The organism is Comamonas testosteroni ATCC 11996 (assembly GCF_000241525.1).
GTDB classification, from domain to species: Bacteria; Pseudomonadota; Gammaproteobacteria; order Burkholderiales; family Burkholderiaceae_C; genus Comamonas; species Comamonas testosteroni.
Window position 1 is genome coordinate 221,164 of sequence record NZ_AHIL01000026.1, and the last position, 57,671, is coordinate 278,834.

Genomic DNA, 57,671 nt, shown 5'->3' on the forward strand with positions numbered 1-57,671 from the left:
TTGCGCACAAAGGGCTGATTCGCGCGAGAGAACACGAAGGGCAGCACGGGCAGGATGCAGGGGCTGACGATGGTCAGCACACCACCCAGATAGGCAAGGACGATCAGCAACATGGCTTGTTTCTCCTCAAGCAGGCTTTGGCGCGAAAGTCAGTGCAAGACCGTTCATGCAGTAGCGCAGACCTGTGGGGGGCGGCCCGTCCTCGAAGACGTGCCCAAGGTGACCGCCGCAGCGCCGGCAGTGTGCTTCGACACGCACCATGCCGTAGCTACGGTCCTTGCGGGTGGCCACGGCGTTGTCCAGAGGCTTCCAGAAACTGGGCCAGCCGGTGCCGCTGTCGAACTTGGTAGTGGAGGCAAACAAGGGCAGGGAGCAGCCGGCGCAGGAAAAGATGCCTGGGCGATGCTCCTTGTTGAGCGGGCTGCTGCCAGGAGGCTCCGTGGCCTCCTGGCGCAGCACTGCATATTGCTGGGGGCTGAGCCGGGCGCGCCACTGGGCGTCGGTGTAGCTGATTTCGATGGACTCGCTTGCTGCGGTGGCGCTGCGGTGGAATATTCCGGTGGAGAGCGCAGCTGCGGAGGCTGCTGCGCTCAGCAGCATGTGGCGTCGGGTGGTCATGGCATCGGCTTTCTGGGTTCGATGACATTGAGCTTATGGAGTGGCGATCCCGAAGTCCTCACGCAAAGTTAAAAAAAACGTGATAACTACAGGCGAGCAGTTTGAGCACAATGTGAAACCACGTTGCGGTGCTCCACAGTGCTGCATCAACCGTCCCTGCCGGAGACCTGACTACTCATGACTATCGCCCGTCGCATTCTGCTGGTCGAGGACGACGCCCATATCGCCGATCTGCTTTCGCTTCACCTTCGGGACGAGGGGTTGGAGGTCATGCATTGCGCCCGCGGCGACGACGGGCTGGCGCAGCTGGAGCGCGGCGGCTGGGATGCGCTGGTACTGGACCTGATGCTGCCTGGGGTGGACGGCCTGGAGATCTGCAGACGTGCGCGCGCCATGACGCGCTACACGCCGATCATCATCATCAGCGCCCGCTCCAGCGAGGTGCATCGCATTCTGGGACTGGAGATCGGCGCTGACGACTATCTGGCCAAGCCGTTTTCCGTTCTGGAACTCGTGGCACGGGTGAAGGCCCTGCTGCGCCGGGTCGACGCGCTGGCCCAGAGCGCGCGCCTGGAGTCGGGCAGCCTGTCGGTCAACGGGCTGGTTATGGATCCGGTCGCCAGGGATGCCAGCCTGAACGGCCGCCGTCTCGATCTCACGCCCCGTGAGTTCGATCTTCTGTATTTCTTTGCTCGCCAGTCCGGCAAGGTGTTTTCGCGCATGGACCTGCTCAATGCGGTCTGGGGCTATCAGCACGAGGGTTACGAGCACACCGTCAACACCCATATCAACCGGCTTCGTGCCAAGGTGGAAGTCAATCCGGCACAGCCGACGCGAATCCTCACGGTTTGGGGGCGCGGCTACAAGTTCGCTGAAACTGGAGAGGGCGAATGAACCTGACTCTGACCCAGCGGCTGGCGATCGTGTTTGCCGTGTTGCTTCTGGTCTGCAGCGGCACCTCGGCCTGGCTGCAGCTTCGCTCCAACCGCATGCATGAACTGGAGGTGGTGCAAGCCTTGTCCCGGGACGTCGCCGAGAGCATTGCTCGCGATGCCCAACTGACCGATGCGAATGGCTTGATGCCTAACGCGGTGCGAAACCTTTTCAACCAGCTGATGATGGTGAACCCGAGTGTGGAGGTCTATCTGCTGGAGCCCGACGGTCGCATTGCCGGCCATGCGGCACCCGAGGGGCGTTTGCGTCGCGACCGGGTCGATCTTGAGCCGGTGCATCGATTTATCGATGGACAGATGCTGCCCATTTTGGGCGATGATCCGCGCAGCCGCGATGGCCGCAAGGTCTTCAGTGCTGCCCCTTTGAGTGTGAACGGGCGGCAGGTCGGCTTCATCTATGTGGTGCTGCTTGGTGAGGCTCATGATCTTCTTGCTGCCAGAGGCTCGGCAGATGCAGTGTTGAAGACGGCACTGCTGTCGATTGGCATGGTCGGACTGCTCTGTCTCGCTGCGGGCCTTGTTGCCTTCACCTTGATCACGCGTCCCCTGCGGCGTCTGACCGAGTCGGTTCGGCAGTTTGACATGCATGGCGTTCCTCCCGAGATGCCGGAACGCTCCCCGGATGTGGCTGATCACAGCCGTGACGAGATTGCAGTGCTGGATGCTGCCTATCGGCAGATGGTGCTGCGCATCAGCGAGCAATGGGAAGCTCTCACGCGGCAGGATCAGGAGCGCCGGGAATTGATCGCGAATATTTCCCATGATCTGCGCACACCGCTGTCATCCTTGCATGGGTATCTGGAGACCTTGTTGCTCAAGGATGCAAGCCTGGAGCCTGCAGAGCGAAGGCGCTACCTTGGCATTGCGCTCGACCAGAGTCGAAGGGTGGGGGCCCTGTCCCAAAGCCTGTTCGAACTGGCCAGGCTGGAATACGGTTTTGTGCAACCGGAGCTCGAATCATTCTTCCTGGCTGATCTGGTGCAGGACGTTTTCCAGAAGTTCGAGCTTGCAGCTGAGTCGCGCCACATTGCCTTGCAGGCGGATCTGGCTCCTCGACTTCCGGCAGTTCGTGCAGATCTGGGAATGATAGAGCGCGTTCTGAGCAATCTGCTGGATAACGCCTTGCGCTATACCCCTGAAGGCGGGGCGATCAGAATAGCCATAAGAGCAGTGGGCCAAGAGCAGGAGGTGACGATCAGTGACTCCGGCCCAGGCATCCCGCCAGAGTTGCGTGAAGGTCTGTTCAGGCGTCCGTTTACCGTAGGTGGTGCCCGCCGCGACGGTGGCCTGGGCTTGAGAATCGTGCACCAGATGCTGGAGCTGCATGGAGTCTCCATTCATCTTGTCGATGGTGACGGGCAGGGCACCGCGTTCCGGTTTTCATTGCCACGGACTCCAGCTTAGTGTCGACAAAGAGCACCGTCACATTCCCTCATTTGGCAGTTTGAGTAAGTAGTGAGGGTCGAGTCTCGGCTCCTCCACCGCCTTGAGTCTTGCATCACTGCCTGGCAGCGTCTTGGGCGCAGCAGGCTGGCACAGAGTCGTAGGCAGTCTTATGTCTTATATCTAAGTGAAAACCCCAGTTGCGCACTCCAATGAAAAACCACGACCTGCTGGCAGGCAAGCTGCTTGCCTGATACAGATAGTTGCCAGCGCAACTATTATCAAATTGTTAAGGCGGCATGGGCCGGCTTGAAAAAGGCTCTGGCTCTGCGTAGGAGTGCCCGCTTTGCGGGCAATTTCTTTGGGCGCTTGCTTCTTCCAGCCTGACCCGAAACCCACCGCTGATTCAAAAAAAACCTGAACACTCGTTCATTGCGCAACTGGCTGCGCATGGCCGAGGTTCACACGATGTAGGAATCGCACAATGTCCAACTTTTCCCCACCAAGCCGCAGATCATTTCTGTTCGCCTCCGGTGCTGGCGTCGCACTGGCTGGAACGGCCGTGGCAATGCATGCCAACTCCAAAGAGCCTGCGCTCAAACTGGATGCATACAAGCCCGAGTACTTCAATGCGGACGAGTGGGCCTTTGTGCTGGCGGCAACAGCCCGCCTGATCCCGTCCGAAGGGGATGGACCTGGAGCGATCGAAGCTCATGTGCCGGTGTTCATCGATCGCCAGCTCAAGGGCTACTACGGCAATGCCGAGATCTGGTACATGGAAGGCCCGCACGACCCGGCCGCCACGCCCGACCGAGGTTGGCAATCGCCTCTGAACCCTGCGCAGCTCTATCGCAAGGCCATTCCCGCCTTCAATGCGGCTTGCACGGAGCGCTTTGGCAAGGAATTCAAAAGCCTAGCCGCAGAGCAGCAGGACGAAGCTCTGACCGCGCTGCAAAAGGGCGAAATCAAGCTGGACCCTGAACTGAGTCTTTTCTTTGCCACCTTGCTGGCCAATACCAAGGAAGGCTATTTTGCCGACCCTGTACATGGCGGCAACCACGGCATGCAGTCCTGGAAATACATCGGCTTCCCGGGCGCTCGAGCGAGCTATATGGAGTGGGTGGACCAACACAACAAGAAGTACCCGCTGGGACCAGTTTCCATCAAGGGCGAAAGGGCTTGAGTCATGGCACGCATTGAAAAGAAAAAAGACGTGGTCATCGTTGGCCTGGGCTGGACGGGCTCCATCGCCGGCATGGAACTGGCCGCTGAGGGCCTGGAAATCGTGGCGCTGGAGCGCGGCGGTGACCAGAACACGGTGCCCGAATTCAAGTACCCCAATCAGATCGACGAGCTGACCTATGGCGTGCGCCTGAAGAATATGCAGCATCCCCGTCAGGCGACCGTGACGGTACGCCGCGACGACAGCGAAATCGCTTTGCCTTACCGTTCGATGGGCTCCTTCCTGCCAGCGAATGGCGTTGGCGGTGCCGGCACGCACTGGAATGGTTTGCTGTGGCGCCCTCAGCCCGAAGAAATCAAGCTGCGCAGCTATGTGAAGGAAAAATGGGGTGAGTCCATCATTCCGGAAGGCATGAACCTGATGGATTACCCCGTCAGTTACGACGAGTTGGAGCCCTTCTTTACCCGGTTTGACGAAGTGGCCGGTGTATCGGGCAAGGCTGGCAATATCAAGGGCCAGATCCAGGCCGGCGGCAATCCATTCGAAGGCTGGCGCTCGAAAGAGTACCCCATGCCCGCTCTGCCATCGACCTACGACGCGAGCAAGTTCGAAGCCTGTGCCAGGAGCATGGGCCTGCATCCCTTCCCTGCACCTGCCGGCATTGCGTCCACGTCCTACGTGAACCCCTACGGCATGCAGATGGCTCCCTGCAACTTCTGCGGCTTCTGCGAGCGTTTTGGTTGCTACCAGTATTCCAAGTCCTCGCCCCAGACGGCGGTGCTGGATGCGCTCAAGCGCAAGAAGAATTTCTCCTATCGCACGCACTGCGAAGTGCTGCGTGTGGAGAGCTCGGAAGACGGCAAGACCGCAACCGGGGTGACCTACTTCGACTCCAACACGAACGAGGAAGTGTTCCAGCCCGCTGACCTGGTGATTCTGTCGTCCTATCAGCTCAACAACGTGCACCTGCTGCTGGTCTCCGGCATCGGCAAACCTTACGACCCCAAGACCAACACCGGGGTTACAGGCAAGAACTACGCCTACCAGATGAATGGTGGCGTGACCCTGTTCTTCAAGGAAGAGAACTTCAATCCCTTCATCGGGCACGGCTCCAACGGCATGTGTATCGACGACTACGGCATCAACCAGAACGACTTCGGCAAGCTGGGCTTCATTGGTGGCGCTTACTGGCGCGTGGGCACCATGAATGGTCAACCCATCCGTTCCATGCCGCTGCCCAAGGGCACGCCGGGCTGGGGCGCAGGCTGGAAGAAGGGCATTGGCGAGTGGTATGGCCATTCCATGTCGATCGGCACGCACGGCTCGCACATGTCCTACCGCAACAACCATCTGGATCTGGACCCCACCTACAAGGACCCACATGGTCGTCCCTTGATGCGCATGACCTTCAACTGGCAGGACAACGACATCCGGATGACGCAGTACCAGAAGATCAAGGCCGAGGAGGTGGGCAACGCCTTGAAACCGGATCTGCTGCAGTCGGGTTTCAAAAATATCGGTGCCAAGTTCGACGTGCGTCCCTACCAGACCACGCACAACACCGGTGGTCACATCATGTCTGACAAGCCCACGGACGGCGTGGTCAATCGCTACTGCCAGGCCTGGGACAAGCACAACGTGTTCGTCTTCGGTGCTGGCAACTTCGTGCAGAACACTCAGTACAACCCTACCGGCATGGTCGGCGGCCTGGCGTACTGGACGCTGCATGCGATTCGCACCATGTATCTGAAAAACCCACGTCCGCTGGTCTGAGGAGAGCAAGACATGAAGAAAATCCTCAGCATTCTGATTGCGCTGATCGTTCTGGGCGCACTGGCGGCGCTGGCGCTGATCTATGTGCCTTTCAAGCCGACACCGGCGAATGAAGCGCTGGCTGCCGACTGGAAGGCCGAAGCCGGTCGTGGCGAATATGTCATGCGCGCCAGTGACTGCATGGCCTGTCACACCGCCAAGGGTGGCGAGCCCATGGCCGGCGGTCGCGGCATTGACAGCCCCATGGGCACCATCTGGTCTTCCAACATCACGCCGGACAAGGAAACCGGTATCGGCAACTGGACTCTGGAGCAATTCCGTGCCGCAATGGTGGACGGCATCGGAGGTCACGGCCAACAGCTGTACCCGGCCATGCCCTACGAGAACTATCGCTTCATGAAGGAAAGCGATATTCGTGCGCTGTTCGACTACCTCCAGACCGAGGTGAAGCCCGTCAGGAACGAGGTACAGGCCACCAGCCTGAGCTTCCCGTTCAATATGCGCTTCGGCATCCGTGCCTGGAACTGGCTTGCGCTGTCGGGTGATTCCGACTTCAAGCCCATGGCTGGTGACGATCAGCAGATTCGCGGTCAGTACCTGGTCGAAGGCGCCGGTCACTGCGCAGCCTGCCACAGCCCTCGCACTGCCTTCATGGCGCAGAACGGCACCCGCCTGTCCGACTCGAGCTTCCTTACCGGCGGCATGGTGGACGACTGGTCTGCTCCTGCGCTGCGCGGCAAGGACTCGCGTGTTCAGAAATGGACGACCGAGCAGGTGGCATCCTATCTGGCAACCGGCCGTAACGCCCATGCGGTTGCCAATGGCGAGATGGCGCTGGTGGTCGAGCACTCCATGCAGTACATGACCGACGCGGACCTGAATGCCATGGCCAGGTTCCTCAAGACCATGGATGGCCCTGCCGCAGATGCAGCCCCAGAAAAAGTGGCCATGCCGGGCCCTCGCAGCACTGCGGTTGCCAAGGCGGATGGAGCCGGCGAGGCCACGGCCAAACTGCTGAAGTCCGCTGCTCCCGACATGCCTTTGGGTGCTCGCCTGTATCTCGACAACTGCGCAGCCTGCCACTTTGTCAGCGGCAAGGGCGCTCCCGAGATCTTCCCCGAGCTGCAAGGCAATGCCATGGTGCTGGGCAAGGATGCCAGCCCGCTGGTGTCGGTGATTCTCAAGGGCGCTTCCTCGCCCGCTACGGATCGCCGTCCCATGCATCTGGTGATGCAGGGCTACGCCGACCGCCTTACCGACGGCGAGGTGGCTGCACTGGCCACCTTCCTGCGCAAGGGCTGGGGCAACCAGGCTTCGGATGTGAGCGAAAGCCAGGTCAGCAAGGTGCGCCAGCATGTGCAGGCCGATGCTGCTCCGCTGCGAGCCCAGTAAATAGCACGAAGTAAATAGCGCGAACGGCCGCCAGGTGTCTTGCGCACCAGGCGGATGCCCGAAAGCCCAGCCCGATGGAAGTCCGGCTGGGTTTTTTCATGCAGCTGCTCATGGTCGAGGCGATGGAGCCGTCCAAAAATCAACAGGCCGCATCACTGTGCTTGAGTGATGCGGCCTGTTGCGTGTGCGTGCTGCGGATCAACCAACCGGATGCTGACGGTAAACGGCGCGGTATGTTGAATGGCTTTGCTGCGTCGGTAAACGTGCTTCCATGGACTCAAGTGTGCATGTTGCACTGCAGAAAATGTTGCTTCAAATTCTGCAAATATGGTGCTGCTACAGAAAAATTTTCTGTTCTTGATTATTTGACGGTAAATTCCAGGATATGGATACCTTGGATAAAAAGATTCTTGCTGCATTGCAGGCTAACGCGCGCGCCAGTCTGCAAGACATCGGCGCAGCCGTGGGTCTGAGTGCATCACCATGCTGGGCACGCATCAAGAAGATGGAAGAGGCCGGCGTGATCGAGGGCTATACCGTGCGTCTGAACCCGCAGGCGCTGGGGTTGGCCGATTCGGTTTTGGTCATGGTCACGCTGGACAGCCACTCGGACAACACGCTGGAAAAGTTCGGCGAGGTGCTGGCCACTATTCCCGAAGTCGTGGAAGCGCATCTGGTTTCAGGCGAGTACGACTATCTGCTGCGTATCGTCGTCAAGGACACGCGCGATTACGAGCGCCTGCTGCGCGAGAAGCTCTACAAGATCAAGGGCATACGCCATAGCCAGTCCAGCTTTGTGCTGCGCACGCTGAAAAAAGCCGATCTGCCTCTGGGCGTGTGAAGCGGCATCGCCCTGCGCGGTGCGATCAGTCGCTGCGCGTAGCCGTCTCAACGCATGGCGCGGCGCAAGGCCGCGCTGCTCCAGTCCACGGCGATGCTCAGCAAGAGCATGGCCATGATCACGGTGCTGGCCTGGGCATAGTGGAACAGCGAAAGCTCGAAGTACAGCAGCTGGCCCAGCCCGCCTGCTCCCACAAAGCCCAGAATCGCCGCCATGCGGATATTCATCTCCCAGCGGTACAGCGTGTAAGCCAGCAGCTGCGGCGCAGCGCCAGGAAGGGTGCCATAGCAAAATGCCAGAAAGCGATTGCTGCCGCTGAGCTTGAGCGCATTCGCGGGAGCTGCCGGAGCATTTTGCAAGGCCTCGGCAAACAGGCGGCCCAGCACGCCGGTGGTATGCAGTGCCAGGGCCAGCGCACCTGCAAACGGGCCAAGGCCTACGGCCAGCGCAGTGATCGTGGCCCAGACCAGCTCGGGCACGGAGCGCAGCACATTGAGCAGCACATTCCATGGCGCACGCCAGCGCGGCAGGGCCAGCAGCAGGCCCGCGATCGCGGCCAGCAAGGTGCCGACGATGGAGATGGCCAGAGTCTCCCAGATGCCTTGCAGCACCTTGAGCAGCCAGGGCTGGCTCAGATCGGGCGGAAAAAAGCCACGCACGAAGTCGCCCATGCTGGCGGCCGCATCTGCCGTGAACAGCGCCGAGAAATCAATATTCAGAAGCCGCAGGCTGGCCCATAGCGCCGCGCAGGCAGTCAGCACAAATGTGCCGGTTCGCCAGCCGAAGGGCAGTGCGCGCGCGGCAGGCGCGGCGTCGAGTGCGCGACGCAACCACCAGGAGAGCAGATCGGCCGCAGCCACCAGCAGCATGAAGGCCAGCAAAATGCTGGCGGCTTCGCCGCCGTTGAGCATCTTCATGGCCTGGTCCATGAGCTGGCCCAGGCCTCCCGCACCGACAAAGCCCATGACCACCGAGGCACGGATCGCGCATTCCCAGCGGTAGACGGTGTAGGACGTCAGCTCTTTGGCCGCCTGCGGCAGCAGGCCGTAGAGCAGGGCCTGGATGCGGCCGGCACCGCAGGCGCGCAAGGCGCGGGCCGGTGCCGGATCGGCGGATTCGAGAATTTCGGCATAGACCTTGGCCAGCATGCCGCCATAGGTCAGGCCCAGGGCCAGCACACCGGCTGCGGGGCCCAGACCGAAGACGCGCACAAACACCAGAGCCCAGACCAGTTCGGGAATGCCGCGCAGGATGGTGAGCACGCTGCGAGCGATGGGGTTGAGCGTGACCTTCTCGCGCGCCGCGCCCGTGGACAGATAGGCCATGGGAACGGCAATCGCAAAGGCAAGCGCCATGCCGGCCGTGGCGATGGCCAGGGTCTCCAGCGTGGCTTGACCCAGATAGGCCAGGAACTCTCCACTGGTATCGGGCGGCAGAAACTGCGCGAGAAAGCCGCCGATGACTTTGAGATTGTCGGCATCGAAAAGCGGCTTGAGCGAAAAGCCCGAGGTCTGCAGCATGGGCCAGAGCACGACCAGGGTCAGGATCAGGCCGCTCAGGCGACCGCGAGCGGAGGGGTCGCGGCGCAATGGCCGCGCGGGCTCGGCCATTTCTACCGGCATGCGTTCACCTGGATGGGAGCTGGCGCGGTGCTGGCGGGATCGCGCTGAGCCAGGCGGTTGTGCAGCGTGGGCAGATCGGCCGCTCTGCCATCGGCATGTGCATAGAGCGCTTGCAACTGGGCTTCGCTGACCTGCGCGGCAGGCAGGTCAAAGGCCAGGCGGCCATTGCGCACGCCGACGATGCGGGAAAAGTTGGCCAGCGCCAGATCGACGGCATGCAGGCTGGCTACCAGCGTGGCCTTGCGCGCGGCAGCTTCCTGCACCAGCAATTGCACCGTGGCCTGCGAGAGCGCAGGATCCAGGGCCGAGACTGGCTCATCGGCCAGAATCAGGCCGGCTTGCTGGTAGAGCACGCGGGCAATGCCCACGCGCTGCAACTGGCCGCCGGAGAGCTGGTCGCAGCGTGCAAAAAGCTTGTCGTCAAGCTGCACGCGAGCCAGGGCTTCGCGCGCGCCCGCAATATCCTGCGGATAGGCCAGCGATGCCAGCGCCTTCCACAGCGGCCACTGGCCCAGCTTGCCGGCCAGCACGGCCGTGACCACACGTTGACGCAGCGGAATGGGCGCGGCCTGGTGCACGGTGCCGATGCGGCTGCGCAAAGCCTTGAGTTCGCGGGCGGAGGATTGCGCAGACGTGGTCCGGCCAAGCACCTGCATGCGACCTGTCGTGGGCAGGTAGGCTGTGCCTATGGTGCTGAGCAGCGAAGTCTTGCCGGCGCCCGAGGGGCCGATGAGCGCAATGCTCTCGCCCTGGATGGCGGACAAGGAGATATGGGACAGGGCGGTAAAGCCGTTGCTGTGGGTCAGGCCCACATCGTCCAGCATGAAGCTCATGAGACGAATACTCTGAAAACAATAGCTGCCAACGCTTGATACATAAGCGCTGGCAGTCAAAAAAGCTGAATTTCTTACTTCAGCAGACCGGCGGACTTGGCGGCAGCTTCGATGCCGTCGTAGTTCTTGGAGTCGGTGGCGATGAACTTGGAGGCGCGCTGCAGGTCCATGATGGCCTTGTGCTCTGGCTTGCTGGGGTCCAGTGCCAGGAAGGCGGCGGTCAGCTTCTTGACGATGGCTGGATCCAGGTCGCCGCGCACCGTCCAGTTGTAGTCAAAGTAGGTGGGCGTCGTGGCGAACACGCGCACCTTGCTCGTGTCCACCTTCTTGGACTCGACCAGCTTGTCCCATACCGAAGTGTTGAGCACGCCGGCCTCGGCCTTGCCTGCGGCCACAAAGGCCACGGTGGCGTCATGCGCGCCCGAGTAGGCCACGGTCTTGAAGTCTTTTTCGGGATTCAGGCCGTCCTGCTGCAGGAAGAAGCGCGGCATCAGGCTGCCCGAAGTGGAGGAGGGGGCGCCGAAGGCAAAGGTCTTGCCCTTGAGATCGGCCAACGTCTTGATGGCGGGGTCGGCCGTGATGAACTTGCTGGTGAAGACCGCATCTTCGGCCCGCTGCACGATGGGGATGGCCGTGCCGTTGGTGCGGATCTTGGCTTGCACATAGGTGAAACCGCCCAGCCAGGCCAGATCCAGCTTGCGGGTGGCCAGGGACTCGACCACGGCCGCGTAGTCGGATACGGGGGTGAACACCACTTTCATGCCGGTGGCCTGGGAGAGGTATTCGCCCAGGGGCTTGAACTTGCGCTGCAGCTCGGTCGGTGCCTCGTCGGGAATGGCCGAGACGCGCAGCACCGCAGGGGTGTCTGCATGCGCGGCGGACAGGAGGGAGGAGGAGGCGAGAGCTGCCACGGCCAAGCCGCGCAGCGCCTGGCGGCGAGCGAAAGAGTGCTTCATTAAGTGCTCCGTTCAAAAAGCCACCGCCGTCCGGATACACGGCGGTTTAGTAGGTCGCAAGCGTCTGGCTTGCGGCGAATGGGAACCCATAGGCGGTACACCGACCGCTGGCGCTTATTGTTACGTAACTGAGAAACCCTCGGCGCAGTCTTTGCTTGATTTGAATAGCAAAAAGCCCCGTGGGGACGGGGCTTGGCATGAAAGCGACTGCTTGTCTGCAGGTTTCAATATTGCAGATTGAGCTGGTAGATGGCCGTGGTTCCGCTGACCTCGTTGCCTACCATCAGCAGGGGCTTGCCGTTGGGCGACTTGGTTGCGGAAATGAAGTGCAGGCCTTCGGGGCCCAGATCGCCCACATCGCTGAGTGCGGTGCCTGCCAGCGCGGACTTGCTGTCAAAGCTGGCCGTCCAGTTCCCGCGAGTGTTCAGATAGTCGATCTGCTTGGGTGCCTTGGGGTCGGTGATGTCGAACACCAGAATGCCGCCCATGCGCTCCAGGCCCACAAAGACAAAGGTCTTGGTGCCGATCTGGCCCACGGTCAGGCCTTCGGGCTCGGGGCCCTTGGCACTGCTGCGCGCATCGAGCCTGGCCGTTTCGTCATGACCGGTGTTGAAGTAGGTGGCGCAGGCAATGTCACGTCTGGCGCCCAGCTTGCATTCGGGGCTGGCGATGAATTTTTCGATGGCCGAGCCAGAGTCCCAGACCTGCTTGCCCTTGGCATCCCAGATGGAGATGGAGCGGCCACCATAGGCGTATAGCCTGTCATAGGTCAGATAACCCTTGCCGTCCTTGACGGGGTTGCCGCTGCTGTCGGTCTGGTAGCCCATGGTCCAGGTGACCTTGAGGCGGCCCAGTTTGTCATCGTCACGGCAGGTCTTTGGGTCTGTGCCGACCGCGCCGCACCAGGCAAAGTTGCTGGCATTCAGATAGGCACCGTTGGCCAGCTGAGCCAGATGGGCGGGCAGATCGTCGCCCGCGCGGCGCAGAAAGCCGTCCTTGTGCACCAGGTGCTTGATGCGCCACTCTTCCACAAAGCCCTTGGTCACATCGCCTGCCGCAGCCGGGGTGCCGGCCGTCTTGTCAGCGGCTGTGCCGAAATAGCTCTTGTTGCCTTCACCCCAGGCACGTGCATCGCCTTCGTTGGCCGTGACCAGATAGGTTGCACCGTCGGCGGCCTTGTAGGCGGCGATGGAGTCCGGCTGGAACATGCCGAAGACGTTGGGGGCCTGGGTGATGTTGATGACCGGGCTCTTGCCGTCGCTGTCGGCGAAGTCAAGCTCGTTGCCGTCTGCGCCATGGTCCTTGTAGCCCAGCGCCACCACATCGGTCACGGTGGCGCTGGCAATGTCCACAATCGCCAGCGCATTGTTTTCCTGCAGTGTCACCCAGGCCGTCTTGCCGTCGGGGGCCACGGCAATGTATTCGGGCTCGAGGTCGTTGGCCACGGCAGCCGTGCCCTGGCCGTCTGCGGTCGGGCCGAAGATGCGCACGCCCTTGGCCAGCAACTGCGCCTTCTGGCTGTTGAAGGCCTTGAAGTCGGCAGTGCGCGCCACGGGCTTGGCGGGCGTGCTCACATCGATCACGCTGATCGAGCCTTCGGGGTCGATCTGGTAGTCATCGCTGGGCTCGCCCTCGTTGGCGACCAGAATGGTCTTGCCGTCGGGGGTGAAGGTCAGCATATCGGGCAGGGCGCCTACGGGCACTTCGGCGATCACGCCGAGCTTGTCGGCGTCATAGATGACGACCATGCCCCGGTCCGTCTTGACCGATGCCTGCACGGCCACGGCCACCAGGCCGCCATGCACGGCCACGCTGTTGATGGAGGCCCCCGCACCCAGTGAGAGCTTGGTGGCATCGAGGCTGGCGAGCATGCGCGGGGCAGCGGGGTTGCTCATGTCCAGCACGTCGAGCGCACCCTTTTGGGCGTTGACCACAAAGCCGCGCTTGGTGACCGGATCGAAAGCCGTAATTTCAGCGGCGCTCTGCAAAAAGATGCCCGACTGATAGCTGCCGATCTTCTCAAGCAGGAGCGAGACAGGCGTCTTCTCGGGCTCGGGTGCTGGCGCCGGGACCTCGGGAACCGGAGCAGGCGCTGGTGGGGTGTTATTCGTGTTGTTGTCACCGCCACCACAGGCGGCCAGGGCAGCGGCTGCGATCAGGGAAATCAGAAGAGGTTGGCGCAAGGTCTGTGCAGATGTCATTGAGAGTTTGGCAGGTGCAGGAAGAAAACTATGATTTGTAACCAGCCTCTGTTTCATCTCTGTGAAACTGTTTCGTGTTCTTTGCGCAACAAGTTTTGGTCAAGCGCTTGGTAGTTAGGCTTGCCAGCAAATACACTCGTCAGCCTTGCTCCACCTGCTCTATTTGCTCTCATTTTCGAGGTGCACCATGTCCCGCCGTATTCGTTTGAGTTAAACGACTTCGTCACACGCTGATCCTTCTCGCGTGTGCGCTGCGGTGTGGAACTCTCGCTCTGTGAAGGGCGGCAATCTTCCTGCTTGGCGTCTCTGGTCTGAATTGCATTCAGGCTCCAAGCTTCTCCCACTCTCTGAACTCCAGGCCGGCCCTTTGCTTGGCGGCTTGGGTTCTGTCTTTTGCCGATGGCAGCGCAGAGCGGCGCTGCCCATGTCCTTGATTTGTCTGCCGCGCCTTGTTTGCGCGTGGCTTATTCCCTTTTAGGAAAGCACAACATGACTTCACCACATCTATTCAATCTGGAGATCCTCAAATATCCGCGCACGCCGCATCTGCGTGGCTCGCGGCTGCAGGTCGGCGATCAGGCCGATGCCGTGCCTTATGAAGCGCTGGCCGGCCGCCATATCGTGGTCGAGGAAAAGCTGGACGGCGCCAATGCGGCGCTGAGCTTTGGTGCTGACGGCAGCTTGCTGCTGCAGTCGCGCGGCCACTATCTGCAAGCTGATCAGATGGGCGGGCGCGAGCGCCAGTTCAACGCCTACAAGCAATGGGCCCGAGCCCATGAAGGCGCGCTGATGGCGCTGCTGGACGAGCGCTATGTCATGTATGGCGAGTGGCTGTATGCCAAGCACTCGCTGTACTACGACGCCTTGCCGCACTGGTTTTGCGAGTTCGACATCTGGGACCGCGTGGCGCAGCAGTTTCTGGACACGCCGCAGCGTCATGCGCTGCTGTCCGGTGTGCCCGTGGTGTCCGTGCCCGTGCTCTACGCCGGTATCTCACCGAGGCGCATGCAGGATTTGCTGGCATTGCTGGCACCTTCCCTGGGGCGCAGCGCTCGCTGGAAGGCGGTGTTCGAGGATCAGGTGCAAAGACAGAAGCTGGATCTGCCGCTGGCCTGGCGCCAGACCGACAGATCCGAACTGGCCGAAGGTCTGTATATCAAGGTCGAGGAGAACGGTCAGACCGTGGAGCGCTACAAGTTCGTGCGCTCCGACTTCGTGCAGGTGATCCTGGAGTCCGGCTCGCACCACAGCGAGCGACCCATTGTCGCCAACGGTCTGCGCACAGGCGTCGATATCTTTGCCAATGCGATTCAAAAAAGCTGGTAAGCCATTACCAGTAATCGCTGATAGCTATCAAAACCGTAGTTTTGTGATGAAGCTGCGGTGAAAGGAGAACTTATGTGGAGCTGGAAACAGATGGCGGCCCTGGTGCCGCATTCCGCTCACGACACGGTGGACTGGGCGGCCTGCCTGGAGGCTTTTCCGCAACTTGAGCTGGCCAAGACTACGCCGCAAGACCCGATCTACCATGCAGAAGGCGATGTCTGGACACATACGCAGATGGTGGTGACCGAACTGCTACAGGACGGTGACTATGCAGGGCTCACCAACGACGAGCGCGAGACGGTCTTTCTGGCCGCGCTGCTGCACGATGTCGCCAAGTGCTCGACCACGCAGATAGCCGACGACGGCCGTATCTCGCAGCCTGGCCATTCGCGCCGTGGGGCGCTGGATGCACGGCTCATGCTCTGGGAGGCGGGCGCGCCCGTGGCCCGGCGCGAGGCGATCTGTCGGCTGATTGCCGTGCATCAAGTACCGTTTTTTGCCTTTGCCGATTCGCGCCGAGGCGTCTCGCCCGAGTTCATGGTCAGGGAGCTGTCCTGGCAGGTCGACCTGCATTTGCTGGTGCTGCTGGCCCGTGCCGATATTCGCGGTCGCATCTGCCCCGATGTGGGCAATGTGCTGGTGAATATCGAGCTGTTCAGGGAGCTGGCGCTGGAAGAGGGCTGTTTGCGCAAGCCGCGCAGCTTTGCTTCGGCCGAAACGGCAGTGCGCTATTTCCGCGGTGCCGAGCTGCACCCGGACTACGCCTTGCACGAAGAGCCGGGCTCGCGCGTCATCGTCATGTGCGGTCTGCCCGCATCGGGCAAGAACCACTGGGTTGCCCAGCATCATGCGGGTCTGCCCGTGGTGTCGTTTGACGATGCGCGCACTGAGCTGGGCCTGCGTCATGGCGAGAACGAGGGCGCTGCTGCCCATCGAGCCGTGGACAAGGCCAAGAGCCTGTTGCGAGCCAAGGCTGCCTTCGTCTGGAATGCCACGCATCTGTCCAGGCAGATGCGCGGCAAGACTCTGGACCTGTGCCTGGCCTATGGTGCACAGGTGGAGCTGGTGCATCTGGAGGCTGCCAGATCCACCTTGCTGGCGCGCAACAGCAAGCGCGACACCACACTCGGCAATGCCGCATTGCTGAGCATGTTGCACAGATGGGAGGTGCCCTTGCCGACCGAGGCGCATGGGCTGCAACTACTGGTCAACGAGTAGTTCAAGCCAAGACAAAAAGGGCCTGGAAATTTCCAGGCCCTTTTTGTCGCGAGATGGCGTGTTCAAGGCTGCTGCATGGCTTGCGGGTAGCCCTTGGGATTGAAGCGTGTCACCAGCAGGCAGACCAGCGCTGCTACACCGGCCTGATAGAGCCAGCCCGTCATCCAGTCGCCGCTGATCTGGTGCAGCTGCGCCATGATCAGAGGGGCTATCGCTGCGAGAATGAAGCCGCCGCCCTGCATCAGCGAGTTGAGGGCACCGGCTTGTGTGGGCGAGGGCAGATGGTCCAGCGCCACCAGCATGAAGAGGGAAAAGCAGCCGCCCAGACCCAGCCCCAGCACGATGGCATTGAGCGTGGGCACGGCATCGGGCCAGAGCCCGAGGCCGGCAAAGCCGATGATCTGCAGCAGCAAGGCCAGCATGAGCCAGGAGCGGCGGTCCAGGCTGCGGCGTGCCAAGGCGGGCATGGCCAGCGCCGATGCGGCCTGCGCAATCGACAAAATGGCCAGCAGCGAGCCGCTTTGCGTGGCCGTCCAGCCATGGGTTTGATAGAACGGAGCGAGCCAGGCGACAGTGGAGCCATAACCGCCGTTCATCAGGCCGAAGCTGATCAGCAGCAGCCAGGTACGGCTGCGGCGCAGCAGCCAGCCGGTGTCGCTATCGGCTTGTACCAGCGGCGTGGAGGGTGCAGGTGCAACGGGCTCGCGCATCAGGGTCAGCGCATGCCAGGCCAGCGGCAATGCCAGCAGCACCGGAATGGCCCAGATGGCCAGCGAAGCCTGCCAGCTCAGACCCAGCTGCATGGCCACGGGCGAGAGCTGGGCGCTGAGTGCACCGCCGCCCATGAGCGCCGCCGAATACAGGCCCATCATGGGCGCCACATTGTGGGGGGACTGGCGCTTGATGAGCCCCGGCAGAATGCTTTGTGCCAGCGCCACGCCCGCGCCGCACAGGCCGGCCGTGACAATCAGCAGACTGCCAGTGGCGGCACCTGCAGGCGTCAGGCGCAGGGCGCAGCCCAGCGTAATCAGCAGCAGCGAGGCGCAGATGGCGGCGCGCGCGCCCCAGCGTCGCAATGCCGTGGGAGCGAGCCAGCCACCAATGCCCATCAGCGCCATGGGCAGCAGCGTGAGCCAGGAAAAGCTGCGCAAATCCATGCCCGTGGCCTGCTGTATGGTCGGTGCCAAGGGGCCCGGGGCCGTCAGAAAGGGACGTAGATTGATGGTGACCAGTATCACCACGGCCAGCCACAGCAATGGCGGCACGCGGTGTGTTCGGGAAGATGTCGATGTCATGAAGCTCGGGGGCTGGCTGCGCTGCAGCGCGCTGGTGCGCGCGCCGCTCGTCCTGGGCAGCCCGGTTTGTTGTTATGGTTTTGGCGGCAACGAGGATCAGGCGGCGGGCCAGGCCTCGTCCCCATAGAGCTGGGCTGCACGGATGCCGGTGTCGATGCGGGTGATGGGCAGCGGCGGCGGCGTCAGCGACAGGCGCAGGCGCTGGTAGGTCCCCTCGCTGGACAAGCCATAAGGCGCGGCGTCTTGGTTGTCGAAGGCGAAAAACACCTGTTCGGCGCCATTCATGACCAGGGCCGCCAGGCACATGGGGCAGGGGTGGCCGCTGGCATAAATGGACAGGCCCGCCAGGCTGGGGTTGGCGCGCCGTTGCGTGCCCGCGCGTATGGCCTGCATTTCGGCATGGGTGCTGGGGTCGTGGCTGGCAATGATCTCGTTGACGCCGGTGGCGACGACTTCATGTCCCTGGGCGAGCACGGCGCCGAACGGGCGGCCGCCGTTGAGGCGGTTGGCATGGGCCAGGTCCACGGCCAGGCGCATCAGTTGTTGTGGGGTGGCGGAAGTTAGGCTCATGACGATGGAAACTATGGCGGCAGGCGCCGGATGCTTGAGGCATCAGCGTCGCAGCTCTTGTGTTGGAAAAGAGGGGCGGCGCGGCGCCCGGCGCCGTGCAGCGTACACCTGCAGGGCCATGCCGCTACCTGTCTGGAAAGCAAAGCTTATTTGCTCTGAGGGCGTTGGCCGCCTATTAGTTCCGCCCAGGCCGAGCAGGCGAGCTCGACCTGCTGGCGTGCCGCAGGGCTGGCAGCCAGCATGCGCGCAAAGCCGTGAACCATGGCCGGAGCCCGTAAAAGCTGCAGCGGTGCGCCCAGTGCCTGGGCCTCATGAGCAAAGGCTTCGGCCTCGTCGCGCAGAATATCGTGGCTGGCCGTCATCAAAAGCGTGGGCGGCAAAGCGGCGATGGCTGCGCTGCTGCAGCCCGGTGTCAGCCATTGCGCGGCCTGGCCCTCGGGTCTGCCCAGTTCCTGCCAATAGCGCTGCATGGCGGCGGGCGTAAGCCCGAAGCCTGTGGCAAAGTGCCGCATGCTGTCATTGTCCTGATCGGGCTCAAGCGGCGGGTAGAGCAGCAGCAGGCCTGCAATGCGGGCCGCATCGGTGGGTTGCTGAATCTGGCGCACCGCCGCTGCCAATGCCAGATGGGCGCCAGCGCTATCGCCTCCGAGCAGGACCTTGTCGGCCGCAAAATGCAGCAGCCCGCGCATATCGCTCAGCCACTGCAGCACGGCCATCACATCGTCCAGCGGCGCGGGAAAGCGGCTCTCCGGCGTGCGGCGGTAATGTACGGACAGCACCACATGGCCGGTGAACTGGGCCAGATGCTCGCACAGGTCGTCATGGGTGTTGAGATCGCCCACCATCCAGCCGCCGCCATGCAGCCAGACAAGCGTTCGGCCGCTGCCCGCGCCTTGTTTGCGATAGCTGCGCACGCAGATCTCACGGCCTTCGGCCGCCACGAAATGCTCGGCCCTGGAAATGCCGGGCAGGGCGGAGCGAATCAGCCCGGCCTGCAACTCGCTGAGCAGGCGCCGGCGTTGTACATAGTCGAGCTGCGGGGTCGGCGTCTCCGTATCGAGCCGGGCAAAGCGCTGCAGCGTGCGTGCCAAAGCCGGGTCCACGGGCTGCAGAGGCAGGCTGCGGCCCTGATCTGTGCCCTCGCTCATGGCTGCTGGTCCGCAGCCAGCGCAGGAGCACGATAGACCATGACCTTGAGGCTGCGCTCCTCGTCCACATCGGCAAATACGGCCGGGTTGGCCAGGCGCTCGACGAACTGCAGCTCGGGTGCGATTTCCGCCATCTGCTCGCGCAGGAAGTCGGTGCCGAGTTCGGGTGCGTTCAGGCACAGCAGGACCTGGCCGCCCGGCACCAGCAGATCGGGCAGGCGGCGCATCAGGCGCGCATAGTCCTTGGTGGCGATGAAGCTGCCTTTCTGGTAGCTGGGCGGGTCCACGACGATCAGGTCGTACGGTCCGCTGCGGTTGATCTTGCCCCAGCTGCTGAAAATATCGTGGGCGGCGAAGCTGGCGCCCGCCTTGACTCCGTTGAGCTGATGGTTGTGCTGGCCCGTGGCCAGAGCGCCCTTGCTCATGTCCATATTGAGAACCTGGCCCGCACCAGCCAGCTTGGCCACGACCGAGAACGCGCAGGTATAGGCAAACAGATTGAGCACCTTCATGCGCGCGGGCCGCTCATGGGCCAGCACCTGTCGGCGCACCCAGTCGCGGCCGGCGGCCATGTCGAGGAACAGGCCGTGGTTCTGCCCGCGTGCGATATGGATCAGATAGCGGGCGCCGTTCTCTGTGACCACATGCGGCTCGGGCAGCTCGCCGGCCATGACGCGGGTGTCGACCTTGCCGCCGCTTTCGCGGCTCTGGAAGGCCCAGGTCAGGGGCAGCCCGGCCGGGGCGATCTGCTGCCAGCGCTGCTCCAGCGCCTGACCGATCTGGCTCAGCTGGGCTTCCTCCATGGGAGCAAAGCTGGTCAGCACGATGACGGGCGCAAAGGCATCCAGCGAGATCTGCTCGCAGCCCGGATACCGCCCGCCGCGACCATGAAAGATGCGCTGGGCATCGGTAGGAAAAGGCATCTGGGCAATGGCGTCGAGCAGGGCTTGCATGGAGAGAAAACAGTCACACGGTCAAACAAGCCGCCAGTGTAGGCATTGCAGCGAGCTCCTGTGGCCAGGGCGGCACATGTCCCTTGCAATGCTTGGCGGCGTGGGCCGGCGTTGACGGCCTCGGGCCTCGCGCCGCCCGCATCTGTTCACTCAGTGGTAGATGCGCCGCACATCGAAGAAACAGCTTTCGGTGCCGCCAATGCCTTGCAGGCCAGCTTCGGCAGCGGCGCGGGCGGCTTTCATCCAGCGCTGGAAGGTGAGCTTGGCGTCGTCGGTGATTTCTTCGGGCGGGGTGTCCTCCAGGCTCTGCACCAGAGACAGTGCTTCGCCGACCTGTTCCTCCCCACCAAGCTGGCGGGCCAGTACGCGGGCATAGCGTGCCTCGGCTTGATGGCGTTTGTCCTCGGGCAGCTCGGGGTAGTCGCAAAGAGAGACGGTGAAATGGGCTTCTTGCATGTCCGTATATCCACAGTGTTTTGACTGTGTAAATATACAGTAATAAGCTGTTTTTACATCCAGTATTTTAAAAATTTTTGCGTGAGTACAAAGACGGCGTTTTGTAGACTGTGTGGATGAATCACGCTGCTTCGCTGCCTTTTCCCGGTCATGCCTTGTTTGTCACGCGCATTGGTGCATGCGGGCTGGCCTGGAATGCCAGTGCCATCTGTGCGGTGCAACTGCCCGAGGCCAGCTGGGGCGAGACCCGGGAGCGCATGCTGCGGGGCCTGACCAAACGCCATGCGCTGCAGCCGCAGCGCGGGCCTGCAGTCTATGGCGCCGTGACCTCCATCTCCGCTGCTCCGGGCTTTGCCGTGCAGGCCATGGCCGGGGTGCAGTGTCTGCTGGAAGGCGTGAACTTGCAGAGCGAGCAGGGCTGGGTCCAACCCTGCGCAGAGGCTGCGGCTGTTGGCGTGCTGGGCGATATGCGGCAGGCCTTCGCGCAGGAGTCGGGCGACGGCCTGCCCGATCTGCAGCAGATTGCACTCGATGAATTTGCCGTCCCTGCATTTCATTGCCGGGTCTATGCCTTCACGCGCGCGCTGGCACCGGGCCGGACCAGCACCTATGGAGAAGTTGCCGCAGCGCTGGGCGAGCCTGGTGCTGCGCGCGCCGTGGGCCAGGCGCTGGGAGCCAATCCGTTTGCGCCGATTGTTCCTTGTCACAGGGTACTGGCCGCTGGGCGGTCGCCGGGCGGGTTTTCGGGCGGACAGGGCGCTTTGACCAAGCTGCGCATGCTGGAGATAGAGGGCGGGGCCTGGGGCGGCACGCTGTCGCTGTTTGCCGATTGAAGGCGCTTGACACAATTTTCACTGGTTCGGCACAAGGCCTGGCCACAGCTTTCGTGCTGTCGGCAACTGCGTGCCCGCTCCCACAGCCGTGACCTGTGGGTCCTGAAAACGGCTGCCGCGATGGGCCTGCCACCTGCGGGACAGGGCCGACACGCAGGTGACAACACAGGGCCTGAGGCCCCCGCACAATTCACGCAGCTTTTGACGGGCAGGCCTTGCAAGGCGCTGCGGACCCGGTTTGAACCTAGATAACAAACAGGAGACATGAGAATGACACGTACGGTGCAGCAACTTTTCGATCTCTCGGGCAAGACGGCCCTGGTGACCGGTGGCTCGCGTGGCCTGGGTCTGCAGATGGCGCATGCGCTGGGAGAGGCGGGTGCGAAGATTTTGCTGAGCTCGCGCAAGGCCAAGGATCTGGAAGAGGCCGCAGCCGAGCTCAAGGCCGCTGGCATAGAGGCCGACTGGATTGCCGCCGACTGCTCGGACGAGGCTGACATCACCCGTCTGGCCAAGGAGGCCGTGCAGCGCCTCGGCCATGTGGACATTCTGATCAACAATGCCGGAGCCAGCTGGGGCGCCCCGGCCGAGGACCACCCGACGGCGGCCTGGGACAAGGTGATGAACCTGAATGTGCGCGGCTATTTTCTGCTGAGCCAGCAGATCGCCCGCCTGTCCATGCTGGAGCGCAAGAGCGGCCGCATCATCAATCTGGCGTCGATCGCCGGTCTGGGCGGCAATCCCACGGGCATGAAGACCATTGCCTACAACACCTCCAAGGGCGCGGTGATCAATTTCACGCGCGCGCTGGCCGGCGAGTGGGGCGAGCACGGCATCACCGTCAACGCCATCTGCCCGGGCTTTTTCAAGACCAAGATGGCAGCCGTGCTGATCGAGACGCTGGGCGAGGACGAAATGCGCTCTCATGCCCCGCTGCGTCGCCTGGGTGACGATGAGGATCTCAAGGGCCTGACGCTGCTTTATGCCAGCGACGCCGGCAAGCACATCACCGGCCAGTGGATGGCCGTGGATGGTGGCGTGAGCGCTCTGGTCGGTGGTTGATGGTGGCGGATGAAGGGTGAGTCATGTTTTTTGTGCGGCGCAGCATTCTGAGACTGTCCGCCGCGCTTACATTCACGGTTCAGCTGCTGCGGTCTGCGGCGCATCACTCTTCTGAAAGGTTTCGCGGTGTTGTCATTTGGTCCTGAAATTCCCTTTGTGCATGAGCTGGGCTTCACCCTCCACAAGATGGAGGGGGGTGAGTCCGAGCTGCACTTCACACCGCGTCCCGAACATCTGAATTCCTTTGGCGTCACCCATGGCGGAGCCTCGATGACGCTGATGGATGTGACTATGGCAGTGGCTGCGCGCAGCGTGGATTTCGATCAGGGTGTGGTCACCATCGAGATGAAAACCTCGTTCATGCAGGCTGCCAATGGCCCGCTGGTGGGCAAGGGCGTGCTGCTGCATCGCACGGGCACCATGGCTTTTACCGAAGGCCGCATCTACGATGCACAGGGCCGACTCTGCGTACATGCCACGGGCACCTTCAAGTACATGAAGCGCAAGCCCAAGGCGGACGGCGAGTTGCAAGCTCTTGCCACAGACTGAGGTCGATGGGCTGCTACTGTTTGATGAGCTGGTAGCGCTTATTCAGTCTGTTTTTTAGGTGAAAAAGGCTGTCAAGTCCTTTGAGATAAGGCGCTGATAGCTATCAAATTGAAGTTCGAACAGGAGACAGATATGACGGTCAATCAGCAGATCCTTCTGGACAACCGCCCCCAGGGTGAGGCAGTGGAGAGCAATTTCAAGCTGGTGCAGTCGCCGCTGCCCACGGTGGGCGAGGGCCAGGTGCTGGTGCGTCACCACTATCTGAGCCTGGACCCCTATATGCGCGGCCGCATGAACGACTCCAAGAGCTATGCCCAGCCCCAGCCACTGGGCGAGGTCATGCAGGGCGGCACGGTGGGCGAGGTTGTCGAGAGCCGCCACCCCAAGTTCAAGGCCGGCGACAAGGTGGTCGGCATGGGCGGCTGGCAGGAGTACTCGCTGCTCGACCCCAGCGTGCCCGGCGCGCTGCGCAAGGTCGACACCACCCATGTGCCGCTGTCCTACTACCTGGGTGCGGTGGGCATGCCGGGCGTGACGGCCTGGTACGGCCTGGTCAAGATCATCAACCCCAAGGCTGGCGAAACCGTGGTCGTCAGCGCCGCGACCGGTGCCGTGGGCAGCGCCTTTGTGGCGCTGGCCAAGGCGCGCGGCTGCCGCGTGGTGGGGATTGCGGGCGGTGCCGAGAAATGCCGCTACGCCGTGCATGAGCTGGGCTTTGATGCCTGTATCGACTACCGCGAGCACCCCGATACCAAGACCATGGCCAAGGCCTTGAAGGACGCCTGCCCCAACGGCATCGACGGCTATTTCGAGAACGTGGGCGGCTATATCTTCGACGCCGTGCTGCTGCGCACCAATGCCTTTGCGCGTGTGGCCCTGTGCGGAATGATTGCCGGCTATGACGGCCAGCCCCTGCCGCTGGCCAACCCGGCGCTGCTGCTGGTCAACCGCATCAAGCTCGAAGGCTTTATCGTCAGCGAGCACATGGAAGTCTGGGGCGAGGCCCTGACCGAGCTGGGCGGCCTGGTGGCAGCCGGCAAGCTCAAGCCGCGCGAGACGATTTCCCAAGGTCTGGCCTCGGCGCCCGGTGCGTTTCTGGGTCTGCTCAAGGGCAAGAACTTCGGCAAGCAGCTGGTGAAGCTGATTTAACCCCCCTGAGGCTGAAAAAAATCACCCCCTGAGGCGCTTTGCGCCTTCCCCCTCTCTCGCTTCGCTGGAGGGGGACGATGCCTTCGCCGGGGCGGCCCCGCCGCGAGGCGGCTCTTGCTTGGCATCTCTGATCTGGAGTGCGCCAGTTGCAGGCGCTATTTCCATTTTAAAAATATCCGGAGACAAGAATGATCACGAATTTCGCGGGAAAGACGGCGGTTCTGACGGGTGCGGGCTCGGGCTTCGGGCTGGAGTGCGCGCGCATTGGAGCTGCCAGAGGCATGAATCTGGTGCTGGTCGATGTGCAGCAGGAGGCGCTGGACAAGGCCGAGGCCGAGCTCAAGGCCGCCGGTGCCAAGGTGCTGGCGCGCAGGGTCGATGTGTCGGATGCGGCGCAGATGGAACGACTGGCTGCCGAGGTCAAGGAGACCTTTGGCGCGCCCCACTTTATCTTCAACAACGCGGGCGTCGGTGCTGGCGGCCTGGTCTGGGAAAACACGGTGGCCGACTGGCAATGGGTGCTGGGCGTCAATGTCTGGGGCGTGATCCATGGCGTGCGCCTGTTCACACCCATGATGCTGGAAGCCGCCAAGGCCGATCCCGCCTATGAAGGCCATATCGTCAACACCGCCAGCATGGCCGGTCTGCTGGCGCCGCCGAACATGGGTATCTACAACGTCAGCAAGCATGCGGTGGTCTCGCTGACCGAGACGCTGTACCAGGACCTGGCCCTGGTCTCGGACCAGGTCAGTGCCAGTCTGCTCTGCCCCTTCTTCGTGCCCACGGGCATAGGTCACAGCGAGCGCAACCGTCCCCAGGGCCTGGAGGCCCAGCCTTTGACGGCCAGCCAGAAGATAGGCCAGGCCATGACCGACAAGGCCGTTGGCTCGGGCAAGGTTACGGCGACCGAGGTGGCGCAGAAGGTTTTCGATGCGATTGCGTCGGGTCAGTTCTATATCTACAGCCACCCGCAGGCCCTGGGCTCGGTGCAGGTGCGACTGGAGGATGTGGTGCAGGGCCGCAACCCGACGGATCCGTTCGCGCACAAGCCCGAACTGGGCGAGAGCCTCAAGGCGGCGCTGCGCGCAGGCTGAGCGTGAGGGAGTTGAAAAAGCCTTGCCGCAGCGGCAAGGCTTTTTTCATGGCGTGGTCGAAGTCTGGGGGCCGAGCTCGGCCTCGGTGGCCGGGCGCACCAGGCGCAGCAGCAGGGCATTGCCCTTGCCCATATCGGGCACAGCCTGTAGCGTCTCGGTGTTGACTGCCCAGGCCTGCTGGGCCGAGAGACCGGAGATGCTGCTGGATTTGTCCACCTGGGCGTAGTTGTAGGTGTTCAGGCGCTGGGCATTCACGGCGGCCGTGCCCGTCCAGTGCCAGTCGCGCGGCGCATTGGGAAAGAGTTCCGGGTTCAGACCCTGGGGCTTGCTGCTGCGGTCCAGCAGGCGCTTGAGCTCATTGACGCGCGGCAGCCGCCAGCGCAGGTTTTCGGCCTTGCTGCGTTCTGCGGCATGGGTTGCGGCCTGCTTGTAGCTGAAGACCTCGGCCTGGCCGCTGCAGGTCTTGCCATTCCAGCTCATGCCCTCGGCGCAGCGGGGCCATGCCAGCTTGGCGCGCGTGTCTATCACCATGTTTCCATCCGGTGAAGGCACAAAGGCTGGGGCCGCTGCGGCGGGCTGCGCGCTGGCCGACTGAGACAGACATAGCGCAGCGAGTGCGCTCAGGAGTGAAAAGGGCAGACGTGGGGAGGAGCTTGCAGCAATCACGGCGAGAGCAGGTAAGGGTAGTTGAGCCCATTGTGCTTGTCGTCCAGGTGGTCATGGCCTGGATGACCGGGCCTAAAGCCTCGTAATTGGCGGCTTAGGCACAGGCGGTGACTGGTTGTCTGGCGTGAGCCTGCACCGTCATGCAGGAAACCGGCGCCTGCTCAGCACATAAATCAAGTTACCACGACAATCACACCCCTATGCAAGCTTCTGTTTCCCTGCGCCTGGTTCTGATTCTCGGCCTGTTGTCGGCCATAGGGCCTTTCGCCATCGATATGTATCTGCCGGCCTTGCCGCAGATCGGCGCCAGCCTGGATGCCCAGGTCGGTGCCGTGCAAGCCAGCCTGACCGCGTTCTTTCTCTCCATCGGTGTGGGCCAGCTGCTCTACGGCCCGGTCTCCGACATGCTGGGTCGCAAGCCGCCGCTGTACTTTGGCCTGACGGTGTTTGCCGTCGCCAGCGTGGGATGTGCGCTGGCGCCCAATATCGAGACCCTGGTGGCGTTTCGCTTTGTGCAGGGTCTGGGCGCTGCGGCCTGCATGGCCGTGCCGCGTGCTGTGGTGCGCGATCTGCATACCGGCCACGCAGCCGCACGAATGATGTCGCTGCTGATGCTGGTCTTCAGCGTCTCGCCGATTCTGGCGCCGCTGGCCGGCAGTGGCGTGATTGCCCTGGCCGGCTGGCGTGCCGTGTTCTGGGTCGTGGCCGTCGCAGCCGTGCTGGGCCTGATCGCCACCTGGCGAGGCGTGGAAGAGACCCGCACCGCCGAAGCGCGGCTGGACAGCAGCCTGGGCGGTGCACTCAAGGCCTATCTGATCCTGTTGCGGGACTGGCATTACCTGGGCCTGGTGTTCATCGGCGGCTGCGCCATGGCGGGCTTTTTTGTCTACCTGGCGGGCTCGCCGTTTGTGCTCATCAACTACTACGGCCTCTCGTCCACGCAGTACAGCATGGCGTTCGCGCTCAACTCCATCGCCTTCATCGGTGCGGCGCAGCTGACGGGTCGGCTGGGTCAGCGCTTTGGCCTGGTCAATGTGGTCAAGGCCGCAGCTTCTGCCTCGGGCGTGACCATGGCTGCATTGCTGGTCTATTACCTGCTGGGCGGCGAGCAGTTGACGGTGCTGATCGTGCTTTACTTCATTGCCAGCGCCTTCATGGGACTGGTGATTCCCACGACCTCGGTGCTGGCCCTGGAAGAGCATGGCGAGATTGCCGGCACGGCCTCTGCCTTGCTGGGAACGCTGCAGATGCTGAGCGGAGCGGCAGCCATGCAGATCGTGGGGCATTTTTCCAATGGCAAGCCCCTGCCCATGGTGGTGGGCATGGCGACCGGAGCCCTGGTGGGCGTGGCGCTGACCTGGATCACGCTGGGCCGTGTACACCGAGTCGCCCATGACTGAGAGCACTGCCCAGACTCCTGTCGCCTATGACGGCCTGCCTGACGGTGCGCGTGGCCGCGCCATGCTGGTCATCATTCTGGGACTGACACTGTCGGTGCTGGACAGCAGCATCGTCAATCTGGCCTTGCCCGCCATTGCGCGCGAGCTGCAGGCCAGCTCGGCCCTGACGCTATGGGTGGTCAACGCCTATCAGCTTGCCGGCCTGGTGCTGCTGCTGCCGCTGGCGGCCCTGGGCGAGCGCCTGGGTTACCGGCGCATCTATCTGCTGGGCATGACGGTGTTTGTCATTGCATCGGTGGCGGCCACGCTGGCCAGCTCGCTGGGCTCGCTGATTGCAGCGCGCGTGTTTCAAGGCATGGGTGCGGCCGGCATCATGAGCGTGAACGCGGCTCTGGTGCGCTTGACCTATCCACGTGCCATGCTGGGACGCGGCATGGCCATCAACTCGCTGGTGGTGGCGACCTCGTCCATGGCGGGGCCTTCGGTGGCCGCCGCCATTCTGTCTGTCGCCAGCTGGCCCTGGCTGTTTGCCATCAATGTGCCGCTGGGCTTGATGACCTTGTGGATGGGGCGCAAGGCGCTGCCGTCCAACCCCGTTGTGCGCAAGGATGGCGAGCCGATAGCGGCGCTTGACGTATTGCTCAATATTCTGATGTTCACTCTGCTTTTTCTGGGTGGTGAGCAATTGGGCGTGCGCATGGGGCAGGATCAGGGCGCTGCGGGTAGCCCGCTGATGCCTTCGGGCTGGTGGCTGCTGGGCGCCGGGCTGGTGGTTGGATATGTCTATCTGCGCCGTCAGTGGCACAAGGCAGCTCCTTTGTTTCCGGTCGATCTGATGCGCATTCCCGTGTTCCGGCTGTCGATGTGCGGCTCGGTCTCAGCCTTCTGCGCGCAGATGCTGTCCTATCTGGCCCTGCCGTTCTTGCTCTTGGAGGCGCGCGGTCTGTCACCCATGGAGGCCGGCATGCTGATCACGGCCTGGCCGCTGGCCACCGTGCTGACGGCGCCGGTGGCCGGGCGCCTGATCGGCAAGTATCCTGACGGACTGCTGGGCGGCATCGGCATGGCCATGTTTGCCTGCGGACTGTGGCTGCTGGCGGCCATGCCCATCGATGTCGCGCACTGGGATATGGTCTGGCGCATGCTGCTGGCGGGCAGCGGCTTCGCGCTCTACCAGTCGCCCAACAATCACACCATCGTCACTTCGGCCCCCATGTCGCGCAGCGGTGCAGCGGGCGGCATGCTGAGTTCTGCCCGCATGACCGGACAGACGCTGGGTGCCGTGGTGCTGGCCACCATCTTTGCCATCTCGGGCGGGCATGGCGGCAATGCTGAACTGCTGGCGCTGGCTGTAGCCGGTTGTTTTGCGGCGCTGGCTGGAGTTTTCAGCATCTTGCGCGTACGCCCGGGCAAGCCGCAGCACTGATTTGGCAGCAAAAGCGGCTTCTGTCCTGATATTGAGAGCGCAGCCAGTTGCCGATTCAGGCGTTTTGCGGGTGCTGGCTCTAGTCCGTTATGACGAGGAGCCTCGCTGCCAAGGTTTTCTACAGTGGTGTCTCAAGCCAGCGGGTGCTGCGACGCTGCATGCCCGCATGACAGGACAATGGCAAGCGGGTGATTGCCGGCATGTCATTGCGCATTTGGCTGCTTTACATTTTATTAATATTGTCGGCGCACAATGTTGACAAGTTCTTTAGTTCAGACCGCTCCACGTATGAAGATTGACCAGCCCGCTTCGCTGAGCCCGCGCCGAGAGGCGCATTTTTCTTGCCTGCCCAGTGCAAGCCGGCAAGGTCATCGCCAGCAGCGCTGGACACTGGCTGTGGGCGCCATGCTGATTGCTGCTGCACTGGTGGGCTGCTCCAAGCCCGAGGCAGAGCAAAAAGGCCCGCTCAAGTCCGAGCCCAAGGTCGGCGTGGTTACCCTGCAGTCGCAAAGTCAGCAGCTGGATGCCAGCCTGCCGGGGCGCACCCGTGCCTTCATGACTGCCGAAGTACGTCCCCAGGTCTCGGGCATCATTCAGCAGCGTTTGTTCACTGAAGGTGCTCTGGTCAAACAAGGCCAGCAGCTCTACCAGATCGATGCGGCATCGCTGAAGGCTGCCGAGGCCAGCGCAGCGGCTGCTGTGGCCAAGGCCGAAGCCAGCCAGCGCACGCTGGCTGCAACGGCACGGCGCAATGCCGAGCTGGTCAAGATCGATGCGATCAGCAAGCAGGCGTTTGACGAAAGCCAGGCGGCGGCGGCCCAGTCCGCATCGGATGTGGCCGTGGCTAAGGCCAATCTGGAAACCGCACGCATCAATCTCAAGTACAGCCGGATCGAAGCACCGATCGGCGGTCGCATAGCGCTGTCTGCCGTCACGCCTGGTGCGCTGGTCACGGCCAATCAGGCCACGGCGCTCACCACCATCGTGAGGCTGGACCCCATGTATGTGGACTTCACCCAGTCCAGCACCGATCTGATGCAGCTCAAGCGTGATCTGGATTCCGGCCGCTACCAGAAGGTCGAAGGCAACAAGATTCCCGTGCGCATCCAGCTCGACGACGGCAGCGACTACCCGCATCAGGGCAAGCTGGCTTTTGCGGGCGTGATCGTCAACGACACGACCGGCACACTGACCTTGCGTGCCGAGGTGCCCAATCCCGACGGCATGCTCATGCCCGGCATGTATGTGAAGGCCTTGCTGCCGACGGCTCTGGCCCCCGATGCATTGCTGGTGCCGCAACAGTCGGTGACCCGCGATCTGACCGGGCGTGCCAATGTCATGGTCGTCAAGGACGGCGATGTGGTTGAAAAGCGCGATGTGGAGCTGGACCGTGCCGTGGGTGCTTTCTGGTTGCTCAAGACGGGCCTGAAAGCAGGCGAGCGTGTGATGGTGGATGGCTTTCAGCGCATCAAGCCCGGCGACAAGGTTCAGACCGTGGAAGTGGATCTGAAGGCCAAGGCCGAGCGCAAGAGCCAGCGGGGCGAGCCGCCCGTGCAGGCCGCTGCCGATGCCCCTGCCAAGAAGTAAGCAAGGCAGGCGACACACATGGCTCAGTTCTTCATCAATCGGCCCATCTTTGCGTGGGTCATCGCCATCATCATCATGCTGGCCGGGGCTTTGTCGATCAAGCTGCTGCCGCTGGAGCAGTACCCCGAGATCGCTCCTCCCCGGGTGACCATCGGCGCCCAGTACACGGGCGCTTCGGCGGAGACGGTCGAAAACTCGGTGACGCAGATCATCGAGCAGCAGATCAAGGGCATCGACAACATGCTCTATATGAGCTCGACCAGCAATGCGTCGGGTCAAGCGCGTATCACGTTGACCTTTGCTCCGGGCACCAATGTCGACGTGGCGCAGGTGCAGGTGCAAAACAAGATTCAGGGCGCGGTCAACCGCCTGCCGGACGCTGTGAAGACGCGTGGCGTCTTCATCAACAAGGGCGGCCAGGATTTTCTCGTCACCTACAGTTTCTATGCACCCGATGAGGACGTGACCGCCGTGGACATCGGCGACTACATCAACAGCAATCTGGTGGACATCATCGGGCGCATCGAGGGCGTGGGTGACATCAACGTCTTCGGCACGCCCTATGCGATGCGCATCTGGATGGACCCGGCCAAGATGGAGAAGTACGGGCTGATTCCCTCCGATCTGAGCAGCGCGCTCAACGCGCAGAATGCCCAGGTCTCTGCAGGCCAGCTGGGGGCTCTGCCTGCGGTGCAGAACCAGCAGCTGAACGCGACCATCACGGCGCGCACCAAGCTCAAGACAGTAGAGCAGTTCGAGAACATCGTGCTCAAGTCCTCGAATGACGGCTCTGTCGTCACCATCAAGGATGTGGCCCGGGTGGAACTGGGGGCCGACAATCTGTCCATTCAGGCCAAGCTCAACGGCATGCCCGGTGCGGGCATGGGCATCATCCTGGCCGACGGTGCCAACGCCATGGCGGTGTCGGATGCAGTGGCGGCCAAGCTGGCCGAGCTCAAGCCCTTCTTTCCCAACCAGATCGACTACTTCGTGAGCTCGGACTCCACGCCCTTTGTGCGGGCCTCGATCAGCGAAGTGGTGCATGCGCTGGGCGAGGCCATGGTGCTGGTGGTGATCGTAATGTTCGTGTTCCTGCAGAACTTCCGAGCCACGCTGATCCCCGCCATTGCCGTGCCGGTGGTGCTGCTGGGTACCTTCGGCGTGCTGTCCGTCGCGGGCTTCTCCATCAATACCCTGACCATGTTCGCCATGGTGCTGGCCATCGGTCTGCTGGTGGACGATGCCATCGTGGTGGTCGAGAACGTGGAGCGGGTGATGCACGAGACGGGCAAGTCTCCCAAGGAGGCGACGCGCCAGTCCATGAGGGAAATCACGCCCGCACTGGTCGGTATCGGGGTCACGCTGTCGGCGGTGTTCGTGCCCATGGCCTTCTTTGGCGGCTCGACGGGTGTGATCTACCGCCAGTTCTCCATCACCATTGTTGCGGCCATGGCGCTGTCCGTGTTTGTGGCCCTGACGCTGACACCGGCGCTTTGCGCAACGCTTCTCAAGGCCCCGGATCGCAGCCATGGCGATGGCCATGAGCGTCCCATACGCTCCGGGGTGCTGGGCATCAACGACCGTTTCTTCCGCTGGTTCAACCGCAATTTCGATGCTTCGGCCAATCGTTATCAGAGCACCGTGGCTTTCAGCCTGGGCCGGGCCAAGCGCATGATGCTGATCTTCCTGGCCGTTCTGGCCGCGGTCTGGTTGCTGATGGCCAAGTTGCCCACCTCGTTCCTGCCGGACGAGGATCAGGGCTTTGTCTATGTCAATGTGAATCTGCCTTCCGGCGCTTCGGACGCCCGTCTGCAGGAAGTGCTGGACCAGGTGCGCGAGTATCTGGCCAAGCAGCCGGATGTGATCAGCTTCAACCAGGTTTCGGGCCTCAACGGCGACCAGAGCTCGGCGCGCGGCTTCATTCGTCTGAAGCCTTGGAGCATGCGTCCGCTGCCCTCGCAGTCGGCGGCGGCCATTGCAAACAAGGCGACCAAGGATCTGGCCGGCATCCGTGATGCGCGCGTGCAGGTGGTGTTGCCGCCCGCAGTGCGCGGCCTGGGTTCGAGCTCGGGCTACAACTTCATGATCAAGGACATCAATGGTGTGGGCCATGAAGCGCTGCTCGCCGCGCGGGATCAGGTGCTTGGCGAAATGCGTGCCAACAATCTGCTGACGGCTGTGCGCACCACCAATCTGGAAGACGCCAGCGAGCTGCGCGTGGATGTGGATGACCGCAAGGCTGCCGCTCTGGGGCTGGCGTACACCGACATCAACAGCGTGCTCTCCAGCGCCATGGGCGGCACCTATGTGAACGACTTCCTGAACAACGGTCGCGTCAAGCGTGTCTACATCATGGGCGATGCGCAGTACCGCATGCTGCCCGGCGATATTGCCAAATGGACGGTGCGCAACAACAAGGGCGAGATGGTGCCGTTTGGCGCGTTCTCCAAAACCTACTGGGCCTATGGTTCGCCCCAGCTGCTGCGCTATAACGGCAGCCCGGCCTATGAGTTTGAAGGCCGTGCCGCAGCGGGCATCAGCTCGGGTACTGCGATGGAGACGGTGGAAGACATCCTGAAGAAGCTGCCCAACGGCATTTCCTACGAATGGACCGGAGCTTCTCTGCAGGAGCGCCAGTCAGGTGCGCAGGCGCCCATGCTGTATGCCATCTCGATTCTGTTCGTCTTCCTGTGCCTGGCCGCACTCTATGAAAGCTGGACGGTGCCGCTGTCGGTGATGCTGGCCGTGCCGCTGGGCGTGGTGGGGGCACTGCTGGCGACCTATACACGTGGCTTGACCAACGACGTGTATTTCCAGGTCGGTCTGCTCACCACCGTGGGTCTTGCGGCAAAGAACGCGATCCTGATCGTGGAGTTTGCGGTGCAGCTGCAGGAGCAGGGCAAGAAGCTGTTCGACGCAACGGTGGAAGCCGTGCGTCTGCGTCTGCGTCCCATCCTGATGACTTCTCTGGCCTTTGGTTTCGGTGTGATTCCGCTGGCCATCGGCACCGGCGCTGGTGCCGGTGGTCGCAATGCCATCGGCACGGCCGTACTGGGCGGCATGGTGGCATCGACGGTGCTGGGTATCTTCCTCGTGCCGGTGTTCTTCCTGCTGGTGCGCAGCTGGTTCAAGAGCCGCTCGCGCAGCGATGCGGCGGCTGACGTCAACAAGGAGAGCGCGGCATGAGGCGCCCGAGCATGAAATTTTCGGCCATGGCGGCCGCCGCAGTGACGGCCTTGCTGGCGGGCTGCAACCTGGCTCCGGCCTATAGAACGCCTGATCTGCCCGTGCCCGAGACTGTCTCCGGCAACGCCGTGCCGGCTCAGGCAAGCGAGGCAGCGCTGCAACAGGCCCAGGCGCTGCAATGGTTGCAGTCGCCGCAGCTGCGCGAGGTGGTGGCGCTGGCGCTGAGCAACAATCGCGATCTGCGCGTCGCGCTGGAAAACATCGAGAAGGCGCGCGCCCAGTACGGCATCACCAGAGCCGACCTGCTGCCGGGCATCACGGCCCAGGCGCAGAGCAATCGCACGCGCACCGCGGGGGATCTGACGACGGCAGGGCGCTCCAGTGTCGCTGAGCAATACACGGCTCAGCTGGGCTTTGCCAGCTATGAGCTGGATCTGTGGGGGCGCATCCGCAATCTGAGCGAAGCCTCGCTGCAGCAGTTTCTGCAAAGCCAGGACAACCGGCGCAATGTGCAGATCGGTCTGGTGGCTGATGTCGCCAATGCCTGGCTGACGCTGGCGGCCGATCAGGCACGCCTGCAACTGGCCAGGGACACGCTGGACAGCCGCATCAAGGCTTTCGAGCTGACGCGGCGCATGCATGAGCTGGGCTCGACCTCCGGCCTGGTGTTGGCCCAGAACCAGACCACGGTCGATACGGCACGCGGCGATGTGGCCAGCTATACCTCCCAGGTCGACAGGGACCGCAATGCCCTGCAGCTGTTGGTAGGCGGTCCGGTGCCTACGCAGCTGCTGCCCAACGCCCAGACCCTGACGGGTGCGGCAGACACGGCGGCTCTCAAGCTCGTGCCCGTACCCTTGCCCTCATCGGTGCTGCTCAAGCGCCCGGATGTGCAGGCTGCGGAGCGCAATCTGCAGGCCATGAATGCCAATATCGGCGCAGCCAGAGCGGCGCTGTTTCCCAGCATCACGCTCACCGGCAGTGTCGGTACCGGCAGCAACGAGCTGGACCGCCTGTTCGGCAACAACAACAGCACCTGGAGTTTCATCCCTCTGGTCAAGCTGCCGATTTTTGATGGCGGCCGCAACCGCGCCAATGTACAGGTGGCCGAAAGCAATCAGCGCATTGCGCTGAGTCAGTACGAGAAGTCCGTGCAGACAGCCTTCAAGGAGGTGGCGGATGTGCTGGCTGACCGAGCCCAGTGGGGTGAGCGGCTGGCCGCCCAGACCAGCATGGTGGCCAATACGCAAAAAGCCTTTGATTTGTCGAATGCTCGCTTCAAGGCCGGCGTGGACAACTATCTGACGGTGCTGGATGCGCAGCGCAGCCTCTATACCGCACAGCAGACCTTGATAGGCCTGCGCCTGTCGGAACAACTCAACCGCGTGACCTTGTGGAAGGCTCTGGGCGGTGAAGAGGCCGCACTGCAGGGTTGATGGGCGAACTCGCTCGATGAACAAAGCCGCAGTCCGAAAGGTTGCGGCTTTGTTTTTGATAGCTACTGGCGCTTTACCAGTAAGCGATTGGACCGGATTTCATTGAAATTCTGGCGCGCCAATACTCAAGGCATCTTGAACAGCAGGGTCACCTGGAGCCGGAACAGGGTTCCGGCATTCATGGGCACTTCGGGATGGATGACGGTGTTGTTCATCATGGCCAGCCACAGCGGTGCAAGCAGCAATTCCGGGTGCTGCACCAGCTCAGGAGCCTTGAGTTCGCCACGTTTGGCAGCCAACTGTGCGAGCCGGGTGAAATGCTCGAGCAAGGCATCGTGAACGTAACGACGATACATCTGCGCCAGCAGCGGAAACTCCAGGCCTTCGGCGACGACCAGCCTGGCCGTGGCAGAGCGGCCGCTGCTGTCTATGACCTCCGCAGCGGCGCCCACGGTGCGCAGCAGATATTCGCCCACCGATTCATGCTCGTGCATGGGGCTGGACTGCAAGGCCACGGCGGCCGAGGCGATATGTGTCTGGATGACAGCTTCGAACAGGGCTTCCTTGCTGTCGAAATAGCGAAACAGCGTGACCTTTGACAGTCCCGCGCGCTGTGCCACCGAAGCCGTGGTGCCACGCGCATAGCCGTGTTCCAGAAATTCTGCAAACGCAGCCGCCACGATGGAGCGGCGCGTGGCCTGAGTCTTTTGCGGACTGGGGCCGCGTGGCGTGCGCTTGGGACGTGCGGTGTCTGGTTCAATCATGGACGCAAGAGCTGGTGAAGTCGCAGACTATGCCTGCTTGGGGGCGTGCATCGGAGAAAAGCATGCGCGCGCAATGATGGCACATTTATACAACCCGATTCGAAGGCTCCATTCTTGCCTTTGTATGGAGCCTGTCCTGCCCGGAATGATGCGGGCAAACCCTTGTTTTTCTAAAAAATGCCCAAGGCCAGTCCCGTGGCCAGTGATTGCCCCAATGTTTCGCAGCGCTGCAAATCGTCGGCCGATATCTGCTTGGGGGCGAGTATGGCCTCCGGCGTCTGAGCATGGGTGCAGATGATGAGCGGTTCTGCCACGGCCTTCAGGCGCCAGCCGGTGGCAATGCGTTCCATCTGCCTTGCTGCGTTATGACCGTCGCTGCCGGCGCAGACCAAGCTGGCATAGGGGCGGCCCTGTATCCGGTCGAGCACGCCGTAATAGCTTCGATCGAAGAAGTCCTTCATCAGACCGCTGATGGCGGCCAGATTCTCCGGCGTGGCAAACAGATAGCCCTGAGCTTGCAGCAGGTCTTGCGGGCCGGCCTGGGAGGCATGCAGCACGCGGACCTCGACGGATTCCTCCTGTCGGGCGCCAGTGCTGGCCGCTTCAACCATCTGGAGTGTGCCGCCAGTCAGTGAGTGGTAGACGATCAGCAGAGTCGTGCGTTGTGACATGGTTGTTTTATTGCCGGTGGGCAAACCACAGGCGCTTGCACGCGGGAATAACCGGGTAGGGCACTGTGGTTCTGCTTGATTGTGGCTAAAAAGATACGAGTTGTCGTGGTTTGTGATGCGGCCTGAATAGGACTAAGCTCCGACAAATATTGACATTTGTCAATTTTGCGACCTGAGGTTGCTCTTGATTTTGCAGCGCTTTGTATTGGATATACAAGCTTGTGCCTATGATTTGATCTAAATCTAGACGCAATCATGCCAAGCCTTTCAGGGTAATCACTTGGTGTGAATGTTCTTTGGATGTAGGTTTGCTCCTACAAACTATGTCGCTCCTCATGTTGGCTCATGGTGCTGCAGCCTTTGCTGCAAGGCGCCACTGCCGACTGGAGCCACCTCGCAACTCAGGATTCTTGTGTTTTTTGCATGTCGCAATTCGCAACTCAGCCAGTGATGAAAGTGCGTAAACCTTGGTTGGCGCTGCTGGCATTGGGTTTTGGAGTTTCCTGTGGCGGTTTGGGGGGCTGGATGCTCCATCAACGCCAGGAGTCGCGCATGCAACAGCGCTTGCAGCTCAGTGCCGATATGGCGACGCGAGCTCTGGAGCAGCGCCTGGGCAGCTATGACCGTCTGCTCGTCAAGCTCGCTGAGCAAATGGCCAGCAATGCGGATGCGGGGCAGCAGGTTTTTGCGCAGCATGCCCATGCTCTGCTCAGTCAGGATAGTCTGGTGGGGCTGCAGGCCCTGAGTCTGACCCGTGCGGTGGCTGCGGAGCAGCACACCGATCTTGTGCGTGATTCCCAGGCCTTCGAGGTTTCCTACGTCTGGCCAATGATAGGCAACGAGGCATTGGCGGGAAGCAATGCGCGTCAGCCGGCGGCGGCATTTCATTCCTTGATGCAGGCATGGAGCTCTCGCCAGATGTCGATGTCGGCTCCATTTCGCTTTCTGCAACTTCCCGATAGCCCCAAGGGCGTGGTGTTGCGGGCTCCGTTGTGGGCTGCAGCAGAGGAGGGGGGCGCCGCCGCTATCGGGAAATTTTCCGAAAAGCCGCTGGGAACGCTCAATGCACAGATCCGTCTGGGCGAATTTGCGAGGGGGCTGGTTCCGGCCAACCTCTACCCTCAGGTGGCCTTCAAGCTGGTGGATCTCAGCCCAGCCGACCCATCGTCAAAGGCAGGAGGGGACCACAAGAGGCTGACCGCGCCGCTGTCTATGCTTGCCGGCGGTTCGGAGATTTTGTTCACTGGCTCACTGTGGGCGGAGGCGGAAACCCATCCTGAATTTGCCTTGATCAAGCCGCTGGAGCGGCAGATACAGGTGTATGACCGCATCTGGTCACTGCAGTTCAAGCCCGCGCTCAGCTCTCAGAGAAGGCATGAGAGGAATCTGCCCTGGCTGGTATTGGGCCTGGGCCTGCTGGCGGGGCTGGTGCTGGCTGCCTTGGTCTCGGGCTGGTGGCAAAGCCGCTGGAGCTGGAGCCGGCGCCTCAAGTTCAGTGCCCAGGCAAGGCAGGAGAGTGATGCGCGCTTTCACGCCATGTGCGAGCAGGCTGCCATGGGAGTGCTCGAGCTTGATGTCGCCACGCGCAGCGTACTCAAGGTCAACCAGCATTTCTGTCGGTTGCTGGGCTATGAGGCCCAGGAGATTCGCAGGCGCAACGTGCTGGAGCTGGTCATGCCCGAAGACCAGGCGCACTGTGCGCAACTGCTTGAAGGACTGGACCTGCAGCAGTTCCTGCACAACGCGGGCGAGTTCTGTCTGCGTTCCAAGGAGGGGGCGCCAGTCTGGGTTGAACTCAATGCATTTCTGACCGGACGTCATGAATCGCGGCGCCTGCAGGTGCTGGTGCAGGACATCAGCGGGCGCAAGCGCCTCGAGCAGATGGAGCGTCTGGGTCATCAGCAGTTGCGCAATCTCATGCAAAGACTTCCGGTGGGTCTGGTCATGGAGGATCTGGATGGGCGTCTGGTCTACTGGAACGAAGAGTTTCTGCGTCTGGCCGGCCATGGGGGCAAGCCCAGCGTATCAACCCAGCAATGGTGGGAGCGCATGTTCCCTGATGCTGCTGAGCGCGAGCGAGTCATCCAGCGCTGGGAAGTCGCCACGGCTCAGGCCCGCCGGACGTTGCAGCTGCGCCAATCCGAGCGTGTCGACGATGTGCAGGCTCAGTGGGACGAGCTGGCCACCGAGGCGTCGGCCTGCACGGTGTCTGCGCAGACATTGATGCTCAGGGGGGTAGACGGTCTGCGCCGCCCAGTTGCGGTCAGTGCCGTGCTGCAAGCCGAGGGGTGCTTGATGGTGCTGCAGGATCAGAGCCAGCGTATGGCGGCCGAGCAGGAGGTCCGCCGTCTGGCCTTCTACGATGCCTTGACTGGCCTGCCCAACCGGCGCCTGCTGGCTGATCGGCTGCAACAGGCTCTGGCCGTGGCTCAACGCCAGGCCCATTTTGGTGGTGTGGTGCTGCTGGATATCGATAATTTCAAAGCCTTCAACGAGACCTATGGTCTGGATCAGGGTGATTTGCTGCTGCAGTCGATGAGTCAGCGCATCCGTGGTCTGCTTCCTTCAGGGGCCACGATTGCTCGTCAGGGCGGTGATGATTTTGTACTTTTGATAGATGACCTTGGCAGCGATTCCGTGGCGGCTGCCGCCAGGCTGGAGCAGCAGGCCGACCAGTGGCTGAGCCGATTACGTGAGCCCATAGAAATCGGCGGTATTCCGCGCTCCATCACCGTCAGCATGGGCCTGAGCCTGTTTGGCGAGGCAGAACTGACGGGTGAAGAGGTACAGCGCCGCGCTGAAATGGCCATGTACCAGGCCAAGAGCCAGGGGCGCAATGTCAGTTGCTTCTTTGACCCCCAACTGCAATCGGCGCTGCAGGAGCGCCGTACGCTTGAGCAGGACATGCGTGCCGGTCTGCAGGCCGGTGAGTTCGAGCTGTTCTATCAACCTCAGGTGGAGATGGGCAAGGTGATCGGCGCCGAAGGTCTGCTGCGCTGGAAGCATCCTGAAAAAGGCTTCGTCCCCCCTGCGCACTTCATTCCGCTGGCTGAGGAAACAGGCGTCATACTGCCCCTGGGCGACTGGGTGCTGCAGGCCGCCTGCCAACAACTGGCGAAATGGGCCAAGCACCCCCGTTATGCGCAACTGGTGCTCTCGGTCAACGTCAGTCCCAAGCAGTTCCATCAGGGCGGATTTGTCGAACAGGTGCTCAAGGCGCTGGCCGAGCATGGGGCCGATGCGCGTCGGCTCAAGCTGGAGTTGACCGAAGGCATGCTGGTCTCCGATGTGGACGACACCATCGCCAAGATGATGCGTCTGAAGTCCTACGGCATCGGATTTTCGCTGGACGACTTTGGTACCGGCTACTCCTCGCTGTCCTATCTGAAACGGCTGCCGCTCGATCAGCTCAAGATCGACCGCAGCTTTGTGCGTGACGTACTGACCGATCCCAATGACGCAGCCATTGCCCGCACCATTGTGGCTCTGGCCAAGAGCCTGAGCCTGCATGTGATCGCCGAAGGCGTGGAGACCCAGGCCCAGTGCCGTTTTCTCGAAGGCATACGCTGCTATGCGTGGCAGGGGTATCTGATGAGCCCGCCCGTGCCGGTCAGCGAGTTCGAGAGCCTGGTCACCAATGGCAATGTGCCGGGATCTCCGACGCCGGCTCTCAGTCCGGTGTCCATGCGCTGAGGCGGTTCATGCTCTCTACAATGCCCGCATTTCGCTGTGTGAGAGATTGAATTGCCTGAAATCAAGACCCTGCTGTTATTTGTCCTGACCGCCGTGGCGGAGATTGTGGGCTGCTACCTGCCCTGGCTCTGGCTCAAGCAGGGCGCCAGCGCCTGGCTGCTGCTGCCTGCTGCGGTCAGCCTGGCCTTGTTTGTCTGGCTGCTGACTTTGCATCCCTCGGCCTCTGGTCGTATCTACGCGGCCTACGGCGGCATCTACATCAGCGTGGCGCTTCTGTGGCTGTGGCTGGTGGATGGCATCAAACCCAGCGCCTGGGATATGGCAGGGGTGGCCGTCTGTCTGCTGGGGGCGGGCCTGATTGCTTTTCAGCCTCGCACCTGAGGCGCCCGCTGCTCTCTTATTCGATCAAAATCGGCCCAATCCCTTACCGATCCTGCGCAGGCAGCTATGGTTTGCGTGTATGCAGCAATCTTGGCTGATGAGGGGGCAGGCCGCGTTATGATTCCCGTCTGTTGACGGTTGCTAGCAAGAACAGGGCTTTTTCAAGTTTTGCGTTTGTGCAACCGCTTTTGCCGTTTTCCTTTCCCAATCACAAGCCTTTGCTGGCCAGCCTCTAGACCGACACCGACACCGTGCGCCTGAATTCCATCAAGCTCTCCGGCTTCAAATCCTTTGCCGAGCCCACCAATTTCATTCTGCCGGGGCAGATGGTCGGCGTGGTGGGGCCCAACGGTTGCGGCAAGTCCAACATCATGGATGCGGTGCGCTGGGTGCTGGGGGAGAGCAAGGCCAGCGAGTTGCGTGGCGAGTCCATGCAGGACGTGATCTTCAATGGCACCACGCATCGCAAGCCGTCCAGCCGTGCCAGTGTGGAGCTGACCTTCGACAACAGCGACCACCGTGCGGGCGGTCAGTGGGGACAGTTTGGAGAGATCGCCGTCAAGCGCGTGCTCACGCGCGAGGGCAACAGCAGCTACTTCATCAACAACCAGCCCGTGCGTCGTCGCGACGTTCAGGACGTGTTTCTGGGCACGGGTCTGGGACCGCGTGCCTATGCCATCATCGGCCAGGGCACGATCAGCCGCATTATCGAGTCGCGCCCCGAAGAGCTGCGTCTGTTCCTCGAAGAAGCGGCCGGGGTTTCCAAGTACAAGGAGCGTCGTCGTGAGACGGAAAACCGCCTCTCGGCCACGACCGAGAACCTCACCCGTGTGGAAGACATTCTGCGCGAGCTCAATGCCAATCTGGACAAGCTGGAAAAGCAGGCCGAAGTTGCGGCCAAGTACAACGGCCTGAACGCCCAGGTCACGCTCAAGCAGCATCAACTGTGGTTCATGAAGCGGGCCGATGCCGAGGCCGAGCAGGACCGCGTGCGCATTGAAGGCCTCAAGGTCGTCAACGAGCTCGAAGAGCGCATGGCCGATATCCGCAACAACGAGAGCGGACTCGAGACCCTGCGTCAGTCGCACTACGACGCCAGCGATCAGGTCAATCAGGCGCAGAGCAAGCTCTACGAAGCCACGGCCGAGGTCGGCAAGCTGGAGGCTGAAATCCGCTATGTGGTCGAAGGCCGCCAGCGTGTGCAACTGCGTCTGCAGCAACTGGCCGAGCAACTGCTGCTGTGGAGCAGCCGCAGCGAAGAGGCCCAGGGCGAGATCGAGAACATCGAAGGTGCGGGCATGGATGCCGAAGAGCAGGCCGAGATGCTGGCTGCCCAGCTCGAGGAGCAAAGCACCCGCCTGCCCGATCTGGAAGATTCTCTGCATAAGGCGCAGAAAGCCGATGCAGACCAGCGCAACTCGGTGGTGCAGGTGCAGCAGCAGATTCAGGTGCTGGCCGCCGAGCAGCGCAGCCTCGATGAGCAGCGTCGCCAGTTTGAAACCCGTTATGAACGTTTGCGTGCCGACCGCAATGCACTGGAAACGCCGGACGAAGCGCGCCTGAACAATTTGCAGGCACAACTGGCCGAGGCGCAGGAGCTGGCCGAGATGGCCGATGCCGTCCTCAATGAGTTGCAGGACAGCGTGCCGCAACTCGACGAGGATAGGCGCGCACGCCAGCAGGCCGTGAATGCCGAAAACAGTCGTCACGCCGATCTGTCTGCGCGGCTGGATGCGCTCAAGGCCTTGCAGGAAAAGGTCAAGACCGATGGCAAGCTTCAGCCCTGGCTGGCCAAGCATGGGTTGGACGGCATGCAAGGTCTGTGGAGCCGCATAGCCATCGAGTCGGGCTGGGAAAATGCGCTGGAAGCCGCACTGCGCGAACGTCTGGGGGCACTGGAAGTCGGGCGCCTCGACATGGTGCGCGGTTTTCTGGGCTCGGGGGGGCTGGACGCTCCGCCGGCCCGGCTGGCCTTCTTCAGCCAGGCTCAGGCAGCCGGTGCCCCGTCAGCTGCGCGCTTTGCGCGTCTCAGCGATCTGCTCAAGATCAATGACGCCGGTCTGCGCGCCGTGCTGGTGGACTGGCTGACGGGCTGCTATACCGCGCCCACGCTCGACGAGGCCCTGGCCAAGCGTGCCGATCTGCAGGCCGGCGAGACCATTTATGTGCCCACCGGCCATGCGGTGACGGCCCACAGCGTGACTTTTTATGCGCAGGACTCCGAACAATCTGGGTTGCTGGCGCGGGCGCAGGAAATCGAGCACCTGGAAAAGGAAGTCCGCGCCCAGGCGCTGATCGCTGATGAATCGCGTTCGGCTTTGGTGCGCGCCGAAAGCGCTTATGCAGATGCCTCGCAGCGGCTGGTGTCTGCACGTCGCGAAGCCAGCGAGTCGCAAAGTCGCTCCCATGAGCTGCAGGTCGAGACCTTGCGCCTGTCTCAGCTGGCCGAGCAGGCGCGGGCACGCAACGCGCAAATTTCGGCGGATCTGTCCGAAGTCGAAACCCAGCTCTCCGATATCGAAGAGCGCAAGGTCGCCGCCGAGGCACGCTTTGAAGAGCTGGACATGCAACTGGCCGACAGCCAGGAGCGTCATGCCCAGCTGGGAGATCGCGTGCTGGAGGCCGAGCGCCGCCTGAACGAATCGCGCGAGCAGTTGCGCAGCCTGGAGCGTCAGGCCCAGGAGGCAACCTTCTCGCAGCGCACTCTGCACGCGCGTCGCGCCGAGTTGTCGCGCACCATCGAAACCGCCAGCCAGCAGGCCAAGTCCCTGGCCGAGGAGCAGCAGCGCGCTCAGGACGAACTGGCAAGACTGTCTGATGCCGCGGCGCAGGGTGGTCTGCAGGATGCACTGGATCTGAAGATGCAGCGCGAAAAAGAGGTTGCCGAACGCCGCAGCGAATATGAGGATCTGACCAACAAGCTGCGTGCCAGCGACGAGCGCCGCCAGAGCCTGGAAAAGGCACTGGACCCGCTGCGTCAGCGCATCACAGAATTTCAGCTCAAGGAGCAGGCCGCGCGTCTGGGTCTGGAGCAGTACAGCAACCTGCTGACCGAAGCAGAGGCTGATCTGGCGGCGGTGGCTCAGTCGATCGCCGAAGGCAATGTGCGCATGCACGGCCTGCAAGGTGAAATCGACCGTCTGCACCGCGAAATCCAGGCCTTGGGGGCCGTGAATCTGGCCGCGCTGGATGAATTGACCCTGGCGCGTGAGCGAAAGACCTTCCTCGATGCGCAGATGGATGATCTGACCAAGGCCATGAATACCCTGGAAGAGGCGATCCGCAAGATCGATGCCGAAACGCGGGATCTGCTGACCGGCACCTTCGATATCGTCAATCGTCACTTCGGCCGCATGTTCCCCGAGCTGTTCGGTGGCGGTCAGGCCAAGCTGGTGATCACTGGCGACGAAATCCTTGATGCCGGCGTGCAGGTGATTGCCCAGCCGCCCGGCAAGAAGAACCAGACCATTCACCTGCTCTCGGGCGGCGAAAAGGCGCTGACCGCGATTGCGCTGGTGTTTGCCATCTTCCAGCTCAACCCAGCGCCATTCTGTCTGCTGGACGAGGTGGATGCGCCGCTGGACGATGCCAATACCGAACGTTATGCCAAGCTGGTTTACAGCATGAGCAAGGGAACCCAGTTCCTGTTCATCAGTCACAACAAGATTGCCATGGAGATGGCCGAACAGCTGATTGGTGTGACCATGCAGGAGCAGGGCGTTTCACGAATTGTTGCGGTGGATATGGAGTCCGCCCTCTCCATGGCTGAGCTATCCTGAGCCCGGTCATCCCCTATTGAAGAACCGTTTTCTCACATGAGTAACTTGCAAATCAGTCTGGCCGTCATGGGAGTGGTGCTGTTGGCGCTGATCGTTGCCTACAACTCCTGGACTGCGCGCCGCAATGCGCCCAAGCGGGCCGAGCCTGAGGAGGAAAGCGCAGATCCTCAGCGTCTCGAGCCCGGAATGAACACCGTCGGTCATGGTGCGGACCTGACCAAATACCAGCATGAGCCCGTGCTCGGGGACTTCGGCAAGGCCATTCCCGGTACCGAGCCCCTGCAGATGCCCGAATCCGCAGGTCGCTTTGCCGAAGCCGATGCCGAGCTGGCCCGCCTGGTAGCACGCGAAGCCCATGAGGAAGCGCAGCGCCAGGAAGCCCTGGCTGCCGCCCAGCACAAAGCCGAGGAGACTGAGGCTGCGCATGCTGTGCAAGAGGTGACTGCTCAGCGCACGGAGCCAGCCATTGCTGCCGTGACCGAGCAGGCCGCGCAAGCAGTGGAGCCCGTGCTGACGGACGCTCCTCTGGCTGCTTCGATTCCTCCCGCCTCGTCAGTGGAGCGGCGCGGCCATCTGGATGCGCTGATCGATGCGATCGCTCCGATTACCGTGGCCCAGATTGTTCCTGGTGAAGTGGCCTTGCAGGCCCAGCCCAGCACCCGCCGTGCCGGCAACAAGCCCTTTGCCATTGAAGGCATGAACCAGGACAGCAAGCAGTGGGAGCCGTTGCAGACCGGCCAGCGCTATCTGGGCTTTCAGGCCGGTGTTCAACTGGCCAACCGTACCGGTGCACTCAACGAGATCGAGTTTTCGGAGTTCGTCACCAAGGTGCAGCGCTTCGCCGATGCGCTGGGCGCCATGGTCGACGTGCCCAATATGCTCAATGAGGTCTCGCGGGCACGCGAGCTCGATCAGTTCGCCAGCGAGCACGATGCGCAGCTGAGCTTTATGCTGCGTGCGCGTCAGGCATCCTGGAGTGCCGGTTATGTGCAGCAGAATGCGCAGCGCCTGGGCTTTGTCATCACGCCCATGCCGGGCCGCATGGTGCTTGCCTCTCCCATCCAGGGCCTGCCGCCGGTGCTGGTGCTGAACTACGACCCTCAGGCCGCCATGGGCGACGATCTGGATCAGTCCGTCGTGCGCGAATTCCTGCTCAGCCTGGATGTGGCCCAGGTGCCGAGAGGGCAGCAGCCGTTTGCGCGCCTGCGCCAGGTGGCGGAGCAGCTGTGCCAGACCATGGACGGAGTGCTCTGCGACCAGAATGGCTATCTGCTGCCGGTCTCGGCGCTGGACCCGATTCAGCATGACCTGGAGCTGCTCTACGACAAGCTCGACAGTGCAGAGCTGTCGGCAGGATCACTTCTCGCCAGAAGGCTTTTCAGCTAAAACAAACAGGGCCAACGATGTTGGCCTTTTTTATCCCAGACCGTGAATTTCCAGCGGGCAGAGCATGACCGAGAATTTAGACCTTTTTTCCGCTGAACCCCAGGGCCAGAAGCCGTCGGCAGCCATCAATGCAGGGGTGCCTGAAAGCGTGATGAGCAAGGCTGCGGCATTGCGTGGCCAACTCCATCAATGGGCACATGAGTACTACGTGCTTGATGCGCCCACGGTGCCCGACGGGGAATATGACCGCGTCTATCAGCAACTGGAAGCACTGGAAGGGGCTTACCCCGCACTCGTTACGCCGGACTCTCCCACGCAGCGTGTGGTTGGTGCTGTTCTGGACGGTTTGACTCCGGTTCGCCATGCCGTACCCATGCTGAGCATCCAGACAGAGACCGATAACGAGGCCACGGGTGCGATTGCCTTCGACCAGCGTGTGCGCAAGGAACTGGGGCTGGATGAATCCGCTGCTGCCATCGAATATGTGGCCGAGCCCAAGTTCGATGGCCTGGCCATGAATCTGCGTTATGAAAACGGCCGCCTGGTGCAAGCCACCACACGCGGAGATGGTGAGGTGGGGGAAGACGTCACGCACAATATCCGTACCATTCGCCAGATTCCACTGTCCCTGTCCGCAGGCCGCGATGTGCCGCCCGTGGTGGAGGTGCGCGGCGAAGTGCATATGGCCAAGGCCGATCTGGACAGGCTCAATGCGCGTCAGCAGGCCGCAGGTGCTAAGACCTTTGCCAATCCGCGCAATGCGGCTGCCGGATCGGTCCGTCAGCTCGACTCGAGTATCGCGGCTCAGCGCCCGCTGTCGTTCTTCGCCTATGGTCTGGGTGAGATCACGCCGCCGCAGCAGGGCGGGCCGGACTTCGGCACGCATTACGCCATGCTGCAGACACTGAAATCCTGGGGCTTTCCGGTTGCACCGCAAGTCAGTATTGCGCGGGGTGCTTCTGAACTGGTTGCGTTTCACGAACGCATCGGTGCCGAGCGCGCCAATCTGCCCTATGAAATCGACGGCGTGGTCTACAAGGTCAACAGCCTGGCCCTGCAGCGTCAACTGGGCTTCAAGTCGCGCGAGCCGCGCTGGGCCGTGGCGCACAAATATCCAGCGCAGGAGATGCCTACGTTGATGGAAGCCATCGATGTGCAGGTGGGACGCACGGGCAAGCTGACGCCCGTGGCGCGCCTGGCTCCTGTGCAGGTGGGCGGTGTGGTGGTGACCAATGCCACGCTGTCCAATCTGTTCGACATCCGCAAGAAGGGCGTGCGCGTGGGCGATCAGGTCATCGTGCGCCGTGCGGGCGATGTGATTCCCGAGGTGGTGGGGCGGGTGCCGGGCGAGCGGCCTGCTTATGTGCCCAACTTCCGCATGCCCAAGAGCTGTCCCATCTGCGGCAGCGAGGTGGTGCGTGAAAAAGGCGAGGCCAATCACCGCTGCACGGGCGGCCTGTTCTGTGGCGCGCAGCGCAAGGAAGCAATCCTGCACTTTGCTCACCGCCGTGCCATGGACATCGAAGGTCTGGGCGACAAGTTGGTCGATCAGCTCGTGGATGCCCAGGTGGTGCGAGTGCTGCCTGACCTTTACAGGCTGGGCTTGAGCTCGCTGGCAGCGCTGGATCGCATGGCCGAGAAATCGGCTCAGAACGTGCTGGCGGCCCTGGAGAAATCCAAGAGCACCACGCTGCAGCGCTTTCTGTTTGGTCTGGGCATTCGCAATGTAGGTGAGTCCACGGCCAGGGATCTGGCCAAGCATTTCGGCAAGCTCGACGCCATCATGGACGCCAGCGTGGAGGAGTTGCTGCAGGTCAAGGATGTCGGGCCGGTGGTGGCCGACAGCATTCACACCTTTTTTGCCCAACCCCATAACCGCGAGGTGGTGGAGCAACTGCGCGCCTGCGGTGTGCACTGGGACGAAGGCGAGCCGGCCGAGAAGGCGCCTCAGATTCTGGCCGGCATGACCGTGGTGCTGACCGGCACCTTGCCCACGCTGGGCCGCGACGCCGCCAAGGATATGCTGGAGGCGGCGGGTGCCAAGGTCTCGGGTTCGGTCAGCAAAAAGACCAGCTATGTAGTCGCAGGGGCGGAGGCGGGCAGCAAGCTGGCCAAGGCCGAGGAGCTGGGCGTGCCCGTGCTGGACGAGGCTGGCATGCTGGCACTGCTAAGGGGCGAGCAGCCCGGTTGAGTCGACTTTAGAAGCAGCAAGGAGGGCGACATGAACAAATTGCGACGCAAACCCGTTGTGGGCCTGGCCCTGGGCAGTGGCTCCGCAAGAGGCTGGGCGCATTTTGGCGTGCTGCGCGCGCTGCGCGAGGCAGGTGTCAGCCCCGACATCATCTGCGGCACCTCCATTGGCTCATTGGTCGGTGCAACCTATGCGGCTGGCGAAATGGATGCCTTCGAGAGTTGGGTACTGGGCCTGGGCAAGCGCAAGGTCTTCGGCTTCATGGATTTCAATCTGGGCGGCGGATTGCTCAAGGGCGAGAAGATCATCGAATTCTGGCGCGAGAATTTCGTCCAGGAAACCGTGGAGCAACTGGGAACGCCGTTCGGCTGCGTTGCCACCGATCTGCAGACTGGTGCCGAGGTCTGGCTGCGCAAGGGCTCGATTGCCGAGGCCGTGCGCGCGTCCATCGCCTTGCCCGGCCTGTTCACTCCGGTGATGCGGGAAGGGCGGCTACTGGTCGATGGCGGTCTGGTCAACCCGGTGCCGGTGTCGCTGGCGCGCGCCATGGGCGCTGACATCGTCATCGCCGTCGATTTGAATGCCGACATCATGCGCAGGCATATGAAGCCCGTGGACATGAGCGAGAGCGAGCTCAATCTGCATGCCCGCGAGCTCAGGGTCTCGCAACTGCATCTGGAAGAGGAGGAGCCCCCGGTACCTCTGGGTCAGATTCCCGAAGCTCTGGCGGCGAATGGCTCGCCGCTCGGCTGGACGGGGGCCTGGAAGCGCAGCATGACCAGCGTGAAGACATTGTCCTCGTCCGTCATGCGCAGGGGCCGCAAGGGGGAGGGGGATGCCGAGGACGATGCTTCTGTGCCTGTACCCTCGCTGGTCAATGTGGTCATGGCCAGTGTCAACATCATGCAGATGCGCATCACCCGCAGCCGCATGGCGGGTGACCCGGCCGAGGTGCTGATTGCTCCGCGCCTCTCGCATGTCGGGCTGATGGACTTCTACCGCGGGCGCGAATCCATCGATGAGGGCTATGTAGCAACCCAGCTGGCGTTGCCTGCGCTCAAGGACTGGGGTCTTTAGCCCGGGGCGCGCGGGGCTATGGAGTGCCGAGGATGCAGCCTGCTCAGCTGCGTATATAGGTCCAGCCATCCTGCTGCATGCGGGCGATGGCTTCGACGGCGCCCATGGGCAGTACCTGAATATTGTCCGGTGCGCTGATGCCGGCGTTCCTGAGCGTGTTGGGGCACAGCAGCACATGTGCCAGAGCCGGTCCCATGTCGTCCGGCTGCTCCAGTACGGCTTGCACGGCCTGGGCGTTGACGACAATCCAGACCTCCAGCTCGGGGTTGGCAGTTTTCAGGTTCTTGAAGTTGCCGCGTGCGCGGAGCAGCGCTTGCGTGCTGGGGGCATGCAGCACGATGCGGGTGTCGGGGTGCAGAGTGGGCAGCAGGGTGTTCCAGTCAGGTCGGCTCATGGTATTTGGGCAGATTTGCTATTGCAATGATAGCTGCTTGCAGATTCTGTGTAAGGGCTATACGACGGTTTGAATCCTAACGTGCTGGCGACTTGGCGGGAGCTTTGTCCATCAACTCGTCCAGCAGCCCGGGCGGCATGCCGGTGCGGATCTGCACCAGTCCCTGGGCATTCTTCCAGATCGTCGCGGGTGTGGCCCCTAGGCCTGCACTGCTCATCAGCGCGGCGTTGTTGGCCAGTGCATCGCGGGCCGACAGGGGGATGCGCTGCAGCGGTGCAATACCCAGGGCATCGGGATTCTTGCCATGAGCGTCGGCATAGGCCATGGCGTGGCTGGCAAGAGCTTGCTCGGGTGCCTTGGAGGCCAGAATGGCGGCGGCCTTGCCTTCGCTGCTGGGGCGCAGCATGCCCACCAGAATATGGCGTAACTGCAACTGGCCAGCTTGCACCAGTGGCCTGGCATCGCGCCAGAGCTGGTTGCAATAGGGGCAGTTGGGGTCGGTGAACACATAGGCGATGCGGGCGGCATCGGGCCTGCCGTCGCCAATCCAGTGTGTACGCTCCAGATCGGTCCAGAACCCCTGACCCATGGGCTTTTGCACGGCATTGTGCAAGGCTTTGGCGTTGACATCCTTGCCCTGGGCATCAATGACGGTGCCAATCACCCAGTGCTTGCCGTCAGGCATGCGGTAGATAGGGATGGGCTGCTGGTCGCGGTAGGCGGCCCAGGCCTTGAGGCCGCCGGAGCTCTGCATGGGACCCACGATCTGCAGGCCTTGCTCGGCGAGAAACTGTGCTGAGGGCAGTTCGCTGTTTGCCGCACTGCTTGCGGCAGCGCTGCTGGCGGCAATCACGTCGCGGGTATAGGCCACGGCCACCACGGTGGCTGCGGCTGCAGCGAAGATGGGGAGCGTCAGAGCCGCCAATTGGCGTGACAGGGGTTGTAAACGTGGCACGATAAACCTTTGTCCATCTTGAGTCATGGGGCCTGCGTTGGAGGCGCAATGATGCGCAACTGCTCGCTCAGGCTGGCGCGGGAGAGCTCCCCCGTACGGGTGGAGCGCAGGCGTCCGTTTGCGTCATAGAAATAGGTGGATGGCAAGGAGCGTTGCTGCCAGTGCTGACCGGCAAGCTGCTCGGGGTCCAGGAGCACCTGGGCCGGGGGTAGAGGCATGGACTGCAGATAGCGCAGGACTGCAGCGGCGTCTTCACCCTGGTTGATCCAGATGAAGCGCACGCCTGGATGGTCTTTTTGCGCTTGGGCCAATACCGGCATCTCGCGCTTGCAGGGCGGGCACCAACTGGCCCAGAGATTGATGACCAGCGGTTGACCGCCGTAGCTGCGCAGATCCGTGGGCTGAGCGGCAGCGTTGACCAGCGTCAAAGAGGGGAGTGAGGATGTAGGAGGCTCAACCCAATTTCGCAGTGCGTAGGCTGCCATCAGAATGAAGGCGCCCACACCCAGGGACTGCAGTACGCCACGTTTCAAGGTCACATGGCTGCGGCAGCTCCAGGCTGCCCAGAAAGCCGCCACCAGCAGTCCGGCCCAGAGGTTCCAGCCGCCGTCGCGAATATCCAGAATCTGCAGCGCGTTGGCGGGGGATACGCTCACTGGTGCCCAGTACTCGGGCCACCATTGCACGACGTAGGCCGCGCGCGCTGCCACCATTCCAGCAAGCGTGGAGTGAAGCAGCAGAGCCTCTACAGGCTGATCGCTTTGCCGCTGCTTGAGCCGCGCCCACCACTGGCTGGCAAGCAACGCCAGAAAAGCGGCAAGAGCCATGGTGGGCAGAGCGAGAGGGCCTATCCGCACGCTGGGGGGCAAGGCCAGTGCCTGCAACAAACCGGGCTGAGTTGTTTGCGTGTTGTCTTCGCTCAGGGCTGGAGTCGGGGCATCCGCATTCCTGTCCGTGCCTGCTTGAGCGGCGCTGATGCTTTGCTGCTGTACCGGGTAGCAGATGCCTATCTCGGCACAGCCCTGCCATTGCAACTCCAGTGGCCATTGCGCCGACCGTTCAGGCAGCGCAGCCTCAATGCGCAACTCCTGATGAAAGACCTGCACACGGCCAAAAAAGGCATCGCTCAGGGTCCGACCTTCAGGAATCTGCAGCGGTATCGGCTGCCCCTGAGCATCGAGCAGGCGCAACTGGTCGCGGTAGAGATAGTGACCAGGGGCAATGTTCCAATGCAGCTCCAGCAGGCGGCGGCCATCAGCCTCTGTTTTGATGGCGCTTTGCTCGGGGTGTACCAGCTCGAACGCCTGTTCCGCACTCAGGACTTCGGGTTGCGCAGCGGGCTCGTCGGCATTCAGGCTGGGTAGGGTCAGCGGCTGTGCCCCGGCAGTCATCCCCGTCAGCAGGACTGAAAGCACAACGAGGGCTGCGGCAGAGCGAAGAGACATGAATGGTGGCGGCTGAATGTCTTGGATGAGGCAGCCCTGCATCTTGGGTGCAAGGGATTAAGCAGGGGTTAACGCTGCGAAAAGATAAATCTGCGATGCTCGGCCGATTCGGATAAACAAGGCGCGTAACGGGTACTCACATCTCCGGATGTGATGGTGCGGGTGGCGGTTGCGCAGTGAAAAAATGCATGTGCTGTTAGTGGAAGATAACGCTTTGGTCGCCAGCGGGGTGAAGGCGGGCCTGCAGCTACAGGGCTTTGGCGTGGACGTGGTGGGTTGTGCGAGCCAGGCTGATGCGGCGCTCAAGTCCTCCCACTTCGATGTATGTGTGCTGGATCTGGGTCTGCCCGATGAGGACGGTCTGCATCTGCTGGCGCGGTGGCGCCGTCAGGGGCTGGAGCTGCCGGTGCTGGTGCTGACCGCACGTGATGCAGTGGACCAGCGCATTGAAGGCTTGCAGACCGGGGCTGACGACTATCTGGTCAAGCCCTTCGATCTGCACGAGCTGGCGGCGCGACTGCATGCGCTGCTGCGACGGGCGGCGGGACGTACTGTGGACTGGATTGTGCTGGGCGATGTCAAAGTGGATCTGGCCGCCGGCCAGGCCATACGGGAGGGCAGCATCGTGGACCTGTCGCGTCGTGAATGGGCGTTGCTGCGCGCGCTGCTGCAGTCGCCGGGGCGAGTGCTGAGCCTGGAGCAACTGCGCGACAGCCTCTATGGCTACAGCCTTGATGTGGAGAGCAACGCGGTCAATGTACATGTGCACCATCTGCGTCGCAAGCTGGGCTCGGATATGGTGGAGACCGTGCGTGGTGTGGGTTTCAGATTAGGGCGCGTGCAGGGAGGCCGTTGCTGATGCGCAGTCTGCGGGTCCGTTTGCTGGTCTGGCTGTGTCTGGCGCTGTGCACGTTGTGGGGCGGTGTGGCCGCCTGGATGTTTGCCGACATGAGGCATGAGCTGCGTTCCGTGCTCGACGACCGACTGATTGCATCGGCCCGCATGGTGGCGGGCATTGTCCACCAGTTCAAGCCGCACAACACCAGTCCCGAGGACTGGGGGCCCATGCTCAATGTGGTGGCGCGTGATGGTGTGGCTTGCGAGGTCAGCATGATTCGCAGCGAAGTGCATACCGCGCCTACGCATGATGCTATGGATCCGGATGCAAGTGCTGTGTCGGACCAGGCGAGCGGCAAGGCGGCTCGACCGGCACTGATTCCGGCATCTCCGCTGGATGCACCGCGCACCAAAACTGCAAAGACCGGCCGCGCCGGGGATTCCGCAGATACGGTTCCCGAGCGGGCGACCGAGCCTACCGATTCTCAGGTACTGGCTCGCACTGCGGGTGCGCCCAGCTTCCAGGGGCCGCTGCCGCTGGGCTTCTCGAGCATCACCAAAGGCGGCAAGCCCTGGCGTACCTATGTGCTTGAGGAGCATGGTGTGCGCATTGCCACGGCCGACCGTATCGATGTGCGCGAGGGACTGATCCATGGTTTCGCCTACACCATCATCCTGCCCTTTGTGCTGGCGCTGCTGGCCAGCATGGTGTTGATGTGGTGGGGAGTGACGCGCGGCCTGCGCCCCCTTGAGTCGCTGCGCCAGGAGTTGAGCGAGCGTCCGCCCGGGGATGATTCGCCCGTGGCGCAAGGCAGGCAGGTCAAGGAGCTGGCACCATTGGTGCAGACCATCAATCACCTGCTGCAGCGCGTGCATAGAGCCATTGAGCGCGAGCGTCGCTGGAGCGACGATGCCGCCCATGAGCTGCGCACTCCGCTGACTGCCGTCAAAACGCATGTGCAGGTGGCGCAGATGGCGGTGGCCAATGCGGGGTCTCAGATGGTGGCTTTGAGAGATCAGCTCGGCGCCGGAAAAGCGGATGCTGCGCCCAGGCCGATTTCGGAGACTGCGCAGTGGCAGATGACCCGGCAGGCGCTGGAGCAGGCGGGGGAGGGCGTGGAGCATTTGCAGCACACGCTTGAGCAATTGCTGCTCTTGGCCAGGCTGGATTGTCAGCCGGTGAGCGAAGATGCAGGAGGCTCTCGTGCCATGGCCTGCGGTAGCGAACCCGCCTGTGCCTGGGAGGCTCTGGAAAAGGCCTGGGGATTGGCTGCCACTGCCATTCCTTCGGGCTCGCTGCGCCTGCGCTGGTTGCCTCAGCAAGCCCTGAACGACATCAGGCTGCAGGACTTGCGTGTGGCCGTACCTCAGCCTCTGCTGGTGTCTGCATTGCGCAATCTGATGGAAAACGCCTTGCGCTATGGGCAGCAGGCAGGTGGCGAGCCGGGCGACTCTGCGGTACTGCTCGGCTTGCGCCATGTTGCGCAGCTGGCGCAGTTCGGCTGCGACAAGCCTCAGACGATGCCTGTCAATCCTGCCGGTTATGTGGAGTTCACGGTGGTCGACCATGGGCCAGGGCTGAGCAGCGAGGACTGTGCTGTGGCGACCCAGCGCTTCTGGCGCAAGCAGCATCAGGCTCATGGCAGCGGCCTGGGATTGGCGATTGTGCAGCGCATTGCACACTGCAGCGACGGTGAGCTGGAGCTGCTGCCCTTGGCCAAGTGGCAGCAGCATAAGGGCTATGCATGCGAACAGGTGCACAACGGCCTGGCGCCAGAAGCGACGACAGGGCTGGTGGTGCGTTTATGCCTGCCGGTGAAGCCCTGTGCTGCGCCGCCTGATTAGTCAGCTTGGGGGCCAATTGTTTGCAGCATTAATTGGCTCTTAATCTTCTATAAGTATCTTTGGGCAATGTGCTTGCTGTCATTGGGCTGCTTTGGCTCGTGACATTCCAGGCCAGACGTCGGCGTTCAGCACACGCCTGATGTGCGGCAGATCTGAGCCGCCTAAACCTCCATTCCCAAGATGAATCGCTTGAACACAAAGACTCTGCCCCGGTCGTGGGTGGCTGTCGGCATTTCCATGCTGATGGCGACCAGCGCCTGGGCGCAAGAACCTGCTGCCGCCAAGGCTGCATTGAACGGCAATGCCGCTGCCGGTGCAAAGATCGCTCAGTCCGGCTCGGCCGGCGGTGCGGCTGCCTGCGTCACCTGCCATGGTGCCAAGGGCGAGGGCCAGCCTGGCTTCCCCGCACTGGCGGGCCAGCACGCCGGTTACCTTGAGCGTCAGCTGAACCAGCTGGCGGCTGGTGCTCGTCAGTCCGCTGTCATGGCTCCCATGGCCAAGGCCTTGAGCGAGCAGGAGCGCGCCGATGTGGCCGCCTATTACGCCAGCCTGCAACTGCCCATCAAGAGAGTGCGCGGTGCATTGCCCGGCAAGAGCGACGATGGCGGTGCCTGGCTGGTCGAGCGCGGCCGCTGGGCCGACGGCATTCCTGCCTGTGCGCAGTGCCATGGCCCAGGCGGAGTAGGCGTGGGCAAGGACTTTCCGGCCATCGGCCATCTGACAGCCGACTATATGCAAAGTCAGATCGATGCCTGGAACAAGGGGCAGCGCGAGGCCGGCCCACTGGGTCTGATGGGGGCTGTGGCCAAGAAGCTCACGGCCGATGACGTCAAGGCCGTTGCAGCGTACTACCAGCGCCTGCACAACCCCGCTGCTGCAGCAGCAACCGCCAAGCCTTAAGAGTTCGGGAGTTGACAATGTCGGACAAACAACAAACTGCTTCCAAAAGCTCCAATCTCGCTGAATACACCGTGGTGGCCTGCCTGTTCGCAGGTCTGGGCGGCGCGCTCTGGTATGGCATGAGCATCAGCAGTCCCAAGAAGGCCGAGGAACCAGCCAAGGTGGCTGCGCCTGCTGCGGAAGCCAAGGCCGTGACAGTGGCTGCCAAGCCCGGCGAATTCACACCTCCCGGCGTCAGCGACTACCCGGAAGGCCCCATGGGCGAGTGGGTGCGTCGTGGCGAAGCGATCTTCACACGCACGCCGGTCAATGCCGTGGGCTTTTCGGGCAATCCGCTGAGCTGCACCAATTGCCACCTCGACGCTGGTCGCTTGAAGGGCGCAGCACCCATGTGGGGGGCCTACCCCATGTACCCGGCCTATCGCAAGAAGACCGACCATGTGGACACTTTTGCCGAGCGCGTGCGCGGCTGCTTCATGTACTCCATGAACGGCAAGGCACCGGACGACGGTCATGACATTCTGGTGGCGTTGGAGTCCTATGCCTACTGGATGGCACAGAAGGCCCCCACGGGCGAGAAGCTGCCCGGTGCAGGTTTCAAGAAGGCGGGCAAGCCTGAAGAGACTCCCACCTATGAAGCCGGTGCCAAGGTTTATGAAGCCAAGTGCGCGCTATGTCACGCTGCAGACGGCAAAGGACAGTTTGTCGGCGACGTGGCCGTGTTCCCGCCGCTGTGGGGCAAGGACTCCTATAACTGGGGCGCCGGCATGCATGACATCGACAAGGCGGCCAACTTCATCAAGAACAACATGCCCTACGGCAATGCAACGCTGAGCGATCAAGAAGCCTGGGATGTGGCAACCTTCATCAACAGCCAGGAGCGTGGCCAGGACCCGCGCTTCAACGGCAATCTGCAGGCCACGGCTGAAAAGCACCATGGCAAATACTCCATGTATGGCAAGGAAGTAAACGGCAAGCTGCTCAAGGGTCTGTAAATGGACGCTTGATCAGGTCTGCTGGATGCAGGCTCAAGGCCAGCCCTGTAGTCTGGGCTGGCCTTTTTTGTGATCGGGGTGGCCAGACTGTGTGTCCAGCTAGGCAGCCGTTGAGCCATCGACGGTACGTTGCGCTCTGGTCACGGAGCCCAGGGTTTGGCAGGGCTGCACAAGATCCATTGAATCCGCACTCAAGCGTAGATTCGGAAAGCACGGGAAGATCACTTTCCGACAGACGTAGAAAAGCCCGGCGAGCCGGGCTTTTGCAATGGCAGGGCTTGAAAGATCAGGCCATGAACAGGTAGTGATCCACGAGCAGGGCGAGAAACAGCAGGCTCAGGTGAAGCAGTGAAAAACGGAAGGTGCGGCGCGACAGCTCGTCCGAGTAATTGCGGTACAGGGCTACGGCATAGGCGATGAAGCCAGCGCCAAGAACGACAGCCGCGAACAGATACAGCCAGCTGCTCATGCCGTACATGAAGGGCAGCAGACCGGCCGCAAACAGCACAACGGTGTAGAGCAGAATCTGCAGGCGCGTGTATTCGCTGCCATGGGTCACGGGTAGCATGGGCAGGCCGGATTGGCGGTAGTCCTCCACGCGGTACAGGGCCAGGGCCCAGAAGTGGGGCGGAGTCCAGAGGAAGATGATGAGGAACAGAATCAGCGCCTCGGGGCCGACATTGCCTGTCATGGCGGCCCAGCCCAGCACGGGCGGCATGGCGCCAGAGGCTCCGCCGATCACGATGTTCTGTGGCGTGGCGGGCTTGAGAACCACGGTGTAGATCACCGCATAGCCGACAAAGGTAGCCAGCGTCAGCCACATCGTCAGCGCATTGGTCCAGACCAGCAAAATCGTGGCGCCAATCATGCAGAGAATGGCCGAGAAGGCCAGTGCCTGCTGACTGGAGAGTTCACCGCGCGCCGTGGGGCGCCAGGATGTGCGCTTCATCTTGGCATCGATATGACGCTCCACCAGGCAGTTGAAGGCCGCAGCGGCGGCCGCTACCAGCCAGATGCCGACGCAGGCAACGCCCATATGTATCCACTGATTGGCTGTGGGCCAACCAGGAACGGCCAGCACCATGCCGATAAGGGCGCAGAACACGATGAGCTGCACCACGCGCGGCTTGGTCAGTGCATAGAACTGGCTGATTCGCGAGGTGTTATTCAACAAGGCTTCACTTTGACTCATGCAATCACTCTTTTACGCTATGCCTCAGGTGGGGCGGCGCGCCATTTCGGGCCCGGG

The 57,671-nt window shown here is 62.3% G+C and carries 47 protein-coding genes (2 of these 47 only partly in view); 28 read left to right on the forward strand and 19 right to left on the reverse strand.

Annotation, left to right across the window (positions count from 1 at the left end):
• Positions 1–113, reverse strand: partial view of a cytochrome c biogenesis protein DipZ gene (locus CTATCC11996_RS10685; RefSeq protein ID WP_003075928.1) — the 5' end (the start) only. The gene continues 1,711 nt to the left of window position 1, outside the view; the window shows 113 of its 1,824 coding nt (coding positions 1–113); its start codon is at positions 111–113; its stop codon lies off the left edge, out of view.
• A gap of 13 nt (positions 114–126) precedes the next feature.
• Complete coding sequence (gene msrB / locus CTATCC11996_RS10690; RefSeq protein WP_003075931.1) at positions 127–618, reverse strand: peptide-methionine (R)-S-oxide reductase MsrB; 492 nt, start codon at positions 616–618, stop codon at positions 127–129.
• A gap of 177 nt (positions 619–795) precedes the next feature.
• On the opposite strand from msrB, the gene CTATCC11996_RS10695 reads away from it, so the two are divergent.
• From CTATCC11996_RS10695 to CTATCC11996_RS10720, 6 genes are all read left to right on the forward strand, one after another.
• Complete coding sequence (locus CTATCC11996_RS10695; RefSeq protein ID WP_003075934.1) at positions 796–1,512, forward strand: response regulator transcription factor; 717 nt, start codon at positions 796–798, stop codon at positions 1,510–1,512.
• Positions 1,509–2,975 (forward strand): sensor histidine kinase, encoded by a 1,467-nt coding sequence (locus CTATCC11996_RS10700; RefSeq protein ID WP_003075936.1) that lies wholly within the window; start codon positions 1,509–1,511, stop codon positions 2,973–2,975. The genes CTATCC11996_RS10695 and CTATCC11996_RS10700 overlap by 4 nt, the downstream gene beginning before the upstream one ends.
• 463 nt (positions 2,976–3,438) lie before the next feature.
• The gene (locus tag CTATCC11996_RS10705) at positions 3,439–4,137 is read left to right on the forward strand and encodes a gluconate 2-dehydrogenase subunit 3 family protein (RefSeq protein ID WP_003075938.1); all 699 of its coding nucleotides are present in this window, start codon (positions 3,439–3,441) and stop codon (positions 4,135–4,137) included.
• 3 nt (positions 4,138–4,140) lie between these two features.
• Positions 4,141–5,910: a GMC family oxidoreductase gene (locus CTATCC11996_RS10710; RefSeq protein ID WP_003075940.1), complete on the forward strand. Its 1,770-nt coding sequence runs from the start codon at positions 4,141–4,143 to the stop codon at positions 5,908–5,910.
• Positions 5,911–5,922: 12 nt separating this feature from the next.
• A complete protein-coding gene (locus CTATCC11996_RS10715) occupies positions 5,923–7,302 on the forward strand; it encodes a cytochrome c (RefSeq protein ID WP_003075943.1) in 1,380 nt (459 codons plus the stop codon).
• 385 nt (positions 7,303–7,687) lie between these two features.
• Positions 7,688–8,143, forward strand: coding sequence for an Lrp/AsnC family transcriptional regulator (locus tag CTATCC11996_RS10720; protein WP_003054244.1), 456 nt, complete (start codon positions 7,688–7,690; stop codon positions 8,141–8,143).
• 47 nt (positions 8,144–8,190) lie between these two features.
• Here the strand turns inward: CTATCC11996_RS10720 and phnE are convergent, their stop codons facing one another.
• The 4 genes from phnE to CTATCC11996_RS10740 all read right to left on the reverse strand — a co-directional run bounded on the left by phnE (position 8,191) and on the right by CTATCC11996_RS10740 (position 13,755).
• Positions 8,191–9,765, reverse strand: coding sequence for a phosphonate ABC transporter, permease protein PhnE (gene phnE / locus CTATCC11996_RS10725; RefSeq protein WP_003075945.1), 1,575 nt, complete (start codon positions 9,763–9,765; stop codon positions 8,191–8,193).
• Positions 9,756–10,598: a phosphonate ABC transporter ATP-binding protein gene (locus CTATCC11996_RS10730; RefSeq protein WP_003075947.1), complete on the reverse strand. Its 843-nt coding sequence runs from the start codon at positions 10,596–10,598 to the stop codon at positions 9,756–9,758. The genes phnE and CTATCC11996_RS10730 overlap by 10 nt, the downstream gene beginning before the upstream one ends.
• A 74-nt stretch (positions 10,599–10,672) precedes the next feature.
• Positions 10,673–11,554: a putative selenate ABC transporter substrate-binding protein gene (locus tag CTATCC11996_RS10735; RefSeq protein WP_003075949.1), complete on the reverse strand. Its 882-nt coding sequence runs from the start codon at positions 11,552–11,554 to the stop codon at positions 10,673–10,675.
• Positions 11,555–11,778: 224 nt separating this feature from the next.
• Entirely contained in the window at positions 11,779–13,755 is a 1,977-nt protein-coding gene (locus CTATCC11996_RS10740; RefSeq protein ID WP_003075952.1) for a choice-of-anchor I family protein, read from the reverse strand.
• A 489-nt stretch (positions 13,756–14,244) separates the two neighbouring features.
• Here CTATCC11996_RS10740 and CTATCC11996_RS10745 point away from each other — a divergent pair, with 489 nt between their 5' ends.
• Positions 14,245–15,081: an RNA ligase family protein gene (locus CTATCC11996_RS10745; RefSeq protein ID WP_003075955.1), complete on the forward strand. Its 837-nt coding sequence runs from the start codon at positions 14,245–14,247 to the stop codon at positions 15,079–15,081.
• Positions 15,082–15,153: 72 nt separating this feature from the next.
• Positions 15,154–16,299 (forward strand): AAA family ATPase, encoded by a 1,146-nt coding sequence (locus CTATCC11996_RS10750; protein WP_003075957.1) that lies wholly within the window; start codon positions 15,154–15,156, stop codon positions 16,297–16,299.
• A 62-nt stretch (positions 16,300–16,361) separates the two neighbouring features.
• Here the strand turns inward: CTATCC11996_RS10750 and CTATCC11996_RS10755 are convergent, their stop codons facing one another.
• From CTATCC11996_RS10755 to CTATCC11996_RS10775, 5 genes are all read right to left on the reverse strand, one after another.
• Positions 16,362–17,594: a cyanate transporter gene (locus CTATCC11996_RS10755; RefSeq protein WP_034348717.1), complete on the reverse strand. Its 1,233-nt coding sequence runs from the start codon at positions 17,592–17,594 to the stop codon at positions 16,362–16,364.
• 96 nt (positions 17,595–17,690) lie between these two features.
• Positions 17,691–18,131, reverse strand: a complete 441-nt coding sequence (locus CTATCC11996_RS10760; protein WP_003075961.1) for a nucleoside deaminase — start codon at positions 18,129–18,131, stop codon at positions 17,691–17,693.
• 179 nt (positions 18,132–18,310) lie between these two features.
• Positions 18,311–19,312: an alpha/beta hydrolase fold domain-containing protein gene (locus CTATCC11996_RS10765; protein ID WP_003075963.1), complete on the reverse strand. Its 1,002-nt coding sequence runs from the start codon at positions 19,310–19,312 to the stop codon at positions 18,311–18,313.
• Positions 19,309–20,265, reverse strand: coding sequence for a class I SAM-dependent methyltransferase (locus CTATCC11996_RS10770; protein WP_003075965.1), 957 nt, complete (start codon positions 20,263–20,265; stop codon positions 19,309–19,311). The genes CTATCC11996_RS10765 and CTATCC11996_RS10770 overlap by 4 nt, the downstream gene beginning before the upstream one ends.
• A gap of 150 nt (positions 20,266–20,415) precedes the next feature.
• Entirely contained in the window at positions 20,416–20,721 is a 306-nt protein-coding gene (locus CTATCC11996_RS10775; RefSeq protein ID WP_003075967.1) for a hypothetical protein, read from the reverse strand.
• A gap of 116 nt (positions 20,722–20,837) precedes the next feature.
• Here CTATCC11996_RS10775 and CTATCC11996_RS10780 point away from each other — a divergent pair, with 116 nt between their 5' ends.
• The 5 genes from CTATCC11996_RS10780 (at position 20,838) to CTATCC11996_RS10800 (ending at position 25,408) form a co-directional block, all read left to right on the forward strand.
• Positions 20,838–21,554, forward strand: a complete 717-nt coding sequence (locus tag CTATCC11996_RS10780) for a methylated-DNA--[protein]-cysteine S-methyltransferase (RefSeq protein WP_003075969.1) — start codon at positions 20,838–20,840, stop codon at positions 21,552–21,554.
• Positions 21,555–21,824: 270 nt separating this feature from the next.
• On the forward strand, positions 21,825–22,616 hold the full coding sequence (locus CTATCC11996_RS10785; protein WP_003062433.1) for an SDR family oxidoreductase: 792 nt from the start codon (positions 21,825–21,827) through the stop codon (positions 22,614–22,616).
• Positions 22,617–22,742: 126 nt separating this feature from the next.
• Positions 22,743–23,165, forward strand: a complete 423-nt coding sequence (locus CTATCC11996_RS10790; protein WP_034348721.1) for a PaaI family thioesterase — start codon at positions 22,743–22,745, stop codon at positions 23,163–23,165.
• A 132-nt stretch (positions 23,166–23,297) separates the two neighbouring features.
• Positions 23,298–24,314 carry an NADP-dependent oxidoreductase gene (locus tag CTATCC11996_RS10795; RefSeq protein ID WP_003075973.1) on the forward strand — a complete coding sequence of 339 codons (1,017 nt, stop codon included), beginning with the start codon at positions 23,298–23,300 and terminating at the stop codon, positions 24,312–24,314.
• Positions 24,315–24,502: 188 nt separating this feature from the next.
• Complete coding sequence (locus CTATCC11996_RS10800) at positions 24,503–25,408, forward strand: SDR family oxidoreductase (protein WP_003075975.1); 906 nt, start codon at positions 24,503–24,505, stop codon at positions 25,406–25,408.
• Between the two features lie 45 nt (positions 25,409–25,453).
• Here CTATCC11996_RS10800 and CTATCC11996_RS10805 read toward each other — a convergent pair whose 3' ends face one another.
• A complete protein-coding gene (locus CTATCC11996_RS10805; protein WP_003075977.1) occupies positions 25,454–25,939 on the reverse strand; it encodes an Lcl C-terminal domain-containing protein in 486 nt (161 codons plus the stop codon).
• A 335-nt stretch (positions 25,940–26,274) separates the two neighbouring features.
• Here CTATCC11996_RS10805 and CTATCC11996_RS10810 point away from each other — a divergent pair, with 335 nt between their 5' ends.
• From CTATCC11996_RS10810 to CTATCC11996_RS10830, 5 genes are all read left to right on the forward strand, one after another.
• Complete coding sequence (locus tag CTATCC11996_RS10810) at positions 26,275–27,474, forward strand: multidrug effflux MFS transporter (RefSeq protein WP_003075979.1); 1,200 nt, start codon at positions 26,275–26,277, stop codon at positions 27,472–27,474.
• A complete protein-coding gene (locus CTATCC11996_RS10815; RefSeq protein ID WP_003075981.1) occupies positions 27,467–28,900 on the forward strand; it encodes an MFS transporter in 1,434 nt (477 codons plus the stop codon). Before CTATCC11996_RS10810 ends, CTATCC11996_RS10815 begins: the two co-directional genes overlap by 8 nt.
• Before the next feature lie 288 nt (positions 28,901–29,188).
• Positions 29,189–30,487 carry an efflux RND transporter periplasmic adaptor subunit gene (locus CTATCC11996_RS10820; protein ID WP_003075983.1) on the forward strand — a complete coding sequence of 433 codons (1,299 nt, stop codon included), beginning with the start codon at positions 29,189–29,191 and terminating at the stop codon, positions 30,485–30,487.
• 18 nt (positions 30,488–30,505) lie between these two features.
• On the forward strand, positions 30,506–33,673 hold the full coding sequence (locus CTATCC11996_RS10825) for an efflux RND transporter permease subunit (protein WP_003075985.1): 3,168 nt from the start codon (positions 30,506–30,508) through the stop codon (positions 33,671–33,673).
• On the forward strand, positions 33,670–35,109 hold the full coding sequence (locus CTATCC11996_RS10830) for an efflux transporter outer membrane subunit (RefSeq protein WP_003075987.1): 1,440 nt from the start codon (positions 33,670–33,672) through the stop codon (positions 35,107–35,109). Before CTATCC11996_RS10825 ends, CTATCC11996_RS10830 begins: the two co-directional genes overlap by 4 nt.
• Before the next feature lie 125 nt (positions 35,110–35,234).
• On the opposite strand, the gene CTATCC11996_RS10835 is transcribed toward CTATCC11996_RS10830, so the two are convergent.
• Together CTATCC11996_RS10835 and CTATCC11996_RS10840 are read right to left on the reverse strand one after the other, a co-directional pair.
• The gene (locus tag CTATCC11996_RS10835) at positions 35,235–35,873 is read right to left on the reverse strand and encodes a TetR/AcrR family transcriptional regulator (protein WP_003075989.1); all 639 of its coding nucleotides are present in this window, start codon (positions 35,871–35,873) and stop codon (positions 35,235–35,237) included.
• Positions 35,874–36,043: 170 nt separating this feature from the next.
• Positions 36,044–36,544, reverse strand: coding sequence for a flavodoxin family protein (locus tag CTATCC11996_RS10840; protein WP_003075991.1), 501 nt, complete (start codon positions 36,542–36,544; stop codon positions 36,044–36,046).
• Between the two features lie 552 nt (positions 36,545–37,096).
• Here CTATCC11996_RS10840 and CTATCC11996_RS10845 point away from each other — a divergent pair.
• The 6 genes from CTATCC11996_RS10845 to CTATCC11996_RS10870 all read left to right on the forward strand — a co-directional run bounded on the left by CTATCC11996_RS10845 (position 37,097) and on the right by CTATCC11996_RS10870 (position 49,051).
• Positions 37,097–40,237 carry a bifunctional diguanylate cyclase/phosphodiesterase gene (locus CTATCC11996_RS10845; RefSeq protein WP_003075993.1) on the forward strand — a complete coding sequence of 1,047 codons (3,141 nt, stop codon included), beginning with the start codon at positions 37,097–37,099 and terminating at the stop codon, positions 40,235–40,237.
• Between the two features lie 51 nt (positions 40,238–40,288).
• Positions 40,289–40,618: a YnfA family protein gene (locus tag CTATCC11996_RS10850; RefSeq protein ID WP_003075995.1), complete on the forward strand. Its 330-nt coding sequence runs from the start codon at positions 40,289–40,291 to the stop codon at positions 40,616–40,618.
• 251 nt (positions 40,619–40,869) lie between these two features.
• The gene (gene smc, locus CTATCC11996_RS10855) at positions 40,870–44,397 is read left to right on the forward strand and encodes a chromosome segregation protein SMC (RefSeq protein ID WP_003075997.1); all 3,528 of its coding nucleotides are present in this window, start codon (positions 40,870–40,872) and stop codon (positions 44,395–44,397) included.
• 36 nt (positions 44,398–44,433) lie between these two features.
• A complete protein-coding gene (locus CTATCC11996_RS10860; RefSeq protein WP_003075999.1) occupies positions 44,434–45,783 on the forward strand; it encodes a hypothetical protein in 1,350 nt (449 codons plus the stop codon).
• A gap of 64 nt (positions 45,784–45,847) precedes the next feature.
• Entirely contained in the window at positions 45,848–47,974 is a 2,127-nt protein-coding gene (ligA, locus tag CTATCC11996_RS10865) for an NAD-dependent DNA ligase LigA (protein WP_003076001.1), read from the forward strand.
• A gap of 30 nt (positions 47,975–48,004) precedes the next feature.
• The gene (locus CTATCC11996_RS10870) at positions 48,005–49,051 is read left to right on the forward strand and encodes a patatin-like phospholipase family protein (RefSeq protein ID WP_003076003.1); all 1,047 of its coding nucleotides are present in this window, start codon (positions 48,005–48,007) and stop codon (positions 49,049–49,051) included.
• Positions 49,052–49,094: 43 nt separating this feature from the next.
• On the opposite strand, the gene CTATCC11996_RS10875 is transcribed toward CTATCC11996_RS10870, so the two are convergent.
• From CTATCC11996_RS10875 to CTATCC11996_RS10885, 3 genes are all read right to left on the reverse strand, one after another.
• Complete coding sequence (locus CTATCC11996_RS10875; RefSeq protein WP_003076004.1) at positions 49,095–49,445, reverse strand: DsrE family protein; 351 nt, start codon at positions 49,443–49,445, stop codon at positions 49,095–49,097.
• A 76-nt stretch (positions 49,446–49,521) separates the two neighbouring features.
• Complete coding sequence (gene dsbG, locus CTATCC11996_RS10880; RefSeq protein WP_050878851.1) at positions 49,522–50,400, reverse strand: thiol:disulfide interchange protein DsbG; 879 nt, start codon at positions 50,398–50,400, stop codon at positions 49,522–49,524.
• A 23-nt stretch (positions 50,401–50,423) separates the two neighbouring features.
• Complete coding sequence (locus tag CTATCC11996_RS10885) at positions 50,424–51,845, reverse strand: prolipoprotein diacylglyceryl transferase family protein (protein ID WP_236597828.1); 1,422 nt, start codon at positions 51,843–51,845, stop codon at positions 50,424–50,426.
• Between the two features lie 184 nt (positions 51,846–52,029).
• Here CTATCC11996_RS10885 and CTATCC11996_RS10890 point away from each other — a divergent pair, with 184 nt between their 5' ends.
• From CTATCC11996_RS10890 to CTATCC11996_RS10905, 4 genes are all read left to right on the forward strand, one after another.
• Positions 52,030–52,704: a response regulator gene (locus CTATCC11996_RS10890; RefSeq protein ID WP_003076011.1), complete on the forward strand. Its 675-nt coding sequence runs from the start codon at positions 52,030–52,032 to the stop codon at positions 52,702–52,704.
• Complete coding sequence (locus CTATCC11996_RS10895) at positions 52,704–54,527, forward strand: ATP-binding protein (protein ID WP_003076014.1); 1,824 nt, start codon at positions 52,704–52,706, stop codon at positions 54,525–54,527. The genes CTATCC11996_RS10890 and CTATCC11996_RS10895 overlap by 1 nt, the downstream gene beginning before the upstream one ends.
• A gap of 180 nt (positions 54,528–54,707) precedes the next feature.
• Positions 54,708–55,427, forward strand: a complete 720-nt coding sequence (locus tag CTATCC11996_RS10900) for a c-type cytochrome (RefSeq protein WP_034348726.1) — start codon at positions 54,708–54,710, stop codon at positions 55,425–55,427.
• 17 nt (positions 55,428–55,444) lie between these two features.
• Entirely contained in the window at positions 55,445–56,422 is a 978-nt protein-coding gene (locus CTATCC11996_RS10905) for a c-type cytochrome (RefSeq protein WP_003076018.1), read from the forward strand.
• A 286-nt stretch (positions 56,423–56,708) separates the two neighbouring features.
• Here the strand turns inward: CTATCC11996_RS10905 and cyoE are convergent, their stop codons facing one another.
• Both cyoE and CTATCC11996_RS10915 read right to left on the reverse strand, forming a co-directional pair.
• Positions 56,709–57,614: a heme o synthase gene (cyoE, locus tag CTATCC11996_RS10910; protein WP_003062379.1), complete on the reverse strand. Its 906-nt coding sequence runs from the start codon at positions 57,612–57,614 to the stop codon at positions 56,709–56,711.
• Between the two features lie 24 nt (positions 57,615–57,638).
• Positions 57,639–57,671 carry the 3' portion of a COX15/CtaA family protein gene (locus CTATCC11996_RS10915; RefSeq protein ID WP_034348809.1) on the reverse strand. It continues 1,146 nt past the right edge of the window, so only the last 33 of its 1,179 coding nucleotides appear in the window; its start codon lies beyond the right edge, outside the window — the gene reads right to left on this strand; its stop codon occupies positions 57,639–57,641.

Coding starts and splice junctions, on each gene's coding strand:
- msrB (WP_003075931.1), bottom strand. CDS start 618: ATGACCACCCGACGCCACATGCTGCTGAGCGCAGCAGCCTCCGCAGCT.
- CTATCC11996_RS10695 (WP_003075934.1), top strand. CDS start 796: ATGACTATCGCCCGTCGCATTCTGCTGGTCGAGGACGACGCCCATATC.
- CTATCC11996_RS10700 (WP_003075936.1), top strand. CDS start 1,509: ATGAACCTGACTCTGACCCAGCGGCTGGCGATCGTGTTTGCCGTGTTG.
- CTATCC11996_RS10705 (WP_003075938.1), top strand. CDS start 3,439: ATGTCCAACTTTTCCCCACCAAGCCGCAGATCATTTCTGTTCGCCTCC.
- CTATCC11996_RS10710 (WP_003075940.1), top strand. CDS start 4,141: ATGGCACGCATTGAAAAGAAAAAAGACGTGGTCATCGTTGGCCTGGGC.
- CTATCC11996_RS10715 (WP_003075943.1), top strand. CDS start 5,923: ATGAAGAAAATCCTCAGCATTCTGATTGCGCTGATCGTTCTGGGCGCA.
- CTATCC11996_RS10720 (WP_003054244.1), top strand. CDS start 7,688: ATGGATACCTTGGATAAAAAGATTCTTGCTGCATTGCAGGCTAACGCG.
- phnE (WP_003075945.1), bottom strand. CDS start 9,765: ATGCCGGTAGAAATGGCCGAGCCCGCGCGGCCATTGCGCCGCGACCCC.
- CTATCC11996_RS10730 (WP_003075947.1), bottom strand. CDS start 10,598: ATGAGCTTCATGCTGGACGATGTGGGCCTGACCCACAGCAACGGCTTT.
- CTATCC11996_RS10735 (WP_003075949.1), bottom strand. CDS start 11,554: ATGAAGCACTCTTTCGCTCGCCGCCAGGCGCTGCGCGGCTTGGCCGTG.
- CTATCC11996_RS10740 (WP_003075952.1), bottom strand. CDS start 13,755: ATGACATCTGCACAGACCTTGCGCCAACCTCTTCTGATTTCCCTGATC.
- CTATCC11996_RS10745 (WP_003075955.1), top strand. CDS start 14,245: ATGACTTCACCACATCTATTCAATCTGGAGATCCTCAAATATCCGCGC.
- CTATCC11996_RS10750 (WP_003075957.1), top strand. CDS start 15,154: ATGTGGAGCTGGAAACAGATGGCGGCCCTGGTGCCGCATTCCGCTCAC.
- CTATCC11996_RS10755 (WP_034348717.1), bottom strand. CDS start 17,594: ATGACATCGACATCTTCCCGAACACACCGCGTGCCGCCATTGCTGTGG.
- CTATCC11996_RS10760 (WP_003075961.1), bottom strand. CDS start 18,131: ATGCGCCTGGCCGTGGACCTGGCCCATGCCAACCGCCTCAACGGCGGC.
- CTATCC11996_RS10765 (WP_003075963.1), bottom strand. CDS start 19,312: ATGAGCGAGGGCACAGATCAGGGCCGCAGCCTGCCTCTGCAGCCCGTG.
- CTATCC11996_RS10770 (WP_003075965.1), bottom strand. CDS start 20,265: ATGCAAGCCCTGCTCGACGCCATTGCCCAGATGCCTTTTCCTACCGAT.
- CTATCC11996_RS10775 (WP_003075967.1), bottom strand. CDS start 20,721: ATGCAAGAAGCCCATTTCACCGTCTCTCTTTGCGACTACCCCGAGCTG.
- CTATCC11996_RS10780 (WP_003075969.1), top strand. CDS start 20,838: ATGAATCACGCTGCTTCGCTGCCTTTTCCCGGTCATGCCTTGTTTGTC.
- CTATCC11996_RS10785 (WP_003062433.1), top strand. CDS start 21,825: ATGACACGTACGGTGCAGCAACTTTTCGATCTCTCGGGCAAGACGGCC.
- CTATCC11996_RS10795 (WP_003075973.1), top strand. CDS start 23,298: ATGACGGTCAATCAGCAGATCCTTCTGGACAACCGCCCCCAGGGTGAG.
- CTATCC11996_RS10800 (WP_003075975.1), top strand. CDS start 24,503: ATGATCACGAATTTCGCGGGAAAGACGGCGGTTCTGACGGGTGCGGGC.
- CTATCC11996_RS10805 (WP_003075977.1), bottom strand. CDS start 25,939: ATGGTGATAGACACGCGCGCCAAGCTGGCATGGCCCCGCTGCGCCGAG.
- CTATCC11996_RS10810 (WP_003075979.1), top strand. CDS start 26,275: ATGCAAGCTTCTGTTTCCCTGCGCCTGGTTCTGATTCTCGGCCTGTTG.
- CTATCC11996_RS10815 (WP_003075981.1), top strand. CDS start 27,467: ATGACTGAGAGCACTGCCCAGACTCCTGTCGCCTATGACGGCCTGCCT.
- CTATCC11996_RS10820 (WP_003075983.1), top strand. CDS start 29,189: ATGAAGATTGACCAGCCCGCTTCGCTGAGCCCGCGCCGAGAGGCGCAT.
- CTATCC11996_RS10825 (WP_003075985.1), top strand. CDS start 30,506: ATGGCTCAGTTCTTCATCAATCGGCCCATCTTTGCGTGGGTCATCGCC.
- CTATCC11996_RS10830 (WP_003075987.1), top strand. CDS start 33,670: ATGAGGCGCCCGAGCATGAAATTTTCGGCCATGGCGGCCGCCGCAGTG.
- CTATCC11996_RS10835 (WP_003075989.1), bottom strand. CDS start 35,873: ATGATTGAACCAGACACCGCACGTCCCAAGCGCACGCCACGCGGCCCC.
- CTATCC11996_RS10840 (WP_003075991.1), bottom strand. CDS start 36,544: ATGTCACAACGCACGACTCTGCTGATCGTCTACCACTCACTGACTGGC.
- CTATCC11996_RS10845 (WP_003075993.1), top strand. CDS start 37,097: ATGCAACAGCGCTTGCAGCTCAGTGCCGATATGGCGACGCGAGCTCTG.
- CTATCC11996_RS10860 (WP_003075999.1), top strand. CDS start 44,434: ATGAGTAACTTGCAAATCAGTCTGGCCGTCATGGGAGTGGTGCTGTTG.
- ligA (WP_003076001.1), top strand. CDS start 45,848: ATGACCGAGAATTTAGACCTTTTTTCCGCTGAACCCCAGGGCCAGAAG.
- CTATCC11996_RS10870 (WP_003076003.1), top strand. CDS start 48,005: ATGAACAAATTGCGACGCAAACCCGTTGTGGGCCTGGCCCTGGGCAGT.
- CTATCC11996_RS10875 (WP_003076004.1), bottom strand. CDS start 49,445: ATGAGCCGACCTGACTGGAACACCCTGCTGCCCACTCTGCACCCCGAC.
- CTATCC11996_RS10885 (WP_236597828.1), bottom strand. CDS start 51,845: ATGTCTCTTCGCTCTGCCGCAGCCCTCGTTGTGCTTTCAGTCCTGCTG.
- CTATCC11996_RS10890 (WP_003076011.1), top strand. CDS start 52,030: ATGCATGTGCTGTTAGTGGAAGATAACGCTTTGGTCGCCAGCGGGGTG.
- CTATCC11996_RS10895 (WP_003076014.1), top strand. CDS start 52,704: ATGCGCAGTCTGCGGGTCCGTTTGCTGGTCTGGCTGTGTCTGGCGCTG.
- CTATCC11996_RS10900 (WP_034348726.1), top strand. CDS start 54,708: ATGAATCGCTTGAACACAAAGACTCTGCCCCGGTCGTGGGTGGCTGTC.
- CTATCC11996_RS10905 (WP_003076018.1), top strand. CDS start 55,445: ATGTCGGACAAACAACAAACTGCTTCCAAAAGCTCCAATCTCGCTGAA.
- cyoE (WP_003062379.1), bottom strand. CDS start 57,614: ATGAGTCAAAGTGAAGCCTTGTTGAATAACACCTCGCGAATCAGCCAG.